General features: G+C 32.4%; 38 protein-coding genes (2 of these 38 running past the window's edge). 27 read left to right on the top strand and 11 right to left on the bottom strand.

Annotation, left to right across the window (positions count from 1 at the left end):
- Nucleotides 1–1040, bottom strand: the 5' portion of a protein-coding gene (locus DM444_RS11235; protein ID WP_111286637.1) for an acyl-CoA reductase. It extends 25 nt beyond the left edge of the window; 1040 of the gene's 1065 nt are visible here — the first part of the coding sequence; its start codon is at nucleotides 1038–1040; its stop codon lies beyond the left edge, outside the window.
- A 149-nt stretch (nucleotides 1041–1189) separates the two neighbouring features.
- Between DM444_RS11235 and DM444_RS11230 the strand changes: the two genes are divergently transcribed.
- Together DM444_RS11230 and DM444_RS11225 are read left to right on the top strand one after the other, a co-directional pair.
- Nucleotides 1190–1540, top strand: a complete 351-nt coding sequence (locus DM444_RS11230; RefSeq protein ID WP_111286635.1) for a 4Fe-4S dicluster domain-containing protein — start codon at nucleotides 1190–1192, stop codon at nucleotides 1538–1540.
- Between the two features lie 165 nt (nucleotides 1541–1705).
- Nucleotides 1706–2869, top strand: a complete 1164-nt coding sequence (locus DM444_RS11225; protein WP_204251679.1) for a peptidase associated/transthyretin-like domain-containing protein — start codon at nucleotides 1706–1708, stop codon at nucleotides 2867–2869.
- Between the two features lie 235 nt (nucleotides 2870–3104).
- On the opposite strand, the gene DM444_RS11220 is transcribed toward DM444_RS11225, so the two are convergent.
- Complete coding sequence (locus tag DM444_RS11220; protein WP_111286879.1) at nucleotides 3105–5738, bottom strand: TonB-dependent receptor; 2634 nt, start codon at nucleotides 5736–5738, stop codon at nucleotides 3105–3107.
- Between the two features lie 296 nt (nucleotides 5739–6034).
- On the opposite strand from DM444_RS11220, the gene ychF reads away from it, so the two are divergent.
- The 23 genes from ychF to DM444_RS11100 all read left to right on the top strand — a co-directional run bounded on the left by ychF (nucleotide 6035) and on the right by DM444_RS11100 (nucleotide 45048).
- A complete protein-coding gene (ychF, locus tag DM444_RS11215) occupies nucleotides 6035–7129 on the top strand; it encodes a redox-regulated ATPase YchF (protein ID WP_111286633.1) in 1095 nt (364 codons plus the stop codon).
- Nucleotides 7130–7514: 385 nt separating this feature from the next.
- On the top strand, nucleotides 7515–8192 hold the full coding sequence (locus tag DM444_RS11210) for a TIGR02117 family protein (RefSeq protein ID WP_111286631.1): 678 nt from the start codon (nucleotides 7515–7517) through the stop codon (nucleotides 8190–8192).
- 8 nt (nucleotides 8193–8200) lie between these two features.
- Complete coding sequence (locus DM444_RS11205; protein WP_111286629.1) at nucleotides 8201–8878, top strand: hypothetical protein; 678 nt, start codon at nucleotides 8201–8203, stop codon at nucleotides 8876–8878.
- A gap of 100 nt (nucleotides 8879–8978) precedes the next feature.
- Complete coding sequence (locus DM444_RS11200; RefSeq protein ID WP_111286627.1) at nucleotides 8979–9896, top strand: YihY/virulence factor BrkB family protein; 918 nt, start codon at nucleotides 8979–8981, stop codon at nucleotides 9894–9896.
- A 101-nt stretch (nucleotides 9897–9997) separates the two neighbouring features.
- Nucleotides 9998–10522, top strand: a complete 525-nt coding sequence (locus DM444_RS11195) for an NADPH-dependent FMN reductase (RefSeq protein ID WP_111286625.1) — start codon at nucleotides 9998–10000, stop codon at nucleotides 10520–10522.
- A gap of 4 nt (nucleotides 10523–10526) precedes the next feature.
- Entirely contained in the window at nucleotides 10527–11507 is a 981-nt protein-coding gene (locus DM444_RS11190) for a transglutaminase domain-containing protein (protein WP_111286623.1), read from the top strand.
- Between the two features lie 44 nt (nucleotides 11508–11551).
- Complete coding sequence (locus DM444_RS11185; protein WP_111286621.1) at nucleotides 11552–12523, top strand: transglutaminase domain-containing protein; 972 nt, start codon at nucleotides 11552–11554, stop codon at nucleotides 12521–12523.
- 85 nt (nucleotides 12524–12608) lie between these two features.
- Nucleotides 12609–13784: a nicotinate phosphoribosyltransferase gene (pncB, locus tag DM444_RS11180; protein WP_111286619.1), complete on the top strand. Its 1176-nt coding sequence runs from the start codon at nucleotides 12609–12611 to the stop codon at nucleotides 13782–13784.
- Between the two features lie 161 nt (nucleotides 13785–13945).
- Nucleotides 13946–15814, top strand: a complete 1869-nt coding sequence (locus tag DM444_RS11175; RefSeq protein WP_111286617.1) for a DNA topoisomerase IV subunit B — start codon at nucleotides 13946–13948, stop codon at nucleotides 15812–15814.
- A 157-nt stretch (nucleotides 15815–15971) separates the two neighbouring features.
- Nucleotides 15972–17303 (top strand): AAA family ATPase, encoded by a 1332-nt coding sequence (locus DM444_RS11170; protein WP_111286615.1) that lies wholly within the window; start codon nucleotides 15972–15974, stop codon nucleotides 17301–17303.
- A gap of 1 nt (nucleotide 17304) precedes the next feature.
- A complete protein-coding gene (locus DM444_RS11165; protein ID WP_111286613.1) occupies nucleotides 17305–18213 on the top strand; it encodes a DUF4435 domain-containing protein in 909 nt (302 codons plus the stop codon).
- Nucleotides 18214–18258: 45 nt separating this feature from the next.
- Nucleotides 18259–20979, top strand: a complete 2721-nt coding sequence (locus tag DM444_RS11160) for a DNA gyrase/topoisomerase IV subunit A (protein WP_111286611.1) — start codon at nucleotides 18259–18261, stop codon at nucleotides 20977–20979.
- 164 nt (nucleotides 20980–21143) lie between these two features.
- Nucleotides 21144–21908, top strand: a complete 765-nt coding sequence (locus DM444_RS11155; protein ID WP_111286609.1) for a hypothetical protein — start codon at nucleotides 21144–21146, stop codon at nucleotides 21906–21908.
- A gap of 81 nt (nucleotides 21909–21989) precedes the next feature.
- Nucleotides 21990–24053, top strand: coding sequence for a fibronectin type III domain-containing protein (locus DM444_RS11150; RefSeq protein WP_111286607.1), 2064 nt, complete (start codon nucleotides 21990–21992; stop codon nucleotides 24051–24053).
- Between the two features lie 4 nt (nucleotides 24054–24057).
- On the top strand, nucleotides 24058–29202 hold the full coding sequence (locus DM444_RS11145) for a T9SS type A sorting domain-containing protein (protein ID WP_111286605.1): 5145 nt from the start codon (nucleotides 24058–24060) through the stop codon (nucleotides 29200–29202).
- Nucleotides 29203–29204: 2 nt separating this feature from the next.
- Nucleotides 29205–33521, top strand: a complete 4317-nt coding sequence (locus DM444_RS11140) for a fibronectin type III domain-containing protein (RefSeq protein WP_111286603.1) — start codon at nucleotides 29205–29207, stop codon at nucleotides 33519–33521.
- Nucleotides 33502–34242, top strand: coding sequence for a hypothetical protein (locus DM444_RS11135; protein ID WP_162614955.1), 741 nt, complete (start codon nucleotides 33502–33504; stop codon nucleotides 34240–34242). The genes DM444_RS11140 and DM444_RS11135 overlap by 20 nt, the downstream gene beginning before the upstream one ends.
- 249 nt (nucleotides 34243–34491) lie before the next feature.
- Nucleotides 34492–34773: a hypothetical protein gene (locus tag DM444_RS11130; RefSeq protein ID WP_111286599.1), complete on the top strand. Its 282-nt coding sequence runs from the start codon at nucleotides 34492–34494 to the stop codon at nucleotides 34771–34773.
- A 676-nt stretch (nucleotides 34774–35449) separates the two neighbouring features.
- The gene (locus DM444_RS11120) at nucleotides 35450–36892 is read left to right on the top strand and encodes a hypothetical protein (protein ID WP_162614954.1); all 1443 of its coding nucleotides are present in this window, start codon (nucleotides 35450–35452) and stop codon (nucleotides 36890–36892) included.
- A 52-nt stretch (nucleotides 36893–36944) separates the two neighbouring features.
- The gene (locus DM444_RS11115; protein ID WP_111286593.1) at nucleotides 36945–38288 is read left to right on the top strand and encodes a PKD domain-containing protein; all 1344 of its coding nucleotides are present in this window, start codon (nucleotides 36945–36947) and stop codon (nucleotides 38286–38288) included.
- Between the two features lie 15 nt (nucleotides 38289–38303).
- Nucleotides 38304–40010, top strand: coding sequence for a hypothetical protein (locus DM444_RS11110; RefSeq protein WP_111286591.1), 1707 nt, complete (start codon nucleotides 38304–38306; stop codon nucleotides 40008–40010).
- A 70-nt stretch (nucleotides 40011–40080) separates the two neighbouring features.
- Complete coding sequence (locus DM444_RS11105; protein ID WP_111286589.1) at nucleotides 40081–44709, top strand: hypothetical protein; 4629 nt, start codon at nucleotides 40081–40083, stop codon at nucleotides 44707–44709.
- Nucleotides 44710–44721: 12 nt separating this feature from the next.
- Nucleotides 44722–45048: a hypothetical protein gene (locus tag DM444_RS11100; protein WP_111286587.1), complete on the top strand. Its 327-nt coding sequence runs from the start codon at nucleotides 44722–44724 to the stop codon at nucleotides 45046–45048.
- A 75-nt stretch (nucleotides 45049–45123) separates the two neighbouring features.
- Here the strand turns inward: DM444_RS11100 and DM444_RS11095 are convergent, their stop codons facing one another.
- The 9 genes from DM444_RS11095 to murQ all read right to left on the bottom strand — a co-directional run bounded on the left by DM444_RS11095 (nucleotide 45124) and on the right by murQ (nucleotide 54415).
- The gene (locus tag DM444_RS11095; protein WP_111286585.1) at nucleotides 45124–46908 is read right to left on the bottom strand and encodes a cytochrome-c peroxidase; all 1785 of its coding nucleotides are present in this window, start codon (nucleotides 46906–46908) and stop codon (nucleotides 45124–45126) included.
- 68 nt (nucleotides 46909–46976) lie between these two features.
- Nucleotides 46977–48455: a PhoX family protein gene (locus tag DM444_RS11090; protein ID WP_111286583.1), complete on the bottom strand. Its 1479-nt coding sequence runs from the start codon at nucleotides 48453–48455 to the stop codon at nucleotides 46977–46979.
- A gap of 160 nt (nucleotides 48456–48615) precedes the next feature.
- Nucleotides 48616–49245: a 3'-5' exonuclease gene (locus DM444_RS11085; protein ID WP_111286581.1), complete on the bottom strand. Its 630-nt coding sequence runs from the start codon at nucleotides 49243–49245 to the stop codon at nucleotides 48616–48618.
- 2 nt (nucleotides 49246–49247) lie between these two features.
- Complete coding sequence (locus DM444_RS11080) at nucleotides 49248–51167, bottom strand: DUF294 nucleotidyltransferase-like domain-containing protein (protein WP_111286579.1); 1920 nt, start codon at nucleotides 51165–51167, stop codon at nucleotides 49248–49250.
- Nucleotides 51168–51365: 198 nt separating this feature from the next.
- Nucleotides 51366–51737: a DNA topoisomerase IV gene (locus tag DM444_RS11075; RefSeq protein ID WP_111286577.1), complete on the bottom strand. Its 372-nt coding sequence runs from the start codon at nucleotides 51735–51737 to the stop codon at nucleotides 51366–51368.
- Nucleotides 51738–51852: 115 nt separating this feature from the next.
- Nucleotides 51853–52428, bottom strand: a complete 576-nt coding sequence (locus DM444_RS11070) for a DUF1572 family protein (RefSeq protein WP_111286575.1) — start codon at nucleotides 52426–52428, stop codon at nucleotides 51853–51855.
- 2 nt (nucleotides 52429–52430) lie between these two features.
- Nucleotides 52431–53003, bottom strand: coding sequence for a pentapeptide repeat-containing protein (locus DM444_RS11065; RefSeq protein WP_111286573.1), 573 nt, complete (start codon nucleotides 53001–53003; stop codon nucleotides 52431–52433).
- A gap of 238 nt (nucleotides 53004–53241) precedes the next feature.
- Complete coding sequence (locus tag DM444_RS11055; protein WP_111286570.1) at nucleotides 53242–53463, bottom strand: DUF6095 family protein; 222 nt, start codon at nucleotides 53461–53463, stop codon at nucleotides 53242–53244.
- 139 nt (nucleotides 53464–53602) lie between these two features.
- Nucleotides 53603–54415, bottom strand: a complete 813-nt coding sequence (murQ, locus tag DM444_RS11050; RefSeq protein WP_111286568.1) for an N-acetylmuramic acid 6-phosphate etherase — start codon at nucleotides 54413–54415, stop codon at nucleotides 53603–53605.
- Nucleotides 54416–54582: 167 nt separating this feature from the next.
- Between murQ and DM444_RS11045 the strand changes: the two genes are divergently transcribed.
- Entirely contained in the window at nucleotides 54583–55716 is a 1134-nt protein-coding gene (locus DM444_RS11045) for a helix-turn-helix domain-containing protein (RefSeq protein WP_111286566.1), read from the top strand.
- Between the two features lie 155 nt (nucleotides 55717–55871).
- Nucleotides 55872–57671, top strand: partial view of an outer membrane beta-barrel family protein gene (locus DM444_RS11040; protein WP_111286564.1) — the 5' portion only. The gene runs 588 nt beyond the window's last position; the window shows 1800 of its 2388 coding nt (coding positions 1–1800); its start codon is at nucleotides 55872–55874; the stop codon falls past the right edge of the window.

The raw sequence follows: 57671 nt of genomic DNA, 5'->3' as shown, positions 1-57671 counted from the left end.
ATAGTATCCACGTTATCTGCATAATCCCACAATTGAGGTTTTTGCGTTTCACCGAAAGCGATGCTATTTGGTGTAAAATTGTTGCTAACAATACATTGAATTTGTTCTGCATCATTCTGAAGACGTTTTTCAAGTTCTTTCGGGTTTTCGTAGTATTCATAAAAGACACTCGAAATAGGAGAGGCGTAGCTTGAATCTTCCTTTAAAGTCAAAAATCCGTTGTCTCGTAATTTGAAATTACTCATTAAAAATACTGCTTTATTATAGTCATAATTATTAGCATATTTCTCATAATGAATAACGTCTTGATATTTAAAAATTGCTTGAAAAAATGCTTCAAACGAATAGTCTTTTGGGACATAAAGTTTAGAAACATTTCGGCATCCTAAACCAAAATATCTAAAAATATCTTCACCTAAAGCTTCTAATTCTTCATGGGTTTCTTTTCCAGTTAAAACCGCAGTCGAATTTCTGTTTTTACGAATAATTGATGGTTTGTCTTTAAAATAATATTCGAAATAACGTGAAGTATTATTGCTTCCTGTTGCAATTACGGCATCGAAATTTTCCAATTTCCCTTCCACGAAAGTGATTTTATCTTTTAGATTTTCATCAACAGCGATTAAATATTTAGCTAAAAAGGGCAATAAATGCTGATCGTTTGACGAAGTTTTAATTAAAGCTTTATTGCCGGTAATTATAACGGATAGAAAATCATGAAATCCAACCAAAGGAATATTTCCTGCTAAAATCAAAGCAACTGTTTTTTCAGTCTGAGCCGTATCAAAAGAATAAGCAGACAGCCATTTGTCAATGTTTTCGGATGTTAAAGCGTCTGACCATGACTTTAAAGAGAAATAAACTTGCTCTGGTGTGTACCATCCGTTGTGGGATTTTGATAAATGAATCAGATTTTCGAAATCATCAAAAAAGATATCATTATATAAAACGTCGGATTTTCGCGCAGAAGCACCTTCAGAAAACTGACTTAAAAATTTTCCTAATTCAACAAAAACACTTTTTTTTGTTTCTAATGTCATAATGTTTGCTTATGAATTGTTTTGATTGTAATTTTGCACAAAAATAAGCATAATTAAGTCGAAAGTCAAAAGGCATAAAATCAAAAGCGATGCTTGCCTTTCATTTTGACTTTGAGACTTAAGACTTTTAACTTTAAGACTAATAAACGATGGCAATAATTATAACTGACGAATGCATCAATTGCGGGGCTTGCGAACCAGAGTGCCCAAATACAGCAATATATGAAGGAGCTGATGATTGGAGATACAAAGATGGTACAAGTCTTTCGGGATCAATAGTTTTACCTGATGGAACTGAAGTGGATGCAGATGATGCTCAAACTCCAATTTCTGACGAAATCTATTATATCGTACCAGGAAAATGTACAGAATGTAAAGGTTTTCACGATGAGCCTCAATGTGCTGCTGTTTGTCCAGTTGACTGTTGTGTACCAGATGATAACCACGTTGAAGACGAGGAAACTTTATTGCAAAGACAAGCGTTTTTGCACGGAGAATAATGCTTCAATTATCTTATATATAATCCTGAGTTTTGGCTCAGGATTTTTTTTACCCTGATATCAGGTATTTTGAAAAGTTAGTTTATTGATAACGAATGTTTTATTTTTAGGCTATTGCTTTATTGTTGGAAAAATAATACTTTAGTTGAAAAAATAACAATGCCTATGAAGAAATTGCTACTTTTATTTATCGTTTTACTTAATTATGTAAGCGGTTTTGCACAAAGCGAAGAGTATTCTATTATTGTTAAGGATATAGAAACCTTGGAACCGATACAAAATGCTACGGTTAAAATAATGAAAACCCAGCAGATTTTATTGAGCAATGAAGAAGGAAAAGTTACTTTTATGCTCACTGGGGGATCTAATGTTCAGGTTTCTGAAACTAATTATGAAGATTTGACTGTACGCTGGACTTCTTTAAATGGAGAGCAAAAATTTGTTATTTATTTAAAGAGTAAAAACAATAAATTAGATGAAGTAGTTTTGTCTAAGGAATCTCCAGAAAAAATATTGCAGAAATTGGTTAACAATTCTATAAAGAAAATTAGTATTTCCCATAGACAGAAAGTATATGTGAGAGAGTTTTTTATACTTGACAATCAGTACACGTATTATAATGATGGATTGGTAAATTTTCAATTTGATAAAAATAATAATGCAACTACTTTACTGGTTGAGCAAAATCGCTCTTATGGATTATTAGAAGCAGATGTAAGTGCTGATTTAAAAGGATATGATTTGAATAATATAATGGAGAATTATTCTAATTTTAAATATTTTGATCCGCTATTAGATTCGAAAGCAAAGAAAGAATATGATTTTACAACCAAAGGACATCCAAAAAATAAAGATTATTATGTAATGTCGATTACTCCCTTAGATAAAGCCAAAGAGGCAATCGATAATTTTGAAGTTGTCTACGATCCTGTAAAGAAGCTCATTTTAGAATTTACGATTACAGTAACGCCTGCAACTCTTAATAAAGTAGAAGAAAAAACAAATGTTGGCAATAAAAACATTACTAAATCGTTTGTAAAAGTAAATTATAGATGGGACGGAACCGATTATTATTTGTTGAGTTCTAATGAAGAAATTGGATATGATCTTGTTTTGAAAGATAAAACGAAAAATATTCAGGTAAGAAATAGTTTTGTGACAACTGGTTTCAATAAACAAAATTTTACTTATAGTGAAAGTGATGTTTTTAAAGAGAAATCGCTTTTTAATAAAAAGAATAAAATCCTAACCAATTATTGGGATATTTCAGGATTTACCGCAACCGATGAAGAAAAAGCTATCATCGCATCTTTAGAGTTTAAATTGTAATTAATAAATGGAAAAAGAAAAATCCTGAACAATTAAGTTCAGGATTTTTTGTTTTTATAAAGTTTGCCAGGCTGAGCGGAGTCGAAGCTCCATATGATTGGCAAAATGGTTTATGGAGTTCCTTGCGTGTCCTTCTCCCGAAGCCTCGGGATCGCTCAGGAAGACAATAAATGAGATTGAATTAATTATAATGATTGTCAGGCTTGAGCGGAGTCGAAGCCCTCGTTAATCATAATTAGAAATTAAATCCAAGTCTTGCATAGTAATATGCTCCGCTGAAACCCATTTGTACAGCATCCCAATACCCTCCAGCTTCTGTATTTCCTTGTTCGTCTTGTTTAGTTGGATATATATTAAACAAGTTGTTGCTTCCGATAGTCAGTTTTAAACTTTTAGTAAATTGATATCCAAGAGTTAAATCAGTTACCACTTTTGGATTGTAAACATCATCTTCATCAGCATAATCTACCAAAACAACTTTGCTAAAGCGAGTAAAAGCTAATCCAGCGTCGAATTTCTTTTTAGAATAATTTAGGTTTAAACCAAATTTGTTGTCTGGCGCAGAAGCTAATAAAAAGGCTTTTTCACGTTTTCCGAAGAAAGTAGCTTCATCAAGAGTACCGTTTTTAACTTTGTCAATTTTCATATCGTTGATGTTTCCAACTAATGTTGCACCAAGCTGACCAAAATCAAACCCTTTTTTCCAAGATAAAACTAAGTCTAAACCATGTGTGCTAGTATCTACACCATTGGCAAAAAACTGAGCTTCAGAAACACCAAGATTTAAAGCACTTGCATCAAAATATCCTGTAAGAACGATACGGTCTTTTACTTGAATGTAATAACCGTCAATTGTTGCTGTAAAATCTCCGTAAGAAGCTGTAAATCCTAGAGAAGCATTTACCGCTTTTTCTTCATTTAATTTGCCAATTCCAAAAGCTCTTGTAATTTCACTGTTATTTGGAGCTAATAATACTTCTGTTGCACCGCTTGCATTAAAGTTGGTAAAACGTAAATTATAATAAATTTGCGCTAATGATGGAGCACGGAAACCTGTACTCACAGAACCTCTTAAATTAAAGTGATCACCCAGTTTTAATCTAGAAGCTAATTTTCCATTTACTGTGCTTCCAAAATCGCTGTAATTTTCAAAACGAACAGCAGCATTTACCATTAAAGCTTTAGTTATATCCAATTCTCCATCAGCATATAAAGAGAAGTTGGTACGGCTTTCATTTACTTCGTTTGCAGGACTATAACCAGGGAAACCTTGTGAACTTCCAGGTCTAGGATTTCCTGAAATAGGATCAATAGGAGCACTTTGAGTTGTTGGGTCTGTTATTGGCTGTCCATTTGTATCGTAAGTAGTGTACGAACCTTCTTCTCCTGCAAAAATTTCAAATTTTTCTACTCTAAATTCAGTTCCAAAAGCAATATTAAAACCTTCAAGAACACTGTCATAATTTTTAGAAATATCAAAATTGGTTGTGTTTTGAAGTAAACTATGTCCTCCAGCATCAAATTCATGTGGAGAATTTTCTTCAAGAGAAGCATTTATTGTTCCTTTAATATCGTACTGGAATTTATTTTTTCCGAAAGTATTACTCAAATCAAATTTCCATCCTCCAGAAGATTCTGTTTTAATTCCAGCAGCAACTGAATTATCATTAATTTTCGATGTAATTCTTGGCGTATAACCTCCAGGATAAACCGATTCTACAACTCTTTCTCCATCATTTCTTGTAAAAGCATAAGCATCAGTATCTCTGAAATTACTTCCTCCAAAAGCATAAAACTCTGTTTTATCTGCAATCGGAATAGAGAAATTGGCAAATAAATTTACGCCATGCATACTTGCATCACCAAAACCTTTTCTAAAATCATAAGCTGGTCTTAAGGTCTTATTTTTGTTTAAAAATTCACCTGTAAAGTTTGCATAACCGCCTTTGGTTCCTAATGCAACTCCATAATTAGCAGCAACTCTAACAGAACCACCGTCAAAATCTTGATCTTTTCCGTATGAATTTCCATTTCCATGTTGATCTAATCTATATCCTTTTGTATTTGGAGTTCCAGGAAGAAATTCGCCTTGAGCATGTGTATTAAAAGCACCGTAGGTTACAGATCCTGTTAATTCATCTACATTATCATTTGTTATAATATTGATAACTCCCGCAATAGCATCGGAACCGTATTGTGCTGAAGCTCCGTCACGTAAAATCTCAATTCTTTTAATAGAAGCCGCTGGAATTGCATTTAAATCAGTCCCAGTATTTCCACGTCCTCTTGTTCCAAATAAGTTAATTAAAGAAGATTGGTGTCTTCTTTTTCCGTTAATCAAAACCAAAGTCTGATCTGGTCCCATACCTCTTAAAGAAGCAGGATCTACGTGATCGGCACCATCAGAACCCGATTGTTTATTGGCATTAAATGATGGAGCAACATATTGCAATAATTGATTGATTTCAATTTTACCACTTTGTGTTGTAACATCTTTTACACTAATAACATCAATAGGAACAGCAGAGTTTACAACGGTTCTTTTAGTGCTTCGTGATCCTGTAACAACAACATCATTTAAAACTTGGCCTTCGCTTTCGCCTAAAACAATGTCTATTTTATCACCTGTAACTGCTTTTTCGACTGTTGAGAATCCTACGTAAGTGAATATTAAAGTTGCACCTTCTTTTACTTTGATTTTATAACTACCTTCAAAATCGGTAGAAACGCCATTTGAAGTCCCTTTTTCGACAATATTTACGCCAGGAAGTGGTGCTCCAGTTTTGTCTTTTACGACACCTGAGACTTCTTTCTGAGCAAAGAGAAACGCTGAGTTCAGCAGAAATAGTAATAATGCAATCTTTTTCATGGTAATTGGTTTTTTGGTTTGTTTTTTATTGATTAGTTTTATAAAAGTAATGTTTTTTAACAAAAAATTAATAAAATGTTTAAAAATTTTTAAGATTAGCTCTAAAATTATATTATTGAGCATTTTTACTTCGTGCAAGAGCTATTAAATCTTATATTTGCAAAATTTTAAAGCTGAAAAATATCATTTTGGCAGAAAAGCAAAAAAGGCATTTAAATCACAAAACATTTAAACACAAGGTTTAATGTTTTTGACCTAATTAAAAAAGGTCGAATAAATAATATAGAAACAAACAGATGAAAGCAGGAATTGTAGGATTACCAAATGTTGGAAAATCAACATTATTTAATTGTTTATCTAATGCAAAAGCGCAAAGTGCCAACTTTCCGTTTTGTACAATCGAACCTAATATTGGTGTTGTAAACGTTCCAGATCCAAGAATCAATAAATTAGAAGAATTGGTAAAACCAGAGCGTGTACAAATGGCAACTGTAGATATCGTAGATATTGCAGGTTTGGTAAAAGGCGCAAGTAAAGGTGAAGGTCTTGGAAACCAGTTTTTAGGAAACATTAGAGAGTGTAATGCTATTATTCACGTTTTGCGTTGTTTTGATAATGATAATATTGTACACGTTGACGGAAATGTAAATCCAATTCGTGACAAAGAAACTATCGATATCGAATTGCAGTTAAAAGATTTAGAAACAATCGAAAAACGTTTAGAAAAAGTAAAACGTGCTGCAAAAACTGGAAATAAAGAAGCTCAAACTGAAGAAGCTTTATTAAACAGAATTAGAGAAGCTTTATTACAAGCAAAATCTGCAAGAACAATTATTCCTCAAAGCAACGACGAAGAAGTTTTGATGGAAGGATTTCAATTGATTACAGCAAAACCAGTTTTATACGTTTGTAATGTTGACGAAAGTTCAGCAGTAAGCGGAAATAAATATGTAGACCAAGTTCGTGAATTGGTAAAAGACGAAGATGCTGAAGTAATTATTCTTTCTGTAGGTGCAGAAGCGGATATTACAGAATTAGAAAGCTACGAAGAGCGTCAGGTTTTCTTAGAAGATATGGGATTAACTGAACCAGGAGCATCAGTTTTAATTCGTGCAGCTTACAAATTATTAAAACAACAGACTTATTTTACAGCTGGTGTGAAAGAAGTGCGTGCTTGGACAATCAACATTGGAGCTACAGCGCCTCAAGCAGCAGGAGTTATCCACACAGATTTCGAAAAAGGTTTTATTCGTGCAGAAGTTATCTCATACGAAGATTATGTTCAATACGGTTCTGAAGCAAAAGCTAAAGAAGCTGGGAAATTTAAAGTTGAAGGAAAAGAGTATGTTGTAAAAGATGGTGATGTAATGCATTTCCGTTTCAACGTTTAATCTTTTTCTTTAGAAAATAGAAGAAAGAAACAAGAGAATAGATTAAGACTGCTGAAGAGATTCAGCAGTTTTTTTATGCTTAAAAAGTAAAGTTCTCTTTTGTCAGGCTGAGCGAAGTCGAAGCCCATCCAAAGTTTGTCATCCTGAGGAACGAAGGATCACACACGAAACTCTACAAAGATTGGCGACTTAGATTGCGGAAATTCTAGTGCGATCCTTCGTTCCTCAGGATGACAAAAATGAGAATAAAAACCTGTTTAAATCCTCGCTTTCGCGAAAGCGAATCTGTAAAATCCGCGTACCATTTTCAGGAAACAAAATTTTTGGCTCAAAAATTGGTTACAGAAAAAATAACCAATTACTAATCTAAAATCAATCATTTAAAATGCTAAAAAAATCATTCAAATTTCTAGGCTGGACGTTTTTCGGAATTTTCAGTTTTCTTGTTTTGTATATAGTATCAGTATTTCTGATTTCTAAAATCACAGTCAATTCAGATATTGCAAAAGTTGAAGAGCAGAATGCTATTCCGATTTACATTCTTTCAAATGGAGTTCATACTGATATCGTAGTTCCGATTAAAAATGAAGTTAAAGATTGGAGAAATGAGATTCAATTCAGCCAAACCCAATCAAAAGATTCATTAATGAATTATATCGCATTCGGGTGGGGCGACAAAGGATTTTATCTTGAAACACCAGAATGGGCAGATTTAAAGGCAAGCACAGCGTTTAAAGCCGCATTCGGAATTAGTTCTTCGGCAATGCACACGACGTTTTTTAAACAATTGCGCGAAGGTGAAGACTGCAAACGCATTTTAATTTCGAAAGAAAATTATCAAAAACTGGCAACCTATATTTCAGATAGTTTTAGAGATCCAATTCATCCGGAATGGATTCAAGGTCACAGTTACGGAAGAAAAGATGCTTTTTATGAAGCTAAAGGAAGTTATAGTCTTTTTTATACATGTAATACTTGGGCGAATAATGCCTTAAAAGCTGCTAATCAAAAAGCAAGTTTATGGACAGTTTATGATAAAGGGATTTTTTGCCATTACAAATAAATCGGGCTATGAGAAAGATATTCTTAATTTTGGTTTTAATAATAGTATCAGTTTCATGTAAAAAAGCAGATGCAGAGGCAGAATGTTATGGGTGTCTTTATTTTGGAAAACCACAACCTGAAAATGACTCTGAATTAATTGGTTTTCCGTCAAGATTTAAAGGTTTGTATGTTGATAAAGATTCTACTTTTCTAAGAATTGAAGAAGATAGAATTTTAAAAGAATATTTCTTTAAAAATAGATTTCATAAAAGTTTTTTGGACTCTTTAAAAGATTATTACAATATCGTAAATGGTCAACTTATTGAAAAAGAAACTTTGAAAAAATATTCTATGATTGAAATTGGAGATTCTTTAGAAATAAGCAGGAAAGATATTGATACAATTTTTAGATTCTCATACAATCAAAAAGCAAAAATAATTAATAGTCATATTGTTATTAGTAATAGAGATTCCATTTTTTGGCGAATTAGTATTATTTCGTTGCAAAAGAATATTCTAAAAATGAAATATATTTATTTTGCTGATGATGTAAAAAAAATAGATTCGGTTACCAAAATCAAAGGACAAAAAATAGATTCACTTTCTTATTTACTCAAACCAACAAGAAGTGAGTTTAGGAAAATATTAAAAATAAAAAATTTAGGAAGAGAAGAAGAATATAATAAAATCTCAAAAATAGATTAAAAAATACATACATGGAAAAAATGTAAAATCTGCCTAAAATCCAAGAAGTAAAGAATTTTCATTAATGCTTAAATTTGAGTAAATATCAAAAAATCAGCAAATGAAAAATCATAATATCTTTTCGAGAACTTGGTATTTATTAAAAACAACATTTTTAGAATTCAATGACGATAATGCAATCAAGCTCAGTGCGGCATTATCTTATTATACCATTTTTGCTTTGCCTCCTTTATTGATTATTATAATTACCATTTGTGGCTTCTTTTTTGGGGAAGAGGCAGTCACAGGTCAATTGTACGGTCAAATAAATAGGTTGGTTGGAAATAATGCTGCGGTACAAATTCAGGAGGCAATCAAAAATGTTCAATTATCAGACAGTAATGTATTTGTAACCGTTTTTGGGGTTGTGATGCTGCTGATTGGGGCTTCGGGAGTTTTTGCAGAAATTCAGAGTTCCATAAATTACATTTGGGGACTTCGAGCAAAACCTAATAAGGGTCTTCGAAAATTTATCCAAAACAGAATTATGTCCTTTTCTATGATCGTTTCTGTTGGGTTTTTAATGTTAGTCAGTTTAATGATTAACGCTACTTTGGATGTTTTAAACGCTCGTTTAAAATTGTATTTTCCTGATACAACGGTTTATCTTTTTTATGTGGTAAATTTGGTAATTGTTTTTGCCAGCATCACATTGCTTTTTGCTATTATATTCCGAACTTTACCAGATGGAATTATTAGATGGAAAGATGCTTTTATAGGAGCGTCAAGTACAGCAATTTTATTCATGATTGGTAAATTTGCAATTGGACTTTATCTGGGGAATTCTACGGTTGCAAGCGTTTATGGCGCGGCAGGTTCTGTAATTATAATTTTGGTTTGGGTTTATTATTCGGCTATTATTTTATACTTTGGAGCAGAATTTACGAAGGTGTATGCAAAAGCTTTTGGCGGAAGCATTTCACCAAATGATTATTCCGTAGAAATACAAAAAGAGGTTTTTGAAATAGAATCTAAATAAAAAAATAAACCAAACAGATGCTGTCTTTTTTGTTTAAATAAAAACGGATTGTAATTTTATGGCTTAATTTTTGAAAGTTTAAAACTTATAAATACCACAATATGAAAATTATAGCCTTTGGAGGAAGTAACAGTAAGCAGTCAATCAATAAACGTTTAGCAACTTATGCGTCAAGTTTATTTGAAAATGTAGATGTTGAAGTTTTAGACCTGAATGATTTTGCTATGCCAGTTTTTAGTGTTGATCTTGAAAAAGAAGTTGGTCAGCATGAAGTGGCTCAAGCATTTCTAAATAAATTAAAAGAAGCTGATATTTTAGTAGTTTCTATGGCAGAAAATAATGGAAATTATTCTGTTGCCTTCAAAAATGTTTTCGATTGGAGTTCAAGAATCGAAAAAGATGTTTTCCAACACAAACCAATGTTGTTATTGGCAACTTCGCCAGGAGGAAGAGGCGGTTCGTCAGTTTTAGGAATTGCTCAAAATCTTTTTCCACGTTATGGAGCCGAAATTAAAGGAGCTTTTTCGCTTCCTTCTTTCAATTCAAATTTTGATTTAGACGAAAACAAAATCTCAAATCCTGAATTAGATCAACAATTAAAAGATATTATCACATCAAGTTTTTAAATACATGCCACTAAAAAAGATTGCTTTTCTATGTCTTTTTTTGAGCACTTTCTTTCTGAATTTCGCTTTTGCCCAACAGGTAAATGAAGTCGATAAGATTGTTGCAAAATACCCGAAAAGCTTTAATACCACCGAAAAATTAGCCGAAAGAATCGAAAAAGATTTTAAATCAGATTCAGATCGTGCACGAGCTATCTACGCTTGGATTGCTTTAAATATAAAATACGACTACAATGCATTTTTGAATCCGCCAAAAGTGCAGGGTTTCAGTTATTCTTCAGAAGCTGAAAAACAAAGAAAAATTAAACAGCTGAATGATAATCTTATTCAAAAAGCTTTTAACTCTAAAAAAGCAGTTTGTGAAGGTTTTACCGCTTTGTATCAGAATTTAGCTGAGCAAGTTGGACTGAAATGCGAAGTAGTTAAAGGAGATTCTAAAATTAGACCGGCTGATATTGGAAGAAAAAATACTTCTTCAAATCACGCTTGGAATATGGTTTTAATTGATAAAAAATGGCGTCTTATTGATGTAACTTGGGGTCAAGGTTATTATGACAGCAGTAAAGGAAGAATGGTTAATGATTATAATCCAATTTATTTCGATACTGATCCTGACTATTTCTTCGCAAAACATTTTCCTGATTCAGGATCTTTTTTAGGAGATAGATTAAGTAAGGAAGATTTTTTAAACGGACCTTTGATTTACAATAAAACCATTGAAAACGATTATAAAATCAAAACTCCTAATACAGGAATAATCGAAGTAAAAAACGGAGATAAAATAACTGTAGAAATTAAAAACCTCTCAAAATCAAATCAGGTTTTTTATTTAAACAAAAAGAATCAGCCAGTTAAAATTCAAAATCCAAAAGAAAGAAGAGGAGGTTTAGAATTCCAAATTCTTATTGACAGCAATGTGGGTAATTACATCACCATTTTTGTTGACACGAGTAGTATTGTTTCTTTTAAAATTGCTCTGAAATAAAATAGTTTCCCCATTTCAACCCATTTCTAAACCCTAATAGTATAATGACAATAAAGAAAATTGTTCTAGCATTCCTTTTAAGTTTTATTTTTATAAGCCCTTCTTATTCGCAACAGTATACTGCTATTGATAGTATCGTTTTAAAATATCCTGATTTTGGGAGCACCGAAAAATTAGCGGAGAGAATTAAAAATGATTTTACCACAGAACATGATAAAGCAAGGGCTATTTATAGCTGGATTGCATTAAATATCGAATATGATTTGGATACATTTTTAAATCCACCTAAACCAAAAGAAATTTCAAAAAGCGATTCTGATTGGGCAAAGCAACTACAATTGCAAAATGCAAAAACAACACAAAAAGCATTTCGATCAAGAAAAGCAGTTTGCGAAGGATTTTCTCAGTTATATGAGCATTTGGCTTTATTGACAGGTTTAAAATGCCAGGTAATACATGGAGACGCAAAAGCCGAATTGACAGATATCGGTAGAAGGAATTACATCTTGAATCATTCATGGAATTCGGTTCAAGTAGATGGAAAGTGGATTCTAGTTGATGCTACATGGGGTCAGGGAAGTTATGATTCCCGCCGAAAAGTATCGGTGAAAAAATTTACTCCGATCTATTTTGACATGGATCCGAAATATTTTAATGCCAAACATTATGCAGAGAGTGCAATGTATAAAGGGAATACAGGAAATAAAGCAGAGTTTTTGAATGGCCCTCTTATATACAATGAATTTATAGAAGAAAATTGCGAAATTTTAATGCCTTTTTCTGGAGTAGTTAACGCAAATGATGGTGACGACATTACTTTTAAAATTAAAAATCTTTCCAGAATAGACGACTTGTATTATCTAGGTAAAAAAGATGAAAAAATAAAGGTAAAAAAATCAAAAGTAGAAAATGGAGTAATGGAGTTTCAGCTTACTTATGAGAAAAAACTGGGACGTTTTATTGAATTTTATGTTTTTGGAAAATCTTTTGCCGCTTTTAAGGTAATTCCGAAGTAAAACTTATAAAGCTTTATTCGATTGATTTTTTTCCTTTTGGTGAAATTGCCGTATCTTAGCGAGGAATGATCCGAATATGAATACCATGGAAACAACTTTTTTGAAATCAATTTTAGACAATGATTTCTATAAATTTACGATGCAGCATGCTGTAATCAAACTTTTCCCAAAAGCAAAAGTTCGTTACGGATTTATAAATCGTGGTAAACATATTTTTCCAGATGGTTTTGCAGATTTACTTCGCCATTCGGTAGATGCGATGGCCGACCTTCGTTTGACAAAAGAAGAAAAAAGTTATCTGTCGCATTATTGCCAATATCTTGATCCGACTTATTTGGATTTTTTGCAAGGCTATAGTTTTGATCCGTCCGAAGTTCAGATAAGTCAAGAAGGTTCAGAAATTAAAGTTGTTGTTGAAGGCTTTTGGTACAGAACCATTTTGTGGGAAGTGCCTTTAATGGCTCTGATTTCAGAACTATTTTACAAAGCCAATCATCTAATTCGTTTAAATGATGAAGCGGTAAAAAGTCTTACCAAAGAGAAAATTGATAATTACAATAAACTTGGAGTTTCGATTTTAGAATTTGGAACGAGAAGACGCCATTCTTATGATGTACAAGATTTGGTAAATGAAACTTTACGAACTTATGGCGGGAATAGTTTTATAGGAACCAGCAATGTTCATTTTGCAATGGTAAATAACCGAAGACCTTTAGGGACGCACGCTCACGAATGGTTTATGTTTCATGCTGCTCAATATGGTTTTAAAATGGCGAATTCCATTGGACTTGAAAACTGGACAAAAGTTTATGGCGGAGATCTCGGAATCGCTTTAACAGATACTTATACTACAGAAATATTTTTCAATCAATTTGATAAAAAATATTCCAAACTTTTTGACGGAGTTCGACATGATAGTGGCGATCCGATAGAATTTGCTCAAAAAGTAATTTCGCATTATATCAAAATGGGAATCGATCCTAAATCAAAAGCGATTGTTTTTTCAGATTCTTTAAATTACGATAAAGTAAAAAAGATTGTCGATTTCTGTCAGGACAAAATAAAAATGTCATTTGGAATCGGAACAAATTTTACCAACGATGTTGGACTGCCAGCAATGAATATGGTCATAAAATTAACCGATACAAAACCCGACAACACACATTGGCAGGGTGTTGTAAAACTTTCAGACGAAAAAAATAAAAACACTGGAACGCCCGAAATGATTGCTTTGGCAAAAGAAGTACTCGGAATCAAATAGTTTTTTTTTGACGAAAAAGCAGTTTTTTATAATTTTATAGGCCATTTTATTTTAAAATCAATTTAAATAGATTTTAAACTGTTATTATTCATAACAAAAAGAAAATACGCTTTCATTTTTTGTTAAGAAATGGTACATTAGCAAAAAATCCTAAATCATATATGCTAGAGCAAAATCAATATACGGAAGATAATATTCGTTCGCTTGATTGGAAAGAACATATCCGTATGCGTCCGGGAATGTATATCGGAAAACTGGGAGACGGTTCTTCTCCAGATGATGGTATTTATATTCTATTAAAAGAGGTTTTAGATAACTGTATCGATGAGTTTGTAATGGGCTCTGGAAAAACTATCGAGGTAACGATAAAAGATAAAACGGTTTCTGTTCGTGATTACGGACGTGGAATTCCGTTGGGGAAAGTGGTCGATGTAGTTTCGAAAATGAACACAGGTGGAAAGTACGATTCTAAAGCTTTCCAGAAATCGGTAGGTTTGAACGGTGTCGGAACAAAAGCGGTAAATGCACTTTCCAATTATTTCCGCGTAGAATCTGTTCGTGAAGACAAACAAAAAGCAGCGGAGTTTTCTGCTGGAAATCTGGTTTTAGAAGAAGATGTAGTGGAGACCACAAAACGTAAAGGAACAAAAGTAACTTTTACGCCAGACGAAACGATTTTCAAAAACTATAAATTCCGTTTAGAATATGTGATTAAAATGGTTAAAAACTATTGTTATTTGAACAATGGCTTGACTATTATTTTCAATGGAGAAAAATATTATTCAGAAAATGGACTTCGTGATTTGTTAGAAGAAACAATAAGCGAAGAAGATTTAGAATATCCAATTATTCATTTAAAAGAACATGATATCGAGGTTGCGCTTACACACAGTAAAACGCAATACAGCGAAGAATATCACTCTTTTGTGAACGGTCAGAATACAACACAGGGAGGAACGCACTTAGCGGCTTATCGTGAAGCGGTTGTAAAAACGATTCGTGAGTTTTACAATAAGAATTTCGAGGCATCAGACGTTCGTAAATCGATTGTAAGTGCGATTAGTATTAAAGTAATGGAACCAGTTTTTGAGTCTCAGACCAAAACTAAATTAGGTTCTACAGATATGGGTTCTGATGATGGAACGCCGGCAGTTTCTGTTCGTACTTTTGTAAACGACTTTATCAAAACAAAGTTAGATAATTACCTGCATAAAAATCCAACAACTGCCGAAGCTTTATTGCGTAAAATTCTTCAGGCAGAACGTGAGCGTAAGGAATTATCAGGAATTAGAAAACTGGCTACAGATCGTGCTAAAAAGGCGAATCTTCACAACAAAAAATTAAGAGATTGCCGTGCGCATCTTCCAGATACTAAAAACCCAAGAAACTTAGAAAGCACGCTTTTTATTACCGAGGGAGATTCGGCTTCCGGATCGATTACAAAGTCGCGTGACGTAAATACACAAGCCGTTTTCAGTTTACGTGGTAAGCCTTTGAATTCATACGGAATGACGAAGAAAATTGTGTATGAAAATGAAGAATTCAATTTATTGCAAGCAGCGTTAGATATCGAAGACGGATTAGAAAAATTACGTTACAACAATATCGTAATCGCAACCGATGCCGATGTCGACGGAATGCATATTCGTTTGCTTTTAATTACGTTCTTTTTACAATTTTTCCCAGAATTAATCAAAGAAGGGCATTTATATATTTTACAAACACCGCTTTTCAGGGTTAGAAACAAAAAAGAAACAATTTATTGTTATTCTGAAGAAGAAAGAAAAGACGCGATAGAAAAACTAAAACCAAAACCAGAAATCACCCGATTTAAAGGTTTGGGGGAGATTTCGCCAGATGAGTTTAAAAACTTTATTGGAGACACAATCCGCCTTGATCCGGTTATGATGGACAAACATACTTCGATTGAGCAGTTGTTATCTTTTTATATGGGGAAAAATACACCAGACAGACAAGAGTTTATTATCAAGAATTTGAAAGTTGAGATTGATGAGCTTGAGGAGGTTTAAGAAATGAAAATCCTTAACATTGTCACGGAATTTTTTAATTTTGAAAAGCGCAGTCACTGTCTGCGGTTTTCAGAATATAAAACCCAGTCAGTGGCTGGGGAATTGAAAAAAAACTTGAAAAAACAATAAGTTAATTGTTTTAGAAATATTCAAAACTATGAATTATATAAAGAGATTTAGTGTAGTAGGATTGTTTGGTACGAACGATGTTGATATTTTTTTTGATGAAAATAAAAAAATATTAATAGGTGAAAATGGATTAGGGAAAACTCAAATTCTTAATTTGTTATATTATACACTTACAAGAAATTTTTTAAGATTAAATGATTTCAACTTTTATAAGCTTATTATTGAATTTGATAATGATGAAAAAAATCATATTGAAATCAAAAAAGATGAAATTCAGAATTCAATCGATAGAATTTATAAAGAAAGTGAAGTAAAAGAATTCATTAAAGAATTTGGATATGCTCAATTTGAATCTTTAAGTAAAAGATTTAATCAGAAGAAGAGAAATTCATATGAGTTGGAAAGATTACTTGAAACTAATTCAAAGTTTAGAAAATACCCAATTCATAGATTATTTAGATTTTTTGAAGATTTTGAAAAAGAGTTTAAATTTAATCCAGTTTTTAAGAAATTAGATTTAAAAATTCAAAAAAAATTAGGAAATTCAGAGATCATGTATTTTCCAACTTATAGAAGAGTTGAAGAGGATTTGCATAATTTAGGATATAATGATGATGAATTTCTTGAAGAAGATACTACATTGATTCAGTTTGGAATGGATGATGTTCAAAGGAAATTAACTCAATTAGAAAATAAAATAGATAAATTACTAAAAGAGGGATTAACTCAGTTTACAAAAGATGTATTAAATATAGTTATTGATGATAATGAATTTGAAAATAATGTTCTTGAAAAAACTAATGAAGAGGACATCAATTTAATATTATCAAGAGTTGGCTCCTTGCTTTCTGAAATACAAAAGGAATCTATCAAAAATATTGTTATTGCAAAAAAAGTAAATAATCCTTTATCTATTCATTTGCTAAATAAGTTAGTTGAAAGCTATGAGAAACAAAAGCCATTAGATAAATTGATAAAAATATTTAAAGATGCATGTAATAAATACCTTGTAAATAAAGAAGTGTATTATGATGAAAGCAACATTAATATTTATATTAAATCTAAAATAACTAACAATAAAATTGATTTAAAAAATTTATCATCTGGAGAAAAACAAATAGTTTCTATTTTTTCTAAAGTTTATCTTTCTTCTGAAGATAAAAGATTTATTGTTTTATTTGACGAACCCGAGCTTTCACTTAGCATGAAGTGGCAAAAGGCATTGTTACCTGATATTGTAAACTCAAATAAATGTGATTTTTTATTAGCGGTTACTCATTCTCCATTCATTTTTGATAATGAATTGGATAAGTATGCTGTTGGACTTAACGAATATTATTCACTTTCTGAGAATTTATAATATGAGTTTGAGTGTTGAAGAATTAAGAGAAAGTCGAATGAGATCGGTTGTAGCTTACGCTGAATTTGTTGACTCAACTGGAAAATTACCGAATCATTTATTCTGTTTTTTTGAAGGAAAAGATAATCCGTATTATGTTCCCAGGATAAAAAAATACACAGATGATTTTCATCCAATAAAATGTGGAGGTAGATCAAAAGTTTTAGAAGTACATAATCTTATAAAAAATCAAGTAGTATACAATAATTATAAAAAAGCTTTTTTTGTAGATAGAGATTTTAATGAAGAATTGCCTGTACAAAAGCCAATTATTTATGAAACACCATGTTATTCTATAGAAAATTTATTTGTTGATTTTAAAGTTTTTAAACAAATTTTGAGCAATGAATTTCATTTATCAGAGACTACTAATGCATTACATGAGAAATATTTGAAGCTTTATCAAGAAAGACAGCAAGAATTTCATAATGTAACTTTATTATTTAACGCGTGGTATGCATGTTTAATAACAATAAGAAATGAGCAAAATATTCAAACTGGCGTTCAATTAGAAGATAAATTTCCGAAAGGATTAATTCAAATCTCAATAGATAAAATATTGCAAAATTATACCTTTCAAGATTTATTGGATAAATTTCCAAATGCTCCAGAAGTAGAGGAAGAAATTTTGAGCCTAAAAATACTTGAATTTGAAAATTGTGATGCATTAAGAACATTTAGAGGCAAATTTGAAATGGATTTTTTACTCAAATTTATAGATTATATGCTCGCGGATTCCAAAACAAATGGTCAACCTATAAAATTTTCTTTTGGAACCCAATTAAATAATCAACAAGCTATTGCTCTTTTTAGTACTTATGCAGAAACTCCAGATTGTTTAAATGTTTATATCAATAAAGTGATTAACTAAATTTTTAAATTTTAAAATATTTAGTATTTATACTGAACAAAATATATGAAAGACGAAGAAGAGGATAACATAATTCCAAACGACGACGAGAATAATCAAGATGAAAACCTGATGGATGATAATCAGGATGGAGATGACGAGGATATTATCAGCGTAGATGCTAAACACTTTGAAGGACAGCATTTTTACGAAAATCAGGAAGAAGAAGGAGAAGACGTTATTACCAAAGTAACGGGAATGTACAAAGACTGGTTTTTGGATTATGCTTCGTATGTAATTCTAGAACGTGCAGTTCCTGCTATCGAGGACGGATTCAAACCTGTTCAACGTCGTATTATGCACTCTTTAAAAGAGCTAGATGATGGTCGTTATAATAAAGTTGCTAATGTTGTAGGTCACACCATGCAGTATCACCCACACGGAGATGCGAGTATTGGTGATGCCATGGTACAAATTGGTCAAAAAGATTTATTGATTGACTGCCAAGGAAACTGGGGTAATATTTTAACGGGCGATGGAGCGGCAGCTTCGCGTTACATTGAGGCACGTTTATCAAAATTTGCTTTGGAGGTTTTGTATTCTCCAAAAATTACAGATTGGGGAGTTTCGTATGATGGACGTCGTGCAGAACCAAACAATCTTCCTGTAAAATTTCCATTGCTTTTAGCACAGGGGGCTGAAGGTATCGCAGTTGGTTTATCAACGAAAGTTTTACCGCATAACTTCAACGAATTAATTGACGCTTCGATCAAGATTTTAAAAGGAAAACCGTTTACGCTTTATCCTGATTTCATGACCGCAGGTATTGCTGACGTTTCAAATTATAACGACGGTATGCGTGGTGGACGTGTGCGTGTGCGAGCTAAAATTTCGCAATTAGACAAAAATACATTGGTGATTACACAGATTCCGTTTTCGACCAATACATCGAGTTTAATTGATAGTATTTTGAAAGCCAATGAAAAAGGTAAAATCAAAATCAAGAAAATTGAAGACAATACCGCTGCCGATGTTGAAATTTTAATTCATCTTTTTCCAGGCGTTTCACCGGACAAAACGATTGATGCTTTGTTTGCTTTTACAGCCTGCGAAACTTCAGTTGCACCTTTAGGATGTGTTATTGAAGATAATAAACCTTTATTTATTGGGGTTTCTGAAATGTTGAAAATTTCAACACATAGAACTGTTGATTTACTTCGTCAGGAATTAGAAATTCAGCTAGAAGAATTAAAAAATAAGTGGCACTTTTCTACTTTGGAGAAAATCTTCATTCGTGAAGAAATGTATATTGACTTTAAATTATACGGAGATAGAGAATCACTTTATAAATATTTATACGATCGTTTTGAGCCTTTCAAGAAATCATTCGTTAGAGAAATTAATGATGATGATTTACAGCGATTAACTCAAATTCCGATGATTCGTATTACACGTTTCGACTCTGATAAAGCGGATGATTTAATTGCTAAGTTAGAAGACGAAATGAAAGAAGTAGAGCATAATCTGGAACATTTAACAGATTTTGCAATTGCTTACTTTACCAAATTAAAAGAAAAATACGGAAAAGGGCGTGAGCGTCAGACAGAACTTCGTGTTTTTGACAACGTAGAAGCGACAAAAGTAGTTTTACGTAACACAAAACTTTACGTAAACCGAGAAGAAGGTTTCGTAGGAACGAGTTTAAAGAAAGATGAATATGTAGGTGATTGTTCTGATATTGATGATGTTATCGTGTTTTTACGAGACGGAACATTGATGATCACAAAAGTAGATGCCAAAACTTTTATTGGAAAAGACATTATACATGCCGCAGTTTTTGATAAAAACGATAAACGTACCATTTATAATATGATGTATCGTGATGGAAAATCAGGTCCGTCTTATATAAAACGTTTTAATGTTACGGGAGTAACTCGTGATAAAGCTTACGATTTGACTAATGGAACAAATGGTTCGCAAGTAGTTTATTTTTCACACAATCCAAATGGAGAAGCTGAGGTTGTGACTATTTTATTACGTCAAGTTGGAACGATTAAGAAACTGAAATTCGATATTGATTTTGCTAATTTAGCCATTAAAGGACGTGGTTCTAAAGGGAATTTAGTGACCAAATATCCAATCAAGAAAATCGAATTAAAAGAAAAAGGAATTTCGACATTACTGCCAAGAAAAGTTTGGTTTGATGATACCGTAAAACGTTTAAATGTTGACGCCAGAGGAGAACTGTTAGGAGAATTTAAACCGACAGACAAAATCTTAGTAATTAATCAATCAGGGAAATTGAAAGTAATTATTCCTGAATTATCGACTCATTTCGATGAAGACATGATCGTTCTGGAAAAATGGAAACCTAAAAAACCGATTTCTGCGATTTATTATGATGGAGAAAAAGAGCGTTACTTCTTAAAGCGTTTCCTTGTAGAAAATGAAGGAAAAGAAGAAAGTTTTATTACCGATCATCCGAATTCGCAGTTAGAAATTGTTTCGACAGATTATCGTCCAGTAGCACAATTGGTTTTTGCGAAAGTAAAAGGAGTTCAAAAAGACGATTTGCATATAGATGTAGAAGACTTTATAGCCGTAAAAGGTTTCAAAGCTTTAGGAAATCAATTGACAACGGACAAATTAAGACAGGTGAATTTATTAGAACCTCTTCCTTATGAAGAACCAGTTGAAGAGATTCCAGAAAAAACAGAAATTCCAGAAGACGATCCAGTCGAAACTGAATTAGATGACGACGGCCAGATTGGTTTAGTTTTAGAATAGAAAAATGAAAAACGCTAAGATTTGGTTCTTAGCGTTTTTTTATTTTTAGATTATTTTTTTTAACATTTTTTTGATAAGTCTTATTCTGTTATAATTTAGGCTTCTAGTGGAGCTTTACTCCTATTTTGATCTTTAGATTAGCTATTAATTTAAAATCAAAAACCATGAAAAAATTTTTATGTTTATTAGGTGCAATTGCATTTGTGTTTACATCTTGTTCAAAAGATGATAATGATTCATCTGATTCAACCTCTTCAATTTTAGTTAAAAAGACAACTATAACCGAAAGTGACGGTAGTACTTATTCGGAAGAAATTAAATATAATGGAAATAAAATTGTAAGTATTACTGATGAATACGGTTACCTGACAAAATATAGCTATACAGGAGACTTAATTACAAAAATGGAAGAAATTGATGAAAATGGTGAATTAGATATTCTGACTGATTATAGTTATACAAATGGTAAGCTTACAACTTCGACAACAAAAGAAACTGGAGCACCAAATTATAATAAAATAGAATTTGTTCATAATTCTGATGGAACCGTTTCTTATGAAAAAATTAGAATAAATTCCAGTACTGCAGTACAAGAAGGAAGTAAGACAATTGGAAAACTAACATTCAAGAATGCGAATCTAGTAAAAAATGAGTATTCAGATGGAATGGAACATGTTCTAACTTATGAGTATGATGCTAACAATGCTCCAAGGAAAAATATTACGGGACTTAATTTGTTATTAGATATTGAAGAGCCGAGTAGTACTGTAAACAATGTTATTAAAATAATTCACACTGCAGGATCGGGAACAAACGTTAATATTTATGTAGCAACCTTTACTTACAAATATAATGCAGATAATTATCCAACCGAAGAATCTGTAACCTTTGGTGGCGGATCAACAGAGATCACACAATACTTTTATTAAAATTTTGATTAAAACAAAGCAAATACTTCATTAACAGGTTGAAGTATTTGCTTTTTTTATTATTAAAATAATTACATCTTGATGGCAAAAAAAATATTTCTTTTTTTATTCTTATTTATATCGGTATCATACTCTCAAACTAAGCGTCCAACAGTCATGGTCAATGCGCGCGCTCAAAAAGATAAAATTTTAATCCGCTGGGCAATAAATTCCCCAATTGAATGGCAGAAAGCAAATAAAAAAGGATTTATAATTACCCGAACTACTGTATTGCGGGATGGAATTATTTTATCTAATCCTGAAAAAATAGTACTAACCCCAAAGCCATTACTGCCGCAACCTTTGGATTCTTGGCTGGATTTAGTACAAAAGGATAATAACGTTGCTATCATAGCGCAATCGATATATGGAGAAAGCTTTGAAGTAACCGCAGCAAAAGAAGGTGATTTGTCTAGAATTGTCAATATGGCCGATGAACTTGATCAGCGTTACACTTTTGCATTATATGCTGCAGATATGAGTTTTGAAGGTGCTGTAAAAGCAGGCTGGGGATTTGTAGATACCAATGTAAAAAAGAACGAAGTATACGCTTATCAAGTTAATGTTTTTGAAACTCCAAAAGTAAAAGAATCATCATATGTAATTGGTTTAAAGGATTATAGTGTATTGCCAGCGCCAACAGATTTTATTGCAATTCCCGATGATAAAAAAGTAATGCTTTCCTGGGATTATGAAACCTTCAAAAGAATTTATACCTCTTTTATGGTCGAGAAATCTTCTGACGGAATAAATTACGCGCCAATATCAAATACAGCTCTTGTCAATTTAAATGATAAGGAAGATCATCCGTCAAAAACGATGTATTATGTAGATACACTAAGTGTCAACGATAAAATATATCATTATAGATTATACGGTATTACCTCGTTTGGAGAAAAAGGTGAAGTAACAAAACCTATTACAGCAAAAGGCGTGGATGCCGTTGTTACTTCGGCAAGATTGATTGACTATAACATTATTAATTCAAATGAAGTTAGTTTAGAATGGGAGTATCCTGTAGCATCAGAAAGTTTTATTCAAGGTTACGAAATCAATTTGGCAGATAATGATAAAGGACCTTATAAAGTAGTTTCAAAAATTATCCCTCCATCAGAGAGAAAACTAAACTATAAGGAAAATTTATTTCCATCCAATTATTTTACAATATCAGTTGTAGGTAAAAATAATCAGAGGTTAACCTCACAAAGTATGTTGGTGCAGCCAGTAGATTCGATACCGCCTTCTAAACCAATTGGACTAGAGGGTGTAATTGATAGTCTTGGAACGGTACGATTGAAATGGAAACCAAATCAGGAAAAAGATTTACGTGGATATCGAATTTTAAAAGCAAATACAGCAGGAGAAGAGTTTGTAGATATTTATCATAAATCTTATGTGGGCAATACATATAAGGATAGCGTAAGTCTAAAAATGACTAACAGCAAAGTGTATTATAGAATTGCTGCCGAAGATATGCGCTTTAATATTTCAGAACCTTCAGATATTTTGGTTTTAGATAAACCGGATAAAATTCCGCCTGCATCACCCATTTTTAAAGATTATGATAGCAAAGATGGAAAAGTTTACTTAAAGTGGATTCGTAGTTACAGTGAAGACGTCGCAGGATATAGTTTAAGACGAAGAGAAAAAGGGCAAGAAAAATGGCAGGAGATAAAACAGATAAACGATACAATTCAGGAATTTACAGATGACAGAGTAGAAAATAAGAAAACGTATCAATATGCTATTCTGGCAAGGGATAAAAGTAATAATTGGTCATCATTAGATCATTCTACTATTACAGTACAGGTTTTAGATTTTACGCCAATTAAAGTAATTTCTTTTTTACAAGGGCTGCCTGATAGAGAAAACAAAAAAATAGTCCTTATGTGGGATTATAACAAAAATAAAGGCAAGGTAATGAGTTTGAGTATTTATAAAAATATAAAAGGAACTAAGCCAACTCTATGGAAAGAATTAAATGGAGATGTGTTTACTATAGAAGATAAAAATTTGAAAATAAATATGGAATACGAGTATCACTTGATTCCAAGCTTGCAGAGTAACAACCCCGTAAAAGAAGAAGTTTTAACTGTTGTCTATTAAGATTATGAAGAAGATTTACTTATTAGTTTTTTTATTGATTTCGGGATTTGGTTTTGGGCAAATTAATTTAGAAGGTGAGGCTCATTATAAATTGTCAATTATCGGAGAAGTTGGAGGCGCAGGCTCAGGAAGTTGTGGGACTTTTAGAGGATTGCAATGGATTTCTTCAGAATTTGAAATTAATTCTCGAATACAAAATCATTTTGGTACTTATCAAAGTAATTCTCAGAGTTTTATGAATCAATCCATTAATTATGATAATATTATTTATTATGAGAATGATCCAATTGTTAAACTGCATTTTGGAACGGTAAATAGAAAAGGGAATTCAGCTTGTAGTTCTTATTATAATAATGGTTACTTAGTTGTTTCAAGAAATTTTACAAGAATCTATAATTTCACAGAATTTCAAAATATTGAAAATGGGAACAGGCAAATCCCAGGTGAGGTCACGGTAACATCAATACCTGTAATTAATCTTTCAAACCCAGATTCGAATAATAACATTATCGGTACAAAAAGTTCTATAGTTATACCCAAAATGGATGGTGTTTCGAGCGAATATTTTCAATGGATGTATCATATTGAGGGAGAACAGGAATATAAAAGAGTAGGGGTGTCATGGCGCTGGGTTGATGTTTGGAGAAGTTTGCCTTTTGAGTATCAAGGAGTAAATTCATTAAATGTAAATTGTGAAGACTTTTTACCCGTTGAGGCTGTAGGAAAAAAAATTACTTTGAGAGCTAACACTTACGGGACTACAGTAGAATTATTATATGCGAAATCAGCACCAACCATTGACTCTGTTGATGCTCAAGATACCAAATGTTTTGATACAAATGACGGAAGGGCTATAATAAAATTTAATTCAAAATTGGTAGCAGGAGAAACATTGACATGCTCAATTTCTGAGTTAGATGATGCAGGAAATATCATAGAAGTAATTTACTCTACTCAAGATGGAGAAACTATTTTTATAGAAGATAATTTAAAGTATGAAATTCCTTATAATTTTCCAAAGGGGAAATATAGAATAAAATTATTGGGTTGGTATAAAGAACCAAATAAAACAGGGGCTAATACATATGTGATGGACCCCGAACACCAAAAAGATTTTGAAATAGCACCTCCTTCACCATTAGATTTCACGTTAAATATAAGTAATGTAAATTGTTATGGATCTCAAGATGGTATTATAACAATAACTCCAACGGGAGGAACACGTAAAACTTTAGGAAATGATTATTATTCGTTAGACAACGGAGCCAGCTGGATAGCTTTTCCTAATAATAAACCTTATACCATTACTGGCTTAAGTTCTGGAACTTACAAGATAAAAGTAAAAGACATGAATGGATGTATAGCTAGAGTTCAAAGGTTAGTTGAAGGAAAAGTAGAACTGGGAGAAGAAAAAGTTATTGAAACAACAATAACTGAGCCTTCAGCTCCACTAATGGTAAATTATACTTACAAACAAGACCCAACTTTTAATGGAGCTTTTAATGGTAAAATCACTGCAGCGATTACTGGAGGGACAATAAAAGATGATAAATCGTATGATTATAAATGGGTTAAAACTACTGGCGAAGAATTTGGAATTACAGCCCAATATAATACAGCAGATAAAACGTATACTATTTCGTTAGAGGATGCTCCTGCAGGAGAATATAAATTGACAGTAACAGATAAAAATTACAATCAAGCAGTTAATAAGGTTGGCTGTTCTATTATCGAATCTTCCCAAATTTTAACTCAGCCTGAGCCTATTGAAATAACCTTAACAGAAACACAAGTTATTTCTTGCAACACAGAAAATTTAGACACAGAATCAGAAAAATTTTCAGACGGGGCTTTAACTGCAAATGTTACGGGAGGAACGGCTCCCTATCAATACGTTTGGTCAAAATATAATATTGTAACAAATGTTTGGGATGTTTTGAATGATCAGACTACTAAAATAGCTCAAAATCTTTCAAAAGGGAATTACGCTGTAAATATTATAGATGCTAACGGAATTGTAAAAGGAACTTATAATACTACAGATTTAGTAACAGCAACTCTAACGACAAAAGAAATTTTAGAACCTGTAAAATTAGACTTGATATTTGACTCAGGAAATGTTTCTTGTAACGAAGGAAATAATGGATGGGCAACAGCAAATGTTACAGGAGGAACAGCGCCCTATAAATATACTTGGTATAATGTTAATGACGGAATTATAAACAACAATAAAATTTCGCAATTAACTGCTGGAGAATATTTTGTAGAGGTTATAGATGAGAAAGGCTGTTTTGTAAAGGGAAGTATCATTATAACAGAACCTCAGATTCCCGTAGCAATTGAATATGAAGAAATTTTGTCACCTACTTTCTCTGGTGGAACTAACGGACGCATTGTAGCTAAGATAACAGGAGGGACGCCAAATATAGATCAATCGTATGAATACGAATGGAAAAATGCTAAAGGAGAAATACAAATTCCAACTACAGAAATAATAGATGGTATTTATACCATTAGATTAGATAATATTCCTGCCGATGATTATTTTTTAACCATTAAAGATAAAAATTATAATGAAGTAACTAATCAAATTATAAATTGTTCGGTATTAAAATCAGAAGTAAAACTAACAGAACCAGATCCTTTAAGAGTTGTTTTCGAAATTGTGCGTACTATTTCTTGTAACACAGATAATGAATTTGGTGATGATACAGATATTAATCCAAAAGATGATCAGAGAGATGAGTCACAGGATGGTATTTTAACAGCTCATGTTACAGGTGGTACTCCATTAGCAGCTTCTGCAAATAAAGGACTGTCCTACTATTTTTATTGGAAAAAACAGCAAGCTGATGGCTCGTGGATGGCTTTGCCTAATATTACAGGAGAAACAGCTTCAAATCTTTCGCACGGAAATTATGCCTTAAATGTAAAAGATAGAAACGGTATCGTATTAGGAAATTATGTTAATAATAAGCTAGTACAGGAAATTGATGCAACACAATTGATGCAAGAGCCTCCAAAATTAGCTGTAACAATAACCAAAGGCGATGTTTTTTGCAATGGAGGAAATGATGGCTGGGCAACGGCGAATGTAGTAGGAGGAACTCCTCCTTATGATTATAAGTGGTCTAATGACGTTGAGACGGATAAAAATACGGTTCTAAAAGCTGGGGAATACTGGGTGTTTATAACAGATGCGAAAGGATGTACAACTCAGGAAAGCGTCACTATTATTGAGCCATCAGCACCTTTATCAATAAAATATACAGAGGTTTTAAATCCAAGTTTTTATAAGGCAACAAACGGAAAAATCGTAGTAGAAGTTACTGGAGGTACTATTTCTGCAAATAATTCTTATTGGTATGAATGGAAAAATAGTAAAGGAATTATACAGATAGCTACTGCAAGTTTTAATAATGATATTTATACGATTTCTTTAAATGGACTTTCTGACGAAACATACACTTTAAATGTGCATGATGCCAATTATGATGCAGCAACAAATAAATCTAGCTGTAACATTTCGAATTCAATTATCACTTTGGAAGAACCAGATCCGCTTGAAGTTACTTTCGAAATAGTGCGTACTATTTCTTGTAATGTAAATAACGAATTCGGAAATGAAACCGATATAAATCCACAAGACAATCAAAGAGATGAATCGCAGGATGGAATTTTAACTGCGCATGTAAAAGGAGGAATTCAGCTCCCATCAGATAAAAACAATGGATTTCCTTATTATTACACATGGAAGAAAAAGCAAAATGACGGCTCTTGGGTGATATGGAGTGATCAGGACGAAACTCTTGAAAATATTTCAGAAGGAACGTGTGCTTTGAATATTGAAGATGCTAATGGAGTAAAATTAGGCACGTATACTAATAATATTTTAGTTAAAGAGACAGATGCAGTTCAATATATAGGGCAGCCGGCAAAACTAAATTTGACGTTTACAAAACTCAATGCCAGCTGTAATAAAGGTGATGATGGATGGGCAGAAGCTCATGTCTCTGGCGGAACAGCGCCTTATACATACGAGTGGACAAACGGAGAAACAACTTCTAAAATTGAAAACATTACCACAAACAATTATTTTGTATTAGTCACAGATGCAAAAGGATGCGTGGTTCAAGGAAGCATTTTTGTGGGCGATCCAAAAGGAATTTTCACGACTGAAACAGTAAAGAATCCAACGTGCTATAATGGTAATGACGGTTCAATACACCTGAATGTTACAGGTGGAAATTTGCCTTATACTTACTTATGGAATACAGGAGCGACGACCAAAGATTTAAATAATCTTACGGCAGGTAATTATGAGGTGACCATTAGCTGTCCGGATTGCTGTGTGTATAAAAAGAGATTTGTTTTAAAAGATCCAAACCCAATTATAGTCGATTTAGGAAAAGACAGAACCCTATGTAACGATCAGGTTTTAGAACTTGACGCAACTATCGCAGATCAAAATGCCCAATACAGCTGGACATCCACAAACGGATTTACCTCAAACCAAGCAAAAGTTAGTGTAGCGAAAGCAGGAACGTATCGTGTAAAAGTAACATCAGCCCTTGGCTGTATTGGCGAAGATGAAATTGTAATAAAAACAAGTCAGGCCATAATTAGTTCTGAATTCTTATTAAGTTCTCAGGCATATCTGGACGAAGAAGTTATTCTTGTTAATACCAGTGATCCATTTGGCGAAAGCACAAAATGGATAGTTCCTGAAGGAGTAAAAACGGTAGAGCAAAAAGAAAAATACATTACACTTAAATTTAATGACATAGGTACTTATACCATAGGGTTACAGCAAACGCAGGGAGAATGCTTCGCCGTATACAATAAAAATATTACGGTAGAACAGAGAAGTACATTTCCAAATGCGAGTAGTGCGTCAAAATTTATTATAGATTTTATCGTAACGCCAAATCCTAGCAACGGAAACTTTAAAGCTCTTATCAATTTAGAAAACAACAGTGCAGTAAATCTAAGACTGTTTTCGACCACGGGAGAATTTACTATGCAGAAAAAAGATTCAGGCAGGAAAAACTACGAAGTAGATTTTAATACTTCATTGCAATCCGGAATGTACCTTTTGGTGCTAGAAACAGAACAGCAAACTCTTGTTAAAAAAATTATCATCTACTAAAAATGAAAAAGCTTTTAAAATATACATTCTTACTTATTTTACTTACCCAATGTTCTCCTTTCGGGGGCTGGGGGAATGTCTACGCCCAACTATACCCTGTTCAATTAACGCCAGTTTTTAAAAGTCCGTATAGCGTTAAAATATCTGACTACGCAACTAGTATGGATGCCAAATTTCAATTGCTGATAAACCCTACCGATATTACCATTTCGCAAAGAAAGGTACGCTTAAAACTATACATACAAGGTAATGGAGTCAATATAAGAAGCAGTGATTATATAACAGGGCAAAAGCCTATTTTTATTAATGGAGGAGAATTTCAAACCCTGACCAATACCGATATTTCTGCTTTATTCAGGTTAGAAAATTTACAAGGCATAACATCGTCGCAATATGCGAACCCACTGCCAGATGGAATGTATGATTTTTGTTTCGAAATGTATGATTACATCACCAATCAAAAAATATCTCAAAAAAGCTGTGCCAGTATCTATCTCGTATTAAACGATCCACCACTTTTAAACACACCGCAAAAAAACGAACAGATTGCGGCAAGTGATTTTCCTAATATTATGTTTACCTGGACTCCTCGACAGATAAACGCAACAAATGTTTCCTATAAGTTTGAATTAAAACAGCTTTTAGATCCTTCGCTCGATCCTCAGTTTGCTTTTCAAATGTCACCTGTTTTATACGAAGAAACACTTTTTGGAACAGCTCTGTTTTATAATTTAAGCATGCCAATCCTGACTCCGGGATTGCGATATGCATGGCGGGTAAGAGCAATTTCGACAACAGGATTATCTGAAAACTCGGTATTTAAAAATGATGGTTACAGTGAAATCTATTCATTTAAATATACTGTATCCTGTGCCGCACCAACTTTTTTACTAAGTGAAGCGCAAAGTCCAACCAGCGTTAAAATAACATGGCAGGGAATTCCAGATCATACCAAATACCAGTTGCAATATAAAAAACAAGATGTTCGTAATGCACAATGGTTTTCGACAAATAGTTTAAACACCAAAAGTTTAATTACCAATTTAGAGCCGGGTGTAACGTATCAGTTTCGAGTTGGTTCAAGCTGTGATTCAGCTACTGACGGCGTACAGTCATTTACTTATTCTAACAACAGCACTTTTACGACACCTACAGAGACCAATGGAGTTCCGGCTTACAATTGTGGAATTATTCCTAAAATTAATATTCAAAATCAAAAACCGTTAACCAATCTTATTCAGAGCGAAACCTTTACAGCAGGAGATTTTCCAGTAACCATTCTGGAATTAAAAGGAGAAAACAGTCCATATTCTGGAAGAGGATATATAATTGTTCCTTATCTGGCGGATACTAAAATTGCCGTTGAGTTTAATAATATCGTAGTCAATACAGATTATCAATTGATCAGTGGAGTTGTAGAGACGAGTTACAATCCCGATTGGAAAAATGTTGTTGATGTAGAAGATTTTACAGGAGAAGGGCAAAGCGGAAAAATAAAAGAAGAAATATCATTTGAGATTGATAAAATTGTAATCAATGCAAATGGAGATATTATTGTTAATGGCAAAGGCGGCGAGCAAGTTACTATTCCAGGAGGAAAAGATACTGTAATAACAGACAGTACAGGAAAGATTTATTATGTAGATAAAGAAGGAAATGGAAGTAATGAAGGTATTGCAACTGCTGAAGGAGGAAAACCTACACCGCAAAATACAGATGGTGTTGATAAAAATGGTCAGGCCACCGCTTTTACAGCTCAAGGAATTACAATTGCTTTTTCTGCCAATAGCAGTAAATATGCATTTGATGTACTGCCAGATAATGCAACATCTACGCTGCAAAAATTATATAAACAGGCTGGAAAAAACTTCCTTCCTTACAAAGCTGTTTTAAATGGCGATACTGATACCGTTTTGGCAGCGGTTACAACTACAGATTCAGAGATTAATCTGGACGATATTGTTTTTAAAACAGAAAGCGGTGCTAAAGTAGATGCTGTGCGAAATGATAAGATATTTATTTTAACTGTAAGAGGAACTCTTAATTATGCCGAAGAGCAAATACTGGCAACTATAAAACAAGGCGATAAGTGGAAAGTGATTGGCGCATTTGTATTAGTGCATATTTCTCCAAAAGAAGTAAATGTTGCTTTAGTACCTACAGATGAAATCTCGCAAAGCAAACTTGATGAGGTTATTACAAACACACAGAAAATTTATAATAAAGTAGGAGTAAAAATAAATTTTACTAAACAGCCTGTTTTAAAAATTGACAGCGTGGTTTCTGGGAACAGTATACAAACAGAAAAAAACACAATAACGTCAACTTATAGTACAGAACAGCAAAAAATTAATAGTCTATATCAATCAACAGAATCAAGCTATGTACTTTTTATTACCAATAAAACTTCAAGTACAGGACAGCAAGGTTATATGCGTTTGAATGGACAGTTTGGTTATGTGTTTAATTCAGAAACTGCATTATCGAAAACGCCAGCACACGAACTCGGCCATGGAATTTTTAAATTAGAACATCCTTTTGAAGTTTACAAAACAGCTGAAAAAAGTACTGATTTGTTAATGGATTACAATTCAGGAACTGTTTTAAATCATCAGGATTGGAAACAGATTAATGATCCTGCGTTTAGGTTGTATGCGTTTCAAGGGCAATCAAGTGGAGAAATAAATGGAGGGTATGCAATTGCCCCAGATTTTAGTTTTGTTAGTAATGGAAATGAAACAACAGTTGCCAATCTTAATTTGGCTCAAAAGGGATTTTTAGGCGGTTTTGTTTCATATAAGAGCGGAAATAAAATTACTTACAAATGGGACGGTACTAAATATGTTGATGATAAGAATAATGTATTTGAAAAACCAAATTTAATCCCGGTACTGAATAAAAGTATAATTTGGTTGTTTTTTGATAATGATAAAACTATAAATGCAAATAAATATTTAAGAACTGTTTATAGTGAAGAGCTTAAAAAAGTTATTGAAACGGGTAAGTCTGATAAACTAAGTGCTTTTATTGATAAATATGTAATTGCAGATAATTTTAAACAAAAAGAAGAGAGAAGAGATACATATTGGGGATATATTGCATGTAGTACCTGTAATAGTGGCGACACAGGAAAAGATGAGAAAGCTGCAAATCTTATTTTAAGTACTTTGAAAAAAATAAAAGCGGCGGTAATTTCAAATCAAAATATAGCAATGAAAGATTTACCAAAACCTGCGAACTCAATAAAAGAAGAAAATTTGCTTGTAGGAGGTATGAAATATAGTTTTATTCAAATGGAAGTTCAAAATAATACTGCGGAAATTCACCCTGGTGGAAAAATAAATAGAATTGAGCGAAAAAACGGTTACGGAACAACTTTATACGGTTTAGATATAGATGGTAATATTCAGATATATGTAGACAAAAATCAGCTTGAATTTATTTATAATTATTTGTTGAGTCTAACAAGTGATAACTTTATACTGTTTGTAAATGGATATGACCCTTCAAAAATATCAGATGATAACAATGAAGTTTTTGAATACGATAAACTGGATTATTGGGGAACTATAGATGATAAATTCGCAACAGCAATAAACAATAAAAGCCATCTTATATATGCTGATGGTAACAAAGATATCAATACAAGTAATCATATAAATACCTGTAATTTTGTAAAAAGCTTAACTAGTGTAAAAAAGAGTTATAGTGTTGTTGCCAATATATTAGCTCCTTTAGGAGGGAAACTTGGAGAAGCACTTGCTGCCGGTTGTACCTCTATGAATGCTGCACCTTATCATAATACAAATCCAAATGAACCTGGTTTTGATAGCAGAAAAGCAGATGGTAGAATGGCGGCCGGAAAATTGATAAATAAGTTAAAAGATGGTACTATTAGTTGTTCTAAAACGATGAAAGACGATAAAATAAAAATTAACGGAGTAGTAGATATTGTGGCACACAGTATGGGCTTTGCTTATAGCTTGGGTATGATTGAAGTTTTTATGGAAGAAGGTATAGAAGTAGGGAATTATTACGTTCTTGCTCCTGAAAATGCCTGCTCAGGAACACTACCCTTTAGTATTCGTGATAGAACTTGGCAATATGGAACTAATGAAATTAAAGACCCAATGGAAATACAAGATGGAGTGGCGCCTCAGTGTCCAATCAAAGGAATAGATATTTTAAAAAGAATATACATACCGGTTAAAGATAGATTACCATCGCAATTAGGCTTTACTGAAAGTCACTCAATAGTGAATTATGAATGGATTTTTAATTTATCAAATGATAAGGGTTATGTCATACCAAGGAACTAGGATACTAATGTTGAGCTTATTATTGTTGCTTTTTTCTTGCAAGGATAAAGTCAGAACAAAAGAAGAACAAGCAGATATTGATAGATTACGAATGAAAAAATCTGAAAAAGAGAGAGAAATATACTTTAATTATTCAAAAGCTTTAATGGGCGAAAAAGAATATTTTAAGGTATATAATATGGCAAAAGACAGTGTGCAAAATTGGGCAGAAAATAAACTTAGATATTCAACAACATATAAAAAGTTTATGTTTTTAGATACTTTAATTTGTTTCAATAAAGAAAAAAACAAATGTCTTTTAGCTTTAGGATATCATAATTATGGGATACATAGCTCAGGCGTTCACAAGGGAGAAGAAGTAACCCATGATATAATGAATCAATTTTTTGGTGCCAAATTCAAAGGTAAATGGTTTTTTTATTATGGAGCAAGTATTTATCTACCACGTGATTATTATCAGGACGATATTCATAAACCATTAAACTGGGCATTGATGAAACAAATAGCAATAGAAGAGGTTTTTAGAGGATATTTAATAGAAGTGTCATCTGATAATTCTTCAGAGAGGAGAAAAAAATATAAGATAAATAACAAACTATTTATTTATATGGAAGCAAATAATGGAGATGGTACTTTTGGAGGTGGTGGAAATACGTTTGAAGAAATGGTATTGAGACTAGTGAATGAGAATTGGAGAGGAGAAAGAGATACTATAAAGTAACAGGACCAAAGACCAAAGTGCATGGGCTCGTGCGGTAGCGGAGCCATTAAAGGTGTAGATATTTTAAAAAGAATATACATACCTGTTAAAGACAGATTACCGTCACAATTAGGCTTTACTGAAAGCCACTCAATCGTGAATTATGAATGGATTTTTGATTTAAAACAAAAAGAGGGATATGTTAAGCCAAGGAATTAAAATTTTAGCGTTAAGTTTTTTACTGTTTTTTTCTCTTGTAAGGATAAAGTAATGAGTAAAGAAGAGAAAGAAGAATATGATAGGAAAGAGATGCAAATTGCAAATAAAACAAGAAAAATCTATTCTTCGTTTTCAAAAAGGTTAATAGGAGAAAAAGAATATAATGAAGTGTATAAAAATGCTAGCGATAGTTTAGCAAATTGGAAGTATAATAATCTCGTTGCAGAATTTCAATATGCTCAGTTAGATTCTTTGCTCTGTTTTAATTCAAAAAGGGATAGTTTTTTTTGGTGCTCTCTTAGAAAGATATCCATCAAAAAAAGACTATGTTAAAGATTATATCGTTGATTTTTTTGGTGTTAGAATAAAAGGAAAATGGTATTTCTTTCGAGGTTCAACTCTCGTGCTCCCACGAGAGTATTATCATGATGATATTAACAAAGCTATAAGTTTTGAAAAAATAAAGCAATTGGCAGTAAAACATCGTTTTTCTAAATATTTAATTAAACTGCCGGACAATTCTTCGGGAAAGCTTAGATATCAGATAAATGAAAAAATATTTATTAATATGGAAGCAAATAATGGCGATGGTACTTTTGGAGGCGGTGGAAATACGTTTGAAGAAATGGTATTGAAAATAGTAAATGAGAATTGGAGAGGAGAAAGAGATACCATAGAGTAACAAGACCAATGAGGGATGTATATTTGTGCATCAACTAAAGTAAACTAACTAAAGTAACTTAATTAATGTTCCCCGCTCCCGCACGAATCCTTTCGTGTGGCAGTAAGTATGTCAAGATTTAGTTTTTTTTAAAGATAAAAATATTAAAATGAGTATGAAGACTTAATATTTTTATGAGTTTTACTCTCATTATGTATACAAACCCTAGCTTATAAATTGTAATCAAAAAAAAATACCACAATTTTAACGAAACTAATTACCCAGCTTTCTATGATTGCTGGAAGAATTTTTTATGAATTTATATTAACTAAAACAAGGTGTTTACACATGAAACAAAATTTTTTAACCCTATTAATTTTACTTTTTACTGTAAGTAATAATGCTCAAAAAATCAAAATTGATAAAGGCGAAATAAAACTAGATGAAAAAACAGTAGGATATGTTGAAGGTAAAAAGCCAATTTTTACGATTTACAATCTTGATAAGAGTTATGCAGTTACGGCTGAGGTGAAAACTGTTCCAAATGAACCTTCCCTGACATTACCATGGATAGAACTTAAAGATCAAACAACTGGAAAATCCAATGAACTGGATTTTAAGAGCAGAAAATTTAGTGCTTTCAATTATGATAGAAGTATAATTTACGAACTGTTAGATCGTAATTATTTTACTGTCGATGGTTTAAATAAGGAAGAAATCGAAAAATTCTTAAATAGCGAATCGACAGGAATTTCTGCTAAAAGAACAGGTACCCAAAAGATTATAGATGATGCCAGTAAAATTGCAGATACTTATAAATTAACGATTGATGATGCGGGAACAGTCTACAGTATTAAAGCACAAAACCCAGATCCGCTTGACAAAAGAATTGGTTATATAAAAGTTACCTCGCCAGCAACAAATGGTGAATTAATGTATGAAGTGATGGATTTGGATAATTATCTAATTGGGACATGGTTTGCAAGAGGAGGGATGTATTTGGGATATGATAAACTTTTAAAACAAGAAGTGATAACCTTTGATAAAAAGGTATTTAAAGCAACTTTTGATAACAGCGGAAATCCAATAGGATACAAAATGAGCAAAGATATTACTGCTATGAATATTGTAAGGGTTTTAATTGGTAACGGATATACTTTGCAGCATCAAGGAATTTATTTTGAGGAAGAGAAAAGAAAAGAGCAGGCTAAATTGAATTTAGAAAAGTATGAAATCGCTAAATCAAATTCAATAAATATTTATGATAAGGATGGATTTGTGATAAATGAAAAAGGAGAAAAAATATCAGGTGCTTTTAAAATAGAATTTGAAGAAATTCCAAATGCTAAAAACTCAAATAATTCCTTTGTTCCAGGCCAGAGACTTTATAAAACCACTGGTGATTTTGAAGTATATCAATCAAAATCAGGAGTTCGTTTTTGTGTTGATGAAAACAAAGAATGTTTTATTGGATTAACATGTAAAGGAGGAAATCTTATTTCATCAGGATTAAAAGCATTGAACGCTGATAGTTCAGCTTTTTATAAAATTTTATATGAAAATGATGGCTGTATGATTTTAGCTTACCCTAATTATTTAAATGAACTTATAATAAAAATACCAGCTCAGGAAAAAGGACTTTTTACAACTAAAGTAGGAGATAGCAAATTGAAAAAAAATATTGCCGAATATCTAAAATGTGATTCAATTGTATTTGAGAATTATGATTTTAAAACACTTGAAGGATTAATTAAAGTGTTAGAAGATTATAGAAATAATTGCAGTAAGTAAAAAATTAAAAGCCATTACAGTCTTAAACTGTAATGGTTTAAAATACAACAAAATGAAAAAAGCTTTACTCTTATTCCTATTTATTGCAATTACCTCATGCTATCAAGAAACCTCTATAGCTGTAGAAGGTGATTTTACGACTTCGTATATTAATGCTAAAGAATCGGTACCGGTTATCATTAAAATCGATAGTAAAGTTTCTGGTGCCGATACCTATGAATGGACTTTTGAAGGAGGAAATCCGAGTACTTCAAATCTAAAAAATCCCGGAGAAATCCTTTATGATAAACAAGGAACTTATACGATAAAACTTAGGGCATCAAATGTAGATGGAGAGAGTAAAGAAATCAGTAAAACGGTTGTAATTAGAGATGGAATTAATATTGATTTTACCTCTGAAATTGTAAAAAGTAATTACTCACCAGCTGAGGTAGTTATTACCAATAATACTCTTGGCGAAGGGCTTACTTTTAAATGGGATTTTCAGGATGGAACGCCAACTGTTTTTTCGGGTAAAACACCTCCGAATGTTGTTTTTACAACTTCGGGAGAACATGCAATTACCTTAACAGTTTCAAATGGAGTTGAAACTCAAAAAGTAAGCAAAATCATTACAGTTGCACCACTTTTGATGAGTTTATTTTCGTATGAACCGAAATTTGAAAACGACGATTATCAGTCGCCAGTAACGATTAATTTTATCAATAAATCAATCAGCTCGACCCAATATAAATGGACTTTTGAAGGAGGAAATCCGAGTGTTTCAACAGAAGAAAATCCAACAGTAAAGTTCACAAGTGTTGGGGTTCATGAAGTCACTCTAGAGGCTTCAAACGATAAATCAAGTCAGATTTATAAATCTAGTATTACGGTGCAGCCCGATACAAACCTACGCATTTTAACCAATATCAAGTTAGGTATAAACTCGGCACACAATAATAACAATATTGGAGCAATGTTTTCGACGATCTCTAGGCAAGTGTATAAAGCAAATGAAATTACTGATGAGAACAGCAATTTAATTGATATTGCGTTTCAAGGCTTAAACAGCAATTTGACCTATAACAAATTCATTTCGCCGGATCAGGTCAATAACTATGGATTTCTGACATTAAAAAATGCTCAAAGTACCATTTTTGTAAACTCTCAAAATCTTTGTAATTGCGGTTTAAATTTTACCGAAGCACAGTTTGATGCAATGACAAACGATACTCCAATAAAATCATTAAACATAAGTTATAGCGCACCAGGAGAACAGCAATTTGGCTGGACGTATCCAAGAATAATCTTGTTCAAAACACAGGATGGGCGAAAGGGAGCAATCAAAATTAAAGACATGGTAAAAAACGGAACAAGCTCTTATATTTTATGCGACATCAAAGTACAAAAACAATAAAGAAGGAATCAGTTAATGAAAATAAATGATAAAAATAATTGGTTAAAACTTCTTATTGTTTTACTGTTTTTAGTTGCTAAAAACGGCTACTCGCAAGATGTCGATTTAGAAAGTTTTTACAAGCCAAATTTTAAAGTTACAGGAGGAGTAAATGCTAATATGATATATTATAATGGCAATCAGCAGAATTCTCGTGAGCCATTTAGTTATCTGCTTTCTGGTAACTTAAATGTAAGCGCATTCAGTTTTAATATACCCATATTTTACAGTTTAACGAATCAGGGAAATAATCTAGGTTATACGGTGCCATTTGACTTTAATAGAATTTGTATTATGCCAAAATACAAATGGGTAAAAGCTTATATAGGAAATGCAAGCATGACTTTTTCGCCTTATACTTTAAGCGGGATTCCTTTTAGAGGAGTCGGTTTGGAATTAACACCAAGAAGTCCTTTTAAAATGAGTTTGATGGGCGGACAGCTTTCAAAAGCTGTAAATGACGAAGATGCATTAGGTGGAGTTCCTGTTTATGAACGATTTGGTTACGGTATAAAAACTAGTTTCGAAAAAGAAAGATATAAAATAGGATGGATTGGGTTTTATGCTAAAGATAATGCAAATTCTCTTGCTTATACTGGAAACGATAATGGAGTAACACCAAAATCGAATTTTGTAAACAGTTTGCTTTTTAGTACTTCACTATTAAAAGATTTGACTTTTAATATAGAGTATGCGCTTTCTGTGTTAACAGATGATACCCGGTCAGAAAATATCTATAGAGGAGGTTTTAGAGAAAAGCTTTTTTCAGCAAAAGAAAGCACTACTTTCCTAAATGCTTTAAATGTAAATTTTGACTACAACATTCAAAAAACAAAACTTGGGTTAACATATGAACGTATCGATCCTAACTATAATACTTTGGGAGCACTATATTTTAATAATGATCTAGAAAATATAGCATTGCGTCTTTCAAGACCTTTTTATAATGATAATATTAATGTTTCGGCAAGTTTAGGATACCAAAGAGATGATTTGGCACATAATAAAAAACAAGACAGCAAACGAGTAGTTGCTTCTATTAATATGAATTACAAAATTACAGATCAGCTTAATTTCACAGGTAGTTATTCTAATTTTTCAACTTATACCAATAAAAAGCTGGACCAGTTTGAGCTTATTAATAATCCAAATGTCGTCGCAGCCGATACATTAAATTACAGACAGTTATCTCAAAATGCAAATCTGAATATGAGCTATTCTTTTGGAAAAAAGAAAAATCAAAATATGAATTTCAATTATAGTATAGCGGGTCAGGCCAATGAGCAGGGCGGGATTATCAGAAAAGGACAGGCGAGCACAGTTCAGAATTATAATTTGGGACATTCTATAAATTTCCTTGGAATTAAAACCGCTCTAAACAGTTCATTAAATTATACCAATAATCAGGTTGGTAAGTTTGACAATTCTTCGATCGGTGCTTCTGTTGGTGTTTCAAAAAAACTGCTGAAAGAAAAGTTAAACTCCAATTTTGGTCTATTGTATAATAATACTCAAAGTGAGGAAAATTCAAGTTCAGTTTTTGGAATAAAACTCAATAACAGTTATACAGTATTGCAAAAACATAATTTTTCCTTAGGAATGATATCAATGTTTAGAAGCTCAACCAATAAGTCTTCTAATAATGATATTATGATGAATTTTAACTACGGTTACAGTTTTTAAACAATAGAATACTTTAAATATAAAAACATATTGAAATTCAGTTTTCAATTTATAATATAGATTATTTACCATGAAGAAGTTTTACAAAATACGCTTGTCTGTTATATTGATTTTGTTTTCGTTTTCGTTTTTGTGCGCTTATGGACAAGATATCGTACCGCCTGCAGAAATAAATGCCGCTGCTAGTTCAATAGAAAAAATAGCCGCATCAGATCGCTGGGTAGATAAATTTTCAAATCAGGATTTAGTAGAACTGCCAGTAGGGATTCGTAATACAGTAAACAATGTTCAATATTCTATTGGGGTAACAAAGGCTATTTTTTCACCTGAATATACCACTTTGACAGTATTTTGTAGAGTTGATATTCCTCAGAAAGACAAAAATGGTCAGCCAATGCAGCTGTTTTTTGGAGCAGACAATGTAAAACTTTCACATCAGGGAGGTATAATAGGCGAAGCCAAATTAGTATTGTTAGGTAATATAGATATTCCATTTAGTGACAATAAATGGCAATTGTCTTTATATGGAGGGTTTGACATGAAAACAGGAAATGTTGTCAATGATTTAACCTATGTAACAATTGATTGTGACGGTTTTAAAGAAATGAAAATTTCGGGAGCAGTTGAGTTTTCAAGAGATTTGATTTTACCAATCGACCCAATAACAAAAACGGTTGATGAAGCAAAAACAACTGTGCCAAAAACTTATTATAACGGAAAAACAGTCCAGATTCCTAATAGGGTGCGAGGAGATTTTAGTTTCACAGTCAGCGATTGGAATGATATTTTAGTAAATGTAAGTCTGCAGCCTTTTGTTTTAAAAGATAAAAGAAACGGAAATAACTTTGATAGTAATTTTACATTCGAGGTTAGTAATGCAGTATTAGATTTAAGTGATTTAAAAAATGATCCTACAGTAGTTTTTCCTAATTATTACTTTAAAAATGCTCTTTTAGTGCCCAGTCAGGAAGCGTGGAAAGGAGTCTATATTCAGGCTTTTGAAGTTGGTCTTCCGAAAGAATTTCAAACCACAGAGACAGCTTCTGCTAACAAGAGGCTGGTTGTAGGAGCTCAAAACCTTATTATAGATAAATATGGAGTTTCGGGGACTTTCTATGCAGATAATATTTTTCCCTTAGAAAAAGGAATAACAAGTCAGGAAAAGTCATGGGCATATTCGCTTGATCATATTGATGTTACTATTGCTGCCAATACTTTTGTGAAAGCAAATTTAAACGGAGAGATACTTCTGCCAATAACTAAACCAGAATCAACTGCAGGTACAAAAAATGGAACTGGTAAAAAGGGATTGCTTTACAATGGTTTTATATCAATGGCAGAGCAGCAATTAATGGTTGTTACCAAAGACTCTTTATCTTTTGATATTTGGAAAGCTAAAGCTTTACTATTGCCTAATAGTTCTGTTGAGCTAAAATTAGTAAATGGAAGGTTTTTACCAAAAGCCAATTTAAATGGAACAATTTCTATTGGGACTAATAAGAGCGCCACAGATGATAAGGAAGTAGAAGGAAAACGAATGGTTGATTTTAAAGGAATTTCTTTTGAAAACTTGCAGCTCCAAACTGTTTCTCCAATAATTTCTGTACGAAATATGGGTTATAAAGGCACCGTGGGCTTTGCTAATTTTCCAGTTTCAATTGGCAATATAAATGTTGCAATCAATGGTAATGACTCAAGAATTGATTTTGATTTAGGAATAAATTTGATGGATGCTATTGGAGCTGGAGCAACAGCCAGAATTGGGATATTAGGAAAAATGTATGATGATGGGTATAGACAGCGAAGCCGATATGAAGGTTTGGATTTGTCTGCCATTAATATTGACTGTCAGTTCAGCTCTTTGAAAATTAAAGGAGGACTGATACTGATGGAAAATGATCCAGTTTATGGTAATGGATTTAATGCCGATCTTGTTGTTGATGTAGCCGAACAAGTTAATGTAAAAGCAAAAGCTATTTTTGGACGTAGTACATTTAGGTATTGGTACTTCGATGCTGCTGTAAAATGGACACCAACACCAGCACCATTCATGATTAATGGTTTTGGAGGTGGAGCATATTATAAAATGCGTAGAAACTCCGACATAGCAATTGCAAATTTTTCAGAGTCAGGTTTGAGTTATACACCTGATGAGAAAATAAGTTTAGGACTCAAGGCTTTAATTTATTTTCATATTGGCACAGAGACTATTTGCGATGGAGAGGCAGGCTTTGAAATGGCTTTTAATTCAAAAGGAGGAGTCAATAGACTGGCAATTTTTGGAAAAGCCGATGTTGCAGGTAAAATTCCAGGAATGAAAAATATTAGTGGGTTAATGGAAAAAGTAGCGTCAAATGTTACCTCAAAAAAAAGCTTTTTAGGAATTACAGAAAATGACCTTAAAGGATCTTTTGCTAGTAAATACATTCCAGAAGCAAAAGAAGCTATTCCTGGAGATCTATCTGCTGATGTGGGTATAAGAATGGCTGCAGCAATAGAATTGGATTTTCAGAATAATTCTTTGCATGCAACAACAGATGTTTATATTAATACACCAGGGAATTTCCTTTCAGGAACTGGACCAGGAGGAAGAGCAGTCTGGGGAGTTTTTCATAAAGATCCAAAAGACTGGTACCTGTATATGGGAACTCCAGATGACAGATGTGGTGTAAAAATAGGAGTAGCAGGAATGTATTTAAAAACTACAAGCTATTTTATGGCAGGAACAAAGCTTCCAGCAAGTCCTCCGCCACCGCCAGTTGTTGCCCAAATTTTAGGTGTTGATACAAAACAATTGGATTATATGCGCGATGAAAATGCATTAGCAAATGGTGGAGGTTTGGCTTTTGGATCGAACTTAGATTTTGACACAGGAGATTTAAGTTTCTTGCTTTTTTATGCTCGTTTTCAGGCAGGAATGGGATTCGATATTATGATGAAAGATTATCAGGAAGCCAAATGTTCTAATACAGGAAAATTGGTAGGTATAAATGGATGGTATGCTAACGGACAATCGTATGCTTATCTGCAAGGAGAACTGGGAGTGAGAATTAAACTAGCTTTCATAAAATTAAAAGTTCCAATTATTTCTGGCGGAGCTGCCGTTTTATTGCAGGCAAAATTGCCAAATCCAGTTTGGATGCGAGGTTATGTTGGCGGTAATATGAATGTTTTAGGAGGATTAATAAAAGGTAAGTTCCGATTTAAATTAGAAATTGGAGAAGAATGTCAGTTTGAAAACGCGTCTCCATTAGGAGGAATCAAATTGATAACCGATGTAACACCAAAACAAAATTCAGTAGATGTTGATGTTTTTGCTGTTCCGCAAGCCGCATTTTCAATGAAAGTCAATGAAGCATTTGTAATTCCTGAAGATACGGGAGATGTTACTTATAAAGTAATATTAGAAAAATTTAAAGTATTTGATGGTGTAACCGAGATTCCAGGAACTTTTGAATGGGGTTCTATGAAGGATAGAGTAAATTTTGTTTCAACAGATATTTTACCACCAAATGCAGCACTCAAAGTACAGGTTGAAGTTAGTTTTCAAAAGATGATAAATGGTGTTTTCCAACCAATTAAAGTAGATGGAAAAGTAGCAACAGAATATGAAGAAAGACTCTTTACGACAGGAGGAGCACCTAACTATATTCCGCTTACCAACATAAAATATTCGTACCCAGTCGTAGATCAGAAATATTTCCTTGAAGAAGAATATCCAAAAGGATATATTCAGCTTAAGCGAGGTCAGGATTATTTATTTGAAGATGCCAGCTGGGAAACTAGTATCAGAGTAAATGAAGATGGAGTGTCAAATGCAAAAGCCACAGCTTTTAATTACGATACTAATAAAAATGAAGTTTATTATGATTTGCCTGATATCAAACAAGAAAAGAAATATAACTTTTCAATAGTGAGTAATTTGAAAAAAGTTCCATCAAGAAATACGGGATCTGCTACAAGAACAAATACAATTAGTGATGATGGTAATGATATACAAATAAAAGAAAATCAAGCCGATGCATTATCTAAAACAGAAGGTAGTATTGATCGTTTATCTTACTCGTTCAATACAAGTAAATATAAAACTTTCAATGCTAAGATGAATGCCATAAATACACAAAGCTATAATTTCGGAGTATTGTATTCAGATGTTATTTATTTAACCAATACTATTTCCAGTCAGGAAGCATTTGATATTGTTGAGTTGCAGGGTGTAAGTTGTACTGATAACAAACCTATAATTATTGCTCAATCTAAGCTGAATGATGAGTATTATAATACCGATATTTATCCATATCTCTATAAAGATTATCCTTTAAACAGCAGTTTTTCTATAATGAATAGAGATACAGACGAACTAGGTGTGATTCCTGCGAAAGCGATACCTCTTAATGCATACTATATGAGCAGTATTGAAAACGATGTAAATCAATCATGGACAAAAACGAACTTCCCATTTAAGTATAATATGCCTTTGTTGTATAAACAAGATTGGGTTGATTTAAATAATCAGATTATAAATGCTTATATAAATGGAGATAGAAGTGTAGATTCTATTGCAAAACGTTTCTTAAACAGTAATTATTTGTTTATGCGTTATGGAAATTATGAAATACTCTTAAAGTATAATCTGCCTGGCGACAAAAAAGCCACTGAGTACACATATAAATACAAAAACAATAATAATTTTAGGTAATTGGAATGCGAGATGAAAAGCAAGTTTCTTTTTATAACATTATTGTTATCAAGTTGTACGAGTAATCAATTTTCTGGTTATGTATACGATTACGATACAAATAAACCAATTCAAAATGTGAAAGTCAATGTTAATGGCATTAATAGCTTAACTGACAATCTAGGGCATTTTGCATTCGAAATTGAATCAAATTCAGCTTGTACATTATTTTTGACAAAGGAAGGATATGCTTCTAAAAAAGTAATTAGAAAACCAGATTCTTTAGGAACATTCAGTAAAAGAAATTTAAAAAACTATAAAATATACTTGTATAAAAACGAAAGTGATTTTTCTAAATAGTTTTAAGAATATAAACAAAAACGCCGAAAAAATTACTTTTCGGCATTTTTGTTTAATTGAGAATTTATTTTGGTTTTACTGGTATTTCTTATCCGTAAGCGTTTTCATAAAAGCTACAAGAGCTTTTTCTTCTTTTACCGTTAAATTCAATTTGTCAAAAGGAAGCGTTTGGTTTTCTACTTCGTAGCCTAAACCTTGTCCGCCGCCTTTGTTGTAGAAAGAAACCACTTCTTCTAACGTTTTAAAAACTCCGTTGTGCATATATGGTGCGGTAACTGCAGCATTTCGTACCGTTGGTGTTTTAAAAGCACCAACCAATTGAGGCATTTGATTGTATATATATCGGCCTTTATCAGGACTTAAGGATTTCCCTGAAGGCTCATTTGGAGTTCCGATAACTTCGTGTTCGGTTTTGGAATAACTTGGAGGAACTGTTCCGTTAAACAAAGGCGTAAAATGGCAAGTAGCACATTTTGCTTTTCCCATAAAAAGATTCATTCCTTCAATTTCCTGATTGTTCAGAATTTTTTTATTTCCTCTCATGTATTCATCAAATCTGGAATCAAAAGAGTTTAAAGAACGCACATAACTCGCAATAGCATTTTGAATCTGCCATGCTTCTGGTTTTGCGGTTTTTGGATAGGCTTTCTTGAACAGTTTTACATAATCCTTATCCAATTGAATTTTGGTATGAATGTTTTCCATAGAGCCATGCATTTCATCTTTATTTTGAATTACATCGACACTTTGTTTTTCTAAATCCAGCTGACGCATATCCCAAAATTGAGCATTCTGCAAAGAAGCATAGGCTAGAGTAGGAGTGTTTCTTGGTAAATTCATTCCAGTAAGCGAAACATTAGTTTTTAATCCATCTGTAAATGCTTTTTCTGGATTATGGCAAGTTGCGCAACTTCTGTCGTTGTTTTTTGAAAGACTTGTGTCATAAAACAATTTTTCGCCTAAAAGGGCTTTTTCTTTTGTGAAATTATACTCTTTAGAAAGGACAAAAGCATTTACATCAAAGGCATCTTTGTCAAATAAAGTTTCAATTGTTGGTTTTAGAGGACTGCTTTTCTTTACATTTTTAATGTTCTCTTCTTTCTGAAAAGTTTTTAGTTTTTTCGAAATCGGATTTAGATATTCAGTTATAAAAACGGCACGATTGAAAGCATTGAAATTATTATTTTCAGTGCAATACTTTTGTGCGCTTTTGGTTAATTCTCTTAATTCAGATACTGATTTGCTACTCAAATTTATCTTTTCAAGCGTTTCTGGAATTGAGATTAAACTCTGTCCAGCTTCCGGAATTGAAGACTGCAAAATCGGACTGTCAAAACCGGTTATTCCTAAGGCAATAACTCTAAAAACATTCTGCTGCATGGCATCCAATACATAATCATCACTAATAGTAATAACTTCAAAAGTGCTTTGTAACTGTTTAATATTCGATTGAAAAATATTCAATTCTCTCGTTAAGTCTTCTTTGCTCTCTAGATTATATTCAGGATAAATCATTTCTTCCATTACCTGAAAACCATGCGGTTCAAAAGATCGGTTTTCTTCCAATTCCATTTCGTCCAATGCAGGACCATTCATAAATCTGGCAGTTTCAGGAATAAAATATTCAACTGCCCATTCGACTTTTTTGTAAACCAGACGTGACTTTTTAAATTGCTCTACAATTTCTTTTGCTGAAGAATTACTTTTTACGAGTTTTTGAAATTGTGTAATTTCATTACTAAGTTTACTTAGGTCTACAAGTAATTCTTGCTTAACCGTTGGTTTTGATGCTTCACTTTCTTTACATGAAGAGAAAAAAGAAAGCAATATAAATAGAAAAGTAAAATATTTTAATTTCATAGCGGAGTTGTAATAGAAACAACCCTTATCGGAAAATAAGGGTTGTCAATAGATTTTGGTAGAAATTATTAGCGTTGTACGTTTCTAATAATTACAGTTTGTCCTCCTTCTTTATTAGTTTGAGTTCCTGAACCATCAGCATTTTTAAATGCATCACTCTGCCAAGTATGAGGGTGAACATTTACTGTGAAAGTATCTGGTACACCAATGATGTCTGAAATATCTTGCATAGCCCCAAATTCCCAGCTTCCAAATCTCATTTCGCCAGTTTGGTTATAAAGTGTGTTCCAAGCTACATCTGTTCTTTTGTGGTTCATGTTTAACCACGCTTTGTTTTGTTTTGTAGCAATATTGTATTGCCAGATATATGAATCGTGCTTTGCATCTGCATAATAACTGTCACCATCTTCCTGAATGTAAACATAGTTTTCAGTTACACATAAGTTATCAGGATTGATAATTCCAGTTCCAGGAGTACTGTCGCCTTCAACAGCCAATTCTAAAGTTCCTTTTAATGGATTTGAAGCGTCTAATTTCAATTTATAAACTCTTCCCCACATCGTATAACCTTCAACTGGAGCATTATTTGTCGCTTGACCTGTAGCTGTAAAATATATTTCTCTATTATTGTTTGCGCTTCCTTTTCTGTAATCTACGTCTTCAACTCTAGAAAAACGAATTGCTTTTAAGTCATTTACAGTAGTATTAATTACAGCTCCAGTTAAGTTTTTAGCATCTGGAATTTCAACAAATTCAACAGGATAAGAACTATTCAATACTATAGTTTTTTCAACTTGGTTTCCGTCTGTTCTTTTTAATGCATATAATTTTCCGTTGTTTAAATCACCAACTGTACTTACATACATAATTAATTGTCCTGCACTTACGTGTGAAGTTGCATAAGACTGATCTTCTCCAATCAAAATAACTGTTTTTCCTGGATAAGCTTCTTTTGGTAGCGGAACTGCGTTTTCCATACTCGCTTTTCCTAAAGCTGGTAAAACTCTATCTTTTCTAGCTTTATCAGAAGTTAATCCTAGCGGATTAATTCCGTGAACCATACTTTCCTGCCCACTTTCTCCAGCAGTTAAAAACATTGGTCCAAATCCGTGAATTTCTGGTGTTGCCAATGTTGCAGAACACAAACGAGTTAAACCACCAACACCATCAACGATATATTCTCCTTTTACAGGTTTAAATGTTTTATCTAAATAAACTCTAGAAACCGATTGAAGAATCTCGTGATTTGTAATCATGATATAGCCATCGCTACTTGGATCTTTCATTAGTCCCGCTCCATCAGGTTGAGCACCGTAAACAAAAGTAGGCGATTGAGCAAGCACGTCTGTACTAGCAATTAAAGTGCTGATTTTTAAATTTTCGAAACCAGTCATCGCATATACAAAAGGCGGGACAGTTGAATGTGAAGTAAAATCGATACTAGCGTTTACATTATTCGAAGAATCTTTGTCATCATTTTGACAGCTGATTACAGAAAGACCTGTAATTCCAAGCAAGGTAATTGATTTTAAAAAGTTAGCTTTCATAAGTGTTTTTGTTTTTTTTGATTAAAGCAAAGCTATCTTTCAAAAACAAATTACAGGTTATGGCTATTTTTTCTAATTGCTAATATTTATAAGTCTTGTATTACGAAATAGTAAATTCTAGGTTATAAATGTAAATTTAAGACTCTTAAAAAAATCTTAATTACTTAAAAAGCTGATTCAAACTAACTGCTTTTTTCTCCTTTAATTTCTTTACAATTTTTAGAAAAGCAATAGCAGTTATATACGCATCACCTAAAGCTGTGTGACGATCTTTTTTAGAAATATCAAATTTATCTGCCAGATCATCTAAAGTATAATGGTCTTTTCGTTCAAATAAATGAGACTGAATCAAAGTCCTTTTATATAAATAAGCAGTATCTAAAGTTTTATTGGTTAAATGCGGAAGACCGTTTCGTTCTAAAGCTTTATTAATCATCGTAACATCAAAAATCGTATGATGAGCAATAATTATGGAATCCCCTAAAAAGTCTAGAAACTGCTGTAAAGCTTCTAATTCGGTCGGACGTTTAATAAGTAAATCTTTTAAAATACCGTGAATTTGAGCTGTCGATTTATCGTAATGATCTTGTTCTAGATACACTTCAAAGCTTTCCTGAACATTAATAATTCCGTTTTGAAGAACAAGAGCACCAATGCATAAAATGCGGTCATTTTCATAGTCAAAACCAGTAGTTTCTGTATCTAAAACTACAAAACGAGTTTCTTCGATTGTAATATTTTCATCGAATAAATTATTTTCTTCTTTTTTCCAAAAATTGAATAAACTCATTATTATACCAGATTTGAGATGTTAAAACGCACAGAAATAAGTTCTTGAAGTTCTTTGATAGTTTTAAAAGTACGTTTTAGTTTGATTTTTTCCATTTTGGTTAAAGATTCCAATTCGATAAACTGACCAGAATCGTGATGCAACAATCCTTGTTTAGTTCTGAATTTCAGCAACGCTTTAAACGAATAAGAACACGATAAGTACAACTCTCTATTATTTGGTTCCAATTCAGCCAGTTTTTCAAAACGTTCTGCCGTATTACTGATTCCTTTTACCGAATGCGATAAAATTAAAAGACGCGCAGCATCGGTTAAAGGCATTAAAGCTCTTCGTTTAATATCAAAATTGTCTTTGTTGGCACCGTCTTGCTCAACCAAAAACTGCCTAAAGAAACCAGTAGGCGATGGACTTTGCAAAGCTCCGCTTACTAAATGCATATAAAAAATCGGATTGGCTTTTACATCTTCAAAAATATAATTAGACAATTCGTTAACGATTTCAGAATCACCATAAGTTTTGCTGTAATCAAAGAAAATAAACGAAAGTAAAACCTCATTTTTTCCAGGATTAGTAATCCAATGATGTACGTGGGCTTTCCATTCATCTAAACTCATACACCATTTAGGACTTGAAGCCATCATATCGGCAGGGCAATAATCGTAACCAATTTCAAAAAGACCTTTATTGACAAGTCCAGCAAATTTTAGGAAATAGATTTTGGTCTCATCTGTAAAAACCTCATTTACATTTTCATAAACAATAGCATTATCTTGATCGGTGTGTAGCATTTGTTCGCCTCGACCTTGGCTTCCAAGTGCAAGCCACGCAAATTTTACAGGCGGCGGACTGCTCATTTTTTCTATACAAATTTCGATAACGCGAGTGGTACAAGCTTCGTTAAGTTCTGTGATAATTTTTGTGATTAAAGTCATCGGAATATTTTGATCCAGATAACCTTGCAATAATTGCATAATTCGATTACGAATTGGCTTTATTTCTTTAATTTTTTTGGTTCGTTTTAAAGCTTTTATCAAAACGGCAGGATTATTTCCAAGCGCAACCATAACATCGTGTTTGGATAAAATTCCGACTGCTTTGGTATTTACCGTTCCGTCTTTTGTTAAACATAAATGACTGATATTGCTTTTCATCATTGCCATCTGTGCCTCCGTAACCGTCATTTTTTTAGGGTAGGTAATAACAGGTTTTGTCATTATGGTTTCGGCAGTAGTTGTGATTGGGAAATCTCCTGTAACTATTTTATTTCTAAGATCTTTATCTGTCAAAATACCAATTGGAAGCATTTCGTCTACAATCAAAATTGCGCCAACTTTTTTCTTACTCATGATTTTTGCAATATCCTTTACTGTAGTTGAGGGACTGCAGGTTACAATTTTCTTTGAATATTTTATAGGTGCTAAATCAAAAGAATGGTTGCTAGAATGAAGATTTTCATTTAATAGATCATCTCCATATAACTTATCCTTGTGAATATCTGAATACGGATTTCGAGTATTAGAAGCATAACTTTCAATCAAAAAATTACCCACATTTCTATTCTCCAGCGCATAAGGTTTAAAAACTGCAATTGGAATAGCATATAAAATGCTTTCTTCATGTGCTACAGCTTCCATAATATAATTTTCCTGTGCCAACAATGGACGAAGACCAAAAATATCTCCTTCATCGCACATATCTAAAACCGTATTTTTAGTGCTTTTTTTCAAAGCAACAGCACCTTTATGTACTACATAAAAAGAATCGTGTGTTTTGTCGTTTTCTGCAAAAATCACGGTATCTTTTTCTTTATATATAATAGAAATCTGCTCAGAAAGCTTTTCTAAATCTTTCTGATGCAAAAAAATAAATGGCGGATAATTCTTTAAGAAGTCAGCAACTCTTTGTGAAATGGTATTTTTCATTTGGTTAGATTAGAATCTAAAAATACTATTTAAATTATAAATGTAAAAGAAACACGTTCATTTTTTAGTTGCAAAGGAACAAAGATGCAGAATTGCAAAGTTTTAAAAAATGAGAATAAAAAAACTTTATGATTTAGTGACTTCATAGCATAAAAAAAGCTCCAAAATTGGAGCTTTCAATATTATAAGAAAAAAGTCTTAATCAACTTTATAAACTGTTCCGCGTTGTTTTTCTTCAGAACCAACCAAGCCAAATTCGAAAGTATAAGAATCTTTAGAAGTGTTTAAAATCTTCATGCTGATTGCTTTTTCTTCAGCCATATTTTTTGGATGTTTTTTTTGTAGTACATATTCACAGTCACTAACCCAACGAATTGTAGCAGTATCGGTCTTTCCTTCAAAAGTTTCAATTTCGATATCTTCTTTGCGCTCAAAGTAAGTCGTTTTTTTAACTCCGTTTACTTCGGTTTCAAATTTGAATTTTCCGGTTTTAAAATCTTTGCAATTGTGCTCTGCATTATAACATGAAACTAAAGCTAGAAAAGGGAATAAGAATATAATTTTTTTCATTTTTTTAATTAAGTTTTTTATCAGAGCTAGAAATCTAGTTTTTATGTCATCCTGAGCGAAGTCGAAGGGTTTTTCGTTTAGAAGGTCTTCGACTTCGCTCAGACTGACAAACGGATCATTTCAATCTTTTCAGCTCATCGTCTGTAAAGTTCTTGATTTCTTTTTCTTTAGCAAACTTTTCGGCGTTGTAATTTGCAGATTTGTTTTTTGGAATCGATAAACTTTCCCATTCGCTTTTTTTCAGTTGTTTGGCATAAAAAACAATTTGTCCAACATGATAAGGATAATGTGCCAATTGACGATTTATGGCTTCTATTACCGTATGTCCTTCATTTCGAATATAAATAATATCTGAAAGCTGTTCAGGTTTTAAGCTTTCCAAAGCATTTTCAAGACAATTCCAGCCTTTATTCCAGAGTTTTAAAACTTCTTCTTTAGATTGTAAATCATTTTCAAATTCGTCATCACGGTTTCGCCATTCTTTTTCACCGTCAGAAGTTAGAAAATCGGTCCAGCGCGAAAGCATATTACCAGAAATATGTTTTATGATGGTTGCAATACTATTAGTATCTTCATTGACAGCAATAAAAAGCTGTTCAGGTTCTAGCTGATCAATTGCTTTTTCGCCTAATGTTTTATAGTATAAAAACTGTTTTCTGGCACTTTCTAGATAAGATTGATCGGCACTCATAACTAAACGATTTTAATATCATATTTATCTAATAATCCGACGATTCCTTCAGTAGAAAATTGTGCTTTTTTCATCGGATTAAATTCAGGATCAATTTTGTAATTGTAAGCTGTTTTAAAATTGACTGATGCTAATTGTGTTTCGTTGAATATTGCACCGTCAAGATCGCAATTATCAAAAACAGAACTCGTTAAATTGGTTCCAATAAAAGTAACTTCACGAACAGAAGAATTAATAAACTTAGTTTTCGGCATTTTTTTATTCGAAAACAAGGCATAATCTAGAACGCAATCTTCGAAATAAACCTGAAATAAGAAATCGTCACATTCGTTAAAAGCAATTCCTAAAAGTTTGCAATTTTTAAAAGTGACATTCTTTAAACTTGTTCCTGCCAAACTTGTCATTGATAAATTACAGTCAATAAACTCGCAGTCAAGAAAAGTATTAGAATTGAAATTGCTGTTAGAAAAATCGCAATTTTTAAAAACACAATCTTCAAACTCTCGATTGTTTATTTTTTTATCGATGTAAACAACTTTTTCGAATGTTTTCTGAATGTGAATTAGACTTTCCATTTTTATTATATTATATTTTTTTTAAAATGATTTCCCTAGCTCGATCTTCAGTATAAAACTTTCCTTCAGTAATATTTATAATGGAATTTTCTATATCTAAATTATAAGATTCTATAGAATCATTGTTAGGATAATTAATAGACTCAAGAAGTACTTTTAACTTTTTGATAGTTTTAGGATCTTTTATATTTTCAATTTCTTGATGGATCCATTTAAGGTCTTTCTATATCGATCGAAATTAGTCATTAAAAATTCCTTTCATTATGATTTTCAATCCCCAAAAGATCAAAAACATAGAACTCAAACAGGCAGCAATTCCAATTCCTAAAACAAGATAATGCCAATTAGTGTGCTGATTTTGAAAAGCATTGTAAATCAACGATGGCCCAAGAAACATCAAAGGCAATGCACCTGTCAAATATTTAATTCCTTTTCCTAATAATTGTTTGTTTGTTGCCATGTTTTTTGTTTCAAGTTTAAGATTTCAAGTTGTTGGCTTGTATTTAACCGCAAAGTTCGCAAAGTTTTAGACAAAAACCTTGCGAACTTTGCGTAAATCTTAGTGTACTTTACGATTAAGTTTTCACTTAGAGTACTTTTTACTTTTTATAATTATCAACAGCATTTCTCACGCTGCCGTATTTTTTTAATAATTCAGAAGCTTCTTCGTATGAAACAGGAATTTCGCCCATAATCATCTTTACGCCGCGATCCACTAGTTTAACGTTGCTTAATTGCATATCGACCATTTTGTTTCCTCTTACTTTTCCAAGCTGAATCATTGCAGCAGTCGAAATCATATTTAAAACCAATTTCTGTGCAGTTCCAGCTTTCATTCGAGAGCTTCCTGTTACAAATTCTGGTCCAACAACGACTTCAATAGGAAATTGAGCTGTTAAAGCCAATGGACTTCCAGCATTACAAGTAATACAACCTGTAACAATATTGTTTTGATTGCAAGTTTCTAAACCACCAATAACATACGGAGTTGTTCCAGAAGCAGCAATTCCGATTACAACATCATTTGAATTGATGTTATGATTTTGAAGATCAATCCAAGCTTGTGTTGGATTATCTTCTGCATTTTCTACAGCACGTCTTATAGCTGTATCACCGCCTGCGATAATACCATTTACTAAATCAAAAGGAACTCCAAAAGTTGGCGGACACTCTGAAGCATCAACAACGCCAAGACGGCCTGATGTTCCAGCACCAATATAAAACAATCTGCCTCCCAGTTTTAGTTTAGTGACAATTTGCGGAATCAAAGCTTCGATTTGCGGCAAAGCTCTTTCAACTGCATAGGGAACAGTTTTGTCTTCTTCATTAATATTAGATAACAATTCATGAACAGACATTTTTTCTAAGTGTTCATACTTTGATGCTAGTTCAGTAGTTTTCGTAAATGTCATTTTATCGTTATTTAGACTGGTCAAAATTAATATTTTTTTCTCTCAATCTTGAAATTTAGATTACAAAGTCACAAAGATTTAATGTTTTGTTTAAGATGTTGCGAAACCTTTCATACATCTGCAAAAAAAGAACGAAAATAGTATATTTGTTAAATATAAAAGATTAAATGGATCAATTAGTTTTATTAGAGGGAATAGCCCGAATTTCTGTTTTTGTTTCTTTGTTGATGGCATTTTTTCTGCTAACCGTTAAAACGGAAAATAAATTGGCAAATCGTCTATTTGCTTTCTTTTTTATTTTTTCTGCTATTGATCTCAGCGGATTCTTTATGTATTTATACACTGAAGATAATAGAAGCTTGGAAATTTTCAGATCAACCTTTTGTTTATTGGGAATGCCAACATTTTATCTTTATGTATTATCTGTATGTTATTCTGATTTTAGATTAAGATGGAAGCATTTAATTCACGCACTTCCTTTTATAATTGTCAATTTAATTTATATACCAAGGATCTATTTACGTATTGAAGACGGAAGTTTTATTGGTCCTTTAAATACAATGTCTGAAATCTATTTTATTCAAATTTTAATTGAGTGCCAGTATATTTTCTACATCGTCAGTGTGTTTTTTATCTTGAAGAAATACAAAGAAATATATCTAGAAAATTATACAAATTCTGGGATTTCGACATATAAATGGCTTTTTCAAATGACGTGCGTTTTTTTGGTTGCACATTCTATTGTTGCTTTAAAAAATGCTTTACGATATAGCGGTTTCAGAGAAATTTTTCTTTGGGCAAATGTACTCGTAGGAACTATAGCTTTGTTTATAACATGCTGGTTTATAATGAAAGCTTTAAAATATCCAGAACTTTTTAGAGGGGTTAATTCTAAATTGAAATTAACTAAAGAAATTCTGCCTGAGATTGAAGAAGAGTCAGAAGTTATTAATGAACGAAGCGATTTGATAAATACTCAAATAGCAATATTGAAACAATATATGACTGAGAAAGAACCATTTCTGGATCCTTCGCTCACCATTCAGGAATTGGCAAATCAGATTAATATTCCAGTTCGAGATTTATCTGTATTAATCAATCATCATATTGACCAGCATTTTTTTGATTTTGTGAATGAATATCGCATTCAAAAAGCCATGAAAATTTTAAAAGATCAGTCGAAAAATCAATTAACTGTCCTGGAAATATTATACGAAGTAGGTTTTAATTCTAAATCTTCATTTAATACCTCTTTTAAAAAATATACCAATTTAACACCGACAGCGTACAGAAACGGTTGAAAATGAGTGTTTTGTAAAAAGTCGTACTTCAAGCCAAATAAAGTCGAACCAATTTCTGAGTTAGAAAATGGTTCGACTTTTTTTGTCGGTCGCACAGGAATATTTTCTAAGGCAACTTTGCTTCAAATTAATCGAACAAGTTAAAATTAGAAATCATGAAAAAAACACATCTTTTAATCTTTTTAGTATTGCCTTTATTTTGTTTAGCACAATCGACATTAAAATTAAAAGGAAAAATAGTAAGTGAAACTATGCCTTTAGAATGGGCAGAAGTTTCCATTTTAAATTCAGAGGGAAAAATTATTGATGGAACTACTGCAAAACAAGATGGTTCTTTTGAAATGAATCTTACAAACGGATTTTATAAAATTGAAATCAGTCTCTTAGGATTTGCCGATTATGAAAAAGAAATTTCATTAGAAAAAGATATAGATCTAGGCATCATTTTTCTAAAAGAAACTGCAACCAATTTAGGCGAAGTTGTTATTCAATCTAAAAAGAATACAATCGAGCAGAAAACAGATCGTTTGGTTTATAATCTCGAAAATAATGTCACGACAACTGGCGGTGATGCTTTAAATGCTATTAATACAGCGCCGGGAGTTGTGGTGAAAAATGATGTAATTACAATTTTAGGAAAAGGAACTTCACGTGTTATGATCGACGGACGTTTGATTGAATTGACAGGAGAGGAATTGAATAATTTTTTGAAATCAATTTCAGCGGCAGATATCAAAAATATTGAAATTATTAGCAATCCGCCAGCGAAGTATGAAGCCGATGGAATGGGCGGACTTATTAATATCATTATGAAAAAAGGAGTTCGCAATTCGTGGAAAAATTCGACAACAATTTCTTACGATCAGAATAAATACGGAATTTACACTTTGAGAGATAATTTCTTTTATAACAAAGATAAGTTTAGATTTTCGGCAAGTGTTAATGGAAAAACGGGTTATAAGAATGCTAATGAATCGCTAGAAATCTATTTTCCTGATGGTCTTTCAACCATGAATGCTGTAACAAAAGTAAAAGATGAAAATCTTTCAGGAAAATTGGCTTTGGATTATGATTTTTCAGAACGCACGACGATTGGTTTTCAGGTTATGAATGACAGATACAATCCAGATTTTGGTTCCGATATTAGAATTGATAAATACAATACTCAAAATGAGCTTGAAGATGTTACATTAAATAAAAGCTACACAGACAAAGGTTCTCGCAACCAAATTTATAATGCTCATTTGATTACCAAATTAGATTCTTTAAATAGAAAATTATCTTTTGATGTGGATTATTTTAATTATCATTCAAAATTCGACCGAGATTTTACGGCAAACAATTATACGCCAGATATGGAATTTGTTGATGTGAACCAATCAGGAAGAAATATTTCGAATCAAGATATTGATAATTTGAGTTTTAAAGCAGATATGGAACATCCGTTTCAGGCGCTGAATTTATCTTACGGAGCAAAAATTAGTTTTACCAACAGCAAAAGCAACATACTTTATTACAATACTATTAGCGGAACTCCAGAATTAGATCCGAACCAGTCAAACCGATTTGAATACACTGAAAATAATCAGGCAATTTACATTAATGGAAATAAAAAAATAAATGAAAAATGGAATCTTCAAATGGGATTACGACTTGAAAATACCCAAACAAACGGATTCTCTGAAACGTTGAATCAAGAAACAATCAATAATTATTTGAAGCTGTTTCCAACTTTGTATGCTTCGTACAAGAAAAATGAAAACAATACTTTTAGTTTGAATTATGGAAAGAGAATCAATAGACCGCGTTTTGACCTGTTAAATCCGTTTAGGGTTTATATTAATAGTAACAGTTATTCAGAAGGGAATCCGTTTTTGAAGCCTTCGTTTAGCGATAATTTTGAATTGGCTCATTCTTATAAAGAAGTTTTAAGAACAAGCTTTTTTGTAAATGCT

It is taken from the genome of Flavobacterium ginsenosidimutans (assembly GCF_003254625.1).
GTDB classification, from domain to species: domain Bacteria; phylum Bacteroidota; class Bacteroidia; order Flavobacteriales; family Flavobacteriaceae; genus Flavobacterium; species Flavobacterium ginsenosidimutans.
This window is presented reverse-complemented; position numbering and strand designations above follow the sequence as displayed.

Excerpts from the sequence above, each read along its gene's own strand:
- DM444_RS11230 (WP_111286635.1), top strand. The coding sequence starts at position 1,190 with ATGGCAATAATTATAACTGACGAATGCATCAATTGCGGGGCTTGCGAA.
- DM444_RS11225 (WP_204251679.1), top strand. The coding sequence starts at position 1,706 with ATGAAGAAATTGCTACTTTTATTTATCGTTTTACTTAATTATGTAAGC.
- DM444_RS11220 (WP_111286879.1), bottom strand. The coding sequence starts at position 5,738 with ATGAAAAAGATTGCATTATTACTATTTCTGCTGAACTCAGCGTTTCTC.
- ychF (WP_111286633.1), top strand. The coding sequence starts at position 6,035 with ATGAAAGCAGGAATTGTAGGATTACCAAATGTTGGAAAATCAACATTA.
- DM444_RS11210 (WP_111286631.1), top strand. The coding sequence starts at position 7,515 with ATGCTAAAAAAATCATTCAAATTTCTAGGCTGGACGTTTTTCGGAATT.
- DM444_RS11205 (WP_111286629.1), top strand. The coding sequence starts at position 8,201 with ATGAGAAAGATATTCTTAATTTTGGTTTTAATAATAGTATCAGTTTCA.
- DM444_RS11200 (WP_111286627.1), top strand. The coding sequence starts at position 8,979 with ATGAAAAATCATAATATCTTTTCGAGAACTTGGTATTTATTAAAAACA.
- DM444_RS11195 (WP_111286625.1), top strand. The coding sequence starts at position 9,998 with ATGAAAATTATAGCCTTTGGAGGAAGTAACAGTAAGCAGTCAATCAAT.
- DM444_RS11190 (WP_111286623.1), top strand. The coding sequence starts at position 10,527 with ATGCCACTAAAAAAGATTGCTTTTCTATGTCTTTTTTTGAGCACTTTC.
- DM444_RS11185 (WP_111286621.1), top strand. The coding sequence starts at position 11,552 with ATGACAATAAAGAAAATTGTTCTAGCATTCCTTTTAAGTTTTATTTTT.
- pncB (WP_111286619.1), top strand. The coding sequence starts at position 12,609 with ATGGAAACAACTTTTTTGAAATCAATTTTAGACAATGATTTCTATAAA.
- DM444_RS11175 (WP_111286617.1), top strand. The coding sequence starts at position 13,946 with ATGCTAGAGCAAAATCAATATACGGAAGATAATATTCGTTCGCTTGAT.
- DM444_RS11170 (WP_111286615.1), top strand. The coding sequence starts at position 15,972 with ATGAATTATATAAAGAGATTTAGTGTAGTAGGATTGTTTGGTACGAAC.
- DM444_RS11165 (WP_111286613.1), top strand. The coding sequence starts at position 17,305 with ATGAGTTTGAGTGTTGAAGAATTAAGAGAAAGTCGAATGAGATCGGTT.
- DM444_RS11160 (WP_111286611.1), top strand. The coding sequence starts at position 18,259 with ATGAAAGACGAAGAAGAGGATAACATAATTCCAAACGACGACGAGAAT.
- DM444_RS11155 (WP_111286609.1), top strand. The coding sequence starts at position 21,144 with ATGAAAAAATTTTTATGTTTATTAGGTGCAATTGCATTTGTGTTTACA.
- DM444_RS11150 (WP_111286607.1), top strand. The coding sequence starts at position 21,990 with ATGGCAAAAAAAATATTTCTTTTTTTATTCTTATTTATATCGGTATCA.
- DM444_RS11145 (WP_111286605.1), top strand. The coding sequence starts at position 24,058 with ATGAAGAAGATTTACTTATTAGTTTTTTTATTGATTTCGGGATTTGGT.
- DM444_RS11140 (WP_111286603.1), top strand. The coding sequence starts at position 29,205 with ATGAAAAAGCTTTTAAAATATACATTCTTACTTATTTTACTTACCCAA.
- DM444_RS11135 (WP_162614955.1), top strand. The coding sequence starts at position 33,502 with ATGTCATACCAAGGAACTAGGATACTAATGTTGAGCTTATTATTGTTG.
- DM444_RS11130 (WP_111286599.1), top strand. The coding sequence starts at position 34,492 with ATGAGTAAAGAAGAGAAAGAAGAATATGATAGGAAAGAGATGCAAATT.
- DM444_RS11120 (WP_162614954.1), top strand. The coding sequence starts at position 35,450 with ATGAAACAAAATTTTTTAACCCTATTAATTTTACTTTTTACTGTAAGT.
- DM444_RS11115 (WP_111286593.1), top strand. The coding sequence starts at position 36,945 with ATGAAAAAAGCTTTACTCTTATTCCTATTTATTGCAATTACCTCATGC.
- DM444_RS11110 (WP_111286591.1), top strand. The coding sequence starts at position 38,304 with ATGAAAATAAATGATAAAAATAATTGGTTAAAACTTCTTATTGTTTTA.
- DM444_RS11105 (WP_111286589.1), top strand. The coding sequence starts at position 40,081 with ATGAAGAAGTTTTACAAAATACGCTTGTCTGTTATATTGATTTTGTTT.
- DM444_RS11100 (WP_111286587.1), top strand. The coding sequence starts at position 44,722 with ATGAAAAGCAAGTTTCTTTTTATAACATTATTGTTATCAAGTTGTACG.
- DM444_RS11095 (WP_111286585.1), bottom strand. The coding sequence starts at position 46,908 with ATGAAATTAAAATATTTTACTTTTCTATTTATATTGCTTTCTTTTTTC.
- DM444_RS11090 (WP_111286583.1), bottom strand. The coding sequence starts at position 48,455 with ATGAAAGCTAACTTTTTAAAATCAATTACCTTGCTTGGAATTACAGGT.
- DM444_RS11085 (WP_111286581.1), bottom strand. The coding sequence starts at position 49,245 with ATGAGTTTATTCAATTTTTGGAAAAAAGAAGAAAATAATTTATTCGAT.
- DM444_RS11080 (WP_111286579.1), bottom strand. The coding sequence starts at position 51,167 with ATGAAAAATACCATTTCACAAAGAGTTGCTGACTTCTTAAAGAATTAT.
- DM444_RS11075 (WP_111286577.1), bottom strand. The coding sequence starts at position 51,737 with ATGAAAAAAATTATATTCTTATTCCCTTTTCTAGCTTTAGTTTCATGT.
- DM444_RS11070 (WP_111286575.1), bottom strand. The coding sequence starts at position 52,428 with ATGAGTGCCGATCAATCTTATCTAGAAAGTGCCAGAAAACAGTTTTTA.
- DM444_RS11065 (WP_111286573.1), bottom strand. The coding sequence starts at position 53,003 with ATGGAAAGTCTAATTCACATTCAGAAAACATTCGAAAAAGTTGTTTAC.
- DM444_RS11055 (WP_111286570.1), bottom strand. The coding sequence starts at position 53,463 with ATGGCAACAAACAAACAATTATTAGGAAAAGGAATTAAATATTTGACA.
- murQ (WP_111286568.1), bottom strand. The coding sequence starts at position 54,415 with ATGACATTTACGAAAACTACTGAACTAGCATCAAAGTATGAACACTTA.
- DM444_RS11045 (WP_111286566.1), top strand. The coding sequence starts at position 54,583 with ATGGATCAATTAGTTTTATTAGAGGGAATAGCCCGAATTTCTGTTTTT.